Below are 42800 nucleotides of genomic sequence, written 5' to 3' on the forward strand. Positions count from 1 at the left end.
GGGGTGCAGCGCAGGGTCACCGACACCCCAGTGCGCGAGCCAGTCCTCGGTGGTCTCGGCGGGGTCGTGGGGGCGGAAGTGCGCGACGTCCACGCCGATGCCGCCGGCGCCGATCACCGCGACCCTCCGGCCGGCCTCGACACTGCCGTCCAGCAGCGCGGCGTACGAGACGACCTTGGGGTGGTCGATCCCCGGGATGTCCGGGACGCGCGGCACGACGCCGGTCGAGACCACCACCTCGTCGTACGCCGCGAGGTCGGCCGCCGTGGCCCTCGTGCCGAGCCGTACGTCGACGCCGAGCACCTCGAGGCGGCGACGGAAGTAGCGCAGCGCCTCGGCGAACTCCTCCTTGCCGGGGATCCGCATCGCCAGCCGGAACTGGCCACCGAGCTCCTCGCGCTGCTCGAACAGCGTGACCCGGTCGCCGCGCTCGGCGAACGACACCGCCGCGCTGAGGCCGGCCGGGCCGCCGCCGACGACCGCGACCTGCCGCGGCCGCACCACCGGGGTCAGCAGCAGCGTGGTCTCGCGACCGGCGCGCGGGTTCATCAGGCAGGAGGCCTTGCGGTTCTCGAAGGCGTGGTCGAGGCAGGCCTGGTTGCAGGCGATGCAGGTGTTGATGTCGGTGGCGCGATCCTCGCGCGCCTTGCGCACCCAGTCGGGGTCGGCGAGCAGCGGGCGCGCCATCGATACCAAGTCGGCGTCGCCATCGGCGAGGATGCGTTCGGCGACCTCCGGCATATTGATGCGGTTGGTGGTGACCAGCGGGATCTTCACTTCCGCCTTCATGCGCCGCGTGACCCACGCGAAGCCCGCGCGCGGCACGCTCGTCACGATCGTCGGCACGCGCGCCTCGTGCCAGCCGATGCCGGTGTTGATGAGCGTCGCGCCGGCCGCTTCGATCTTCTTCGCGAGCGCGACGATCTCGTCCCACGCCTGGCCGCGCTCGACCAGGTCGAGCATCGAGAGTCGGTAGATGATGATGAAGTCGTGGCCGACCGCGGCGCGCATGCGCCGGATGTTTTCGACCGGGAAGCGCTGCCGATTCTCGACGCTGCCGCCCCATTCGTCCTCGCGCCGGTTGGTGCGCTCGGTCAGGAACTGGTTGATGAGGTAGCCTTCCGAACCCATGACCTCGACGCCGTCGTAGCCGGCGTCGCGCGCCTTGCGCGCGCAGTCGACGAAATCCGCGATCGTGCGCTCGACGCCGCGCGCCGACAGCGCGCGCGGCGTGAACGGCGTGATCGGCGACTTCACCTTCGACGGCGCCACCGACAGGGGATGGTAGGCGTAGCGGCCCGCATGGAGGATCTGCAGGCAGATGCGACCGCCTTCGGCGTGGACCGCGCGCGTGATGCGCCGGTGCGGTGCGACCTGCCACGGCATCGACAGGCGGCTCGCGAACGGCGTGAGCCATCCGGCGATGCTCGGCGCGAAGCCGCCGGTGACCATGAGGCCGACGCCGCCGCGCGCGCGCTCGGCGAAATACGCGGCGAGCTTGTCGAAATCGCGTGCGCGATCCTCGAGTCCGGTATGCATCGAGCCCATGAGCACGCGGTTCGGCAGGGTCGTGAACCCGAGATCGAGCGGGGCGAACAGGGAGGGATAGCGCACGGGCGGCCTGGCGGATTCAAACGATCGTATGAAGATGCCCGGAATATGCGCCGCCGACAAGCGCCCGGCGCCTGTCGCCGCGGCGACCATCACTCAGTGCGCGATGCGCAGCACGACGAGTGTCTGGTCGTCGCTGCCGATGACGCCGCCCTGGTGGGCGACGAGTTTCCGGCGCAGAAATGCGAGCAGCTCATCCGGTGGTTCGGGCCCCGTGCGCACGAGTTCGGCGAGGCGCTCCTCGCCGAACGGCTCGCGGTTCGCGTCGCGTGCCTCGATCACGCCGTCGGTATAGAGCACGAGGATATCGCCGGATTCGACCTCGAAACTCTCGTTCTGCCAGGCATGTTCGCGCAGCACGCCGAGCGGGATCTGCGTACCCGCGCCGTGGCGCTGGATGCGGTTGCCGCGCCGCTGCAGCAGCGGCGGGTGGCCGGCGTCGACGAAGGTCGCGCGGCGCAGGTCCGGGCGAGAGAGCAGCGCGAACGCGGTGAGGAAATGGCCGCGGCTGCGCCGCGAAAAGAAATGGCGGTTGGCGTAGGTGAGGGCGCCGGCGGGGCCGGCGTCCTCGTCGCCGTCGTAGGTGCGCAGGATCGCATCGAACTGCACCGCTTCCATCGCGGCGGCCGCGCCGTGGCCGGATACGTCGGCGAGCATGAGCGCCCAGATGTCGGCGCCCGGGTCGACGAAATCCCGCGGCGCGTACTGGGTGAGCGGCATGAGGTCGTAGTAGTCGCCGGCGGCCGTCTCCGCCGGCTGCCAGTGCGCCGCGTATTCGAGGCCGCGGATGGCCGGGTCGTCCGGCAGCAGCAGGCGCTGCACGTCGGCGATGCCTTCGATGGCCTTGCGCTGGCGCACCGTCTCGTCGCGCAGCGCACGCGTCGCGAGCGGGCGCACGATGAGGTTCGCGGCGAGGTTCACGTCGGCGAGCGTCGCGGCGAGGTCCAATGCGTCGAAGCGACCGGCGGCGTGGCTGCCGAAGGCGAGCCAATGGCGCACGGCGCCGGCATTGGCGATGGGCACGCCGAGCACGGCCGCGGGTGCGCCGAGTGCCCGCGCGAGCGGCGTGCCGGCGAGCAAAGCGTCGACATGGACGACGCGCGGTTCACGCCGCGCGAGCAACGCCGCCGCGAGCGCATCGGCGAACGGAGGCGTGCGGTCCTGCTGGCCGAGCGGGTCGACATTGGCGACGCGTTCGACGCCGGTGTCGTCGACGAGCCCGGCGAGGCGGCATTGGCCTTCCGGGTAGCCTGCCACCTGAAACAGCGCGAGCGAACAGCCCGGCAGCGTCGCTGCGAAGTGTGCGTGCAGCGCATGCAGCGCGGCGGCGGAATCCCCGTCGAACGCGCCGAGCGCGAGCATCTGGTCGAGCGTGAGCGGCATCGCGCGATTGTCGGCGACGACGCGCCCGCGCGCGAGCCCGCGTCGCGTCACCAGCCGGAGAGCACGAGTTTCCCGATCGTCTGGCCCGATTCCAGGCGGCGGTGCGCCTCGCGCAGGTTCGCCGCGTCGATCGGCGAGAGCGTCTCGCCGAGCGTGCCGGCGAGTTCGCCGGCGTCGACGAGCGCGGCCACGCGTTCGAGGATGCGGCCCTGCTCGGCCATGTCCGCGGTGCGGAAGCGCGGCCGCGCGAACATCATTTCCCAGTGGATGCCGATGCACTTCGCCTTGTAGGGATCGCCGATCTTCAGCGCGCCCCTGGGTTCTACGATGAGGCCGACGTGTCCCTGCGGCGCGATGAGCGTGCCGAGTTCGTCCCAGTAGCGGTCGGTGTCGGCGAGGTTGATCGCGGCGTCGACCGCTTCGAAGCCGAGCGCGGCGAGCTGCGGCGCGAGCGGCCGGCGGTGGTCGATCACGTGGTGCGCGCCCAGTCGCCGGCACCACGCGATCGTCTCCGCGCGCGACGCGGTCGCGATGACGATGAAACCGGCGCGCCGCGCGAGCTGGATCGCGATCGACCCGACCCCGCCCGCGCCGCCGATTACCAGCAGCGACTTGCCGGCGCCGCCGTCGTCGACATCGAACGGCATGCGCTGGAACAGGAGCTCCCACGCCGTGATCGCGGTGAGCGGGAGCGCCGCGGCCGCGGCGAAGTCGAGCGTGGCGGGCTTGCGCGCGACGAGGCGCTCGTCGACGAGCTGGTACTGCGCATTGCTGCCCGCGCGCGTGACGTCTCCCGCGTAGTAGACCGCATCGCCGACGTGGATGTGCGTGACCGCGTCGCCGCTCGCCTCGACCACGCCGGCGGCGTCGTAGCCGAGCACCTTCGGTTGCGATTCGACGCCGGGCTTGGGCGCTCGCAGCTTGGTGTCGACCGGGTTGACCGATACCGCTTCGACGCGCACGAGGACGTCGCGGCCCTGCGGCTCGGGGCGCGGCAGCTCGACATCCACGAGCGACTGCGGATCGTCGATCGGCAGGTAGCGGGTGAGGGCGACGGCTTTCATGCGCTTTCTCCACGGCTTCGGGGTCTGTCCACGATAGGCGCGCGCGCCGCCGTGAAAAAGGCGGCACGCGCGGAATCATTCTCAAGGATCCGTGGAGAATGCGCGCCGCAGCATCGTGCGGCGCGCCAGCCACTCAGCGCGCGAGCCCTTCCGCGGCGAGCGCGGCCTTGACCATCGGTCGCGCCGCGACGCGCGCGCGGAACGCGAGCAGGTTCGGGAACGGCGTGAGGTCGAGGCCGACGAAACCGGACCAACCGGTCACGACGAACAGGTACGCGTCGGCGATCGTGAAACCGGCGCCGGTCAGGAATGGCGTCGCGGCGAGTGCCTGCTCCACGATCGCGAGGCGCCGGCCGAGCAGGGCGAGTGCCTGCGGCTTGTACTCCGCCGGCGGGTCCGGCTTGAACAGCGGCGAATAACCCTTGTGCAGCTCGCTCGTGACGAAGTTGAGCCACGCTTGCAGCCGGTAGCGCTCGAAACTGCCGTTCGCCGGTGCAAGCCCGCTCGAGAGTGCGCGGTCGGCGATGTACTGCAGGATCGCCGGCCCTTCGGTGAGCACGACGCCGGGTTCGATTTCGAGCACAGGCACGTAGCCGGCGGGGCTGATCGACTGGAAATCGCGATCGTCCTCGGTGCGCTTGGCCGCGAGATCGACCTTCACGAGATCGAACGCGAGACCGGCTTCGCGCAGCGCGATGTGCGAGGCCTGCGAGCACAGGCCGGGACCGTAGTAGAGACGCATGGAATGACTCCTCGTAGGACGTGGGTGGAAGGAAACGGCGGATCAGGTCGCCGCCGTCGCCGCGCCGCGCAAGGCGGCGAATGCGCCCGGGCCGAGCAGCGCCTGCGCGAACGAGACGAGCGCGATGAACAGCGGGTATTCCCAGCCGCCGCCCTCGTTGGCGAACTCCCAGCCGTTCGCCGCGTGCGGCAGGATCGCGCCGAGTGCGATGAGGCCGAGCACGACGGCGACAGGGCGCACGAACACGCCCGCGATCAGCGCGAGGCCGCCGAGCAATTCGGCCGCGAACACCGGGTAGACGAGCGGGCCGGGCAGGCCGTGCTGTTCGAACCAGGCCACGGTACCGGGCAGCGTGAACACGACGAGCTTGAGCAGGGCATGGGCCAGGAACAGCACGCCGAGAGCGAGGCGCAGCAGGGCGGCGCCGACAGCAGATGCTTGCATCGCAATCTCCAGTGGATGCCGGCACGGCCGGCGGTCCGCACACGCTATGGATTGCCGATCTGCACGTAAATCAGCAAACATCGCAATTCTCGTTTGCAATATCGCAACGCCCGATGCGATGCTTCCGGCGACGGCCGGGGAGCACGACGCCATGTTCGACTGGAACGACCTGCGCCACCTGCTCGCGATCGCGCGCGGCGGCAACCTCGCCGCGGCCGCGCGCAGCCTGTCGGTGAATCATTCGACGGTTTTCCGCCGCCTCGCGGCGTTCGAGGACGCGCTCGGCGTACGCCTGTTCGAGCGCCTGCCCGAGGGGTACGTGCTCACCGCGCAGGGGGAGACGATCCGTGCGCACGCCGAGCAGGTCGAGCAGTCGATCCATGCGCTCGAGCGCGCCGTCGCCGGCAGCGACTTCCGCCTGTCCGGCGACGTGCGCATCACGACCGCGCCGAATCTCGCGAGCCACTACATCGCGCGCTACCTGCCCGCGTTCCGTGCATTGCATCCGGATATCCGCGTCGAAATCGCCGCCGCCGACAGCGACTTCGATCTCGCGCGCCGCGAGGCCGACCTCGCGTTGCGCGCGACGACGGAGCCGCCCGACTACCTCGTCGGGCGCAAGGTCGTCGACCTGCCGTGGCTCGCCTGCGCGAGTCGTGACTACCTTTCCGGGCACGGGCGCCCGCGCACGACCGATGAACTCGCCGCGCACGCGCTGATCGGGGCCGATCGGCGCTTCGCACGCCTGCCGGTGTTCGCCTGGCTGCACGCGCGGCATCCGTACGAACGCTTCGTGGCGCGCGCGGGTGACCTCAACACGATGGCCGCGCTCGCTGCCGCGGGCCTCGGCATCGCGTTGCTGCCGGCCGACCAGGCCGATGCGTCGCTCGTGCAACTCTTCGCCGTCGAACCGCCGTTCTCGTCGCCGTTGTGGCTGCTCACGCATCCGGAACTGCGCCACGTCGCGCGCATCAAGGCACTCGCCGACTTCCTGTACGGGCACCTGCGCGATGATCCGCGCCTGCGCGCGCACGCGATCGTCACGGCGGCCAAGCCGCCGCCGCGGATGCGCCGCGCGCGTGGCGCGCGCTGAAGCGCCGCTCAGACCGGCGGCGGGTTGCGCTCGGCGAAACCGGCCTGGTGCCAGTACGGGTAATACGGATATGCGGTCGTCTTGCGGCTCGCTTCGTCGAGCCTGGCGATCTGTTCCGGCGTGAGGCTCCAGCCCACCGCGCCGAGGTTCTGCTTCAGTTGTCCTTCGTCGCGTGCGCCGATGATCACGCTCGACACCGTCGGCCGCTGCAGCAGCCAGTTGATCGCGATCTGCGGGATCGTCCTGCCGGTCTGCGCGGCGATGTCGTCGAGCGCATCAACGACGCGGTACAGCTGCTCGTCGTCGACCGGCGGCCCGAACTCGGCGCTGTCGTGCAGGCGGCTGTCCGCCGGCAGCGGTCGACCACGGCGGATCTTGCCGGTGAGGCGGCCCCAGCCGAGCGGGCTCCACACCATCGCGCCGACGCCCTGGTCGAGGCCGAGCGGCATGAGTTCCCACTCGTAGTCGCGACCGATCAGCGAGTAATAGGTCTGGTTGGCGACGTAGCGCGACCACCCATGGCGATCGGCGACCGCGAGCGACTTCATGAGGTGCCAGCCGGAAAAGTTCGACACGCCGAGATAGCGGATCTTGCCCGCGCGCACGAGGTCGTCGAGCGTGGAGACGGTTTCCTCGATCGGCGTCTTCGCATCGAAGCCGTGCAACTGGAACAGGTCGATGTAGTCGCTGCCGAGGCGCTGCAGGGCGGCGTCGATCGCGCGCAGGAGGTGGAAGCGCGAGGAGCCGACGTCGTTCGGACCGTCGCCGCTGCGGAATGTCGCCTTGGTCGAGATCAGGACCTTGTCGCGCCGGCCCTTGATCGCGGCGCCGAGGATCGATTCCGATGCGCCGCTCGAGTAGACGTCGGCGCTGTCGAACAGCGTGAGGCCGGCGTCGAGGCAGATGTCGACGAGGCGCTTCGCGCCGGCGACGTCGGTGTTGCCCCATGCGCCGAACAGCTTGCCTTCGCCGCCGAACGTGCCGGTGCCGAAACTGAGCACCGGGACCTTGAAGCCGGAGCGGCCGAGATGACGGTATTCCATTGCGAACCTCCGAGAGTGGATGCAGGGGTCAGTGTGCGCTGCACGGCGCCGTGCGGGTATGCGCCGCGGTGGAAGCGGTCGCGCGCCGTTCGCGCGCATGGGTGAAGGCGGCGACGCCGAGCCCCGCGAAGGTGACGAGCGCGGCGACTGGGCCGAGTGCCGCGAGACCGCCACCGTGGTCGATGACGACGCCGCCGAGCCAGGCGCCGAATGCGTTGCCGAAGTTGAACGCGCCGATGTTGAGGCTCGAGGCGAGCGATTCGCCGCCGCGCGCCGCATGCAGCACCGACGCCTGCAGCGGTGCAACGATCGCGAACGCGGCGGCGCCGAGCAGTCCGACGCCGATCGCAGCGGCGATTGGCGAATGGATCGCCAGGCCGAAGGCGAGTTCGACCAACGCGAGCACGGCGAGCGTGCCGATGAGCGCGCCGCGCAGCGAGCGGTCGGCGAGGCGTCCGCCGAGCAGGTTGCCGGCGATCATGCCGGCGCCGAACAAGAGCAGGATCGGCGATACGGACGCGGCGGAGAAGCCGGCGACGTCGATCAGCGCCGGTTGCACGTAGGTGTAGACGGTGAACACGCCGGCGAAACCGAGCATCGTGGTGAGCAGGGCGAGCAGCACCGGCGCGCTGCGCACGGCGGCGAACTCGCGGCGTACGTCGAGCGCCTGCCCCGACGCATCGTCCGGCACCAGGGCGAACACGATCGCGCTCGCGACGGCACCGATCGCGGTTACCGCCCAGAACGTCGCGCGCCAGCCGAGCTGCAGCCCGAGCCACGCGCCCGCGGGCACGCCGAGCAGGGTCGCGACGGTGAGCCCCATGAACATCACCGAGATCGCCGACGCGCGGCGCTCCGGCACGACGAGGCCGGCCGCGACGACCGCGCCGACGCCGAAGAACGTGCCGTGTGCGAGCGAGGTGACGACGCGTGCGGCCATCAGCAGCGCGTAGTTCGGCGCGAGTGCACAGGCGAGGTTGCCGACCGTGAACACGAGCATCAGCGCGAGCAGCACGTGCTTGCGCGGCATGCGCGCGGTCGCGACGGTGAGCAGCGGCGCGCCGAAGAACACGCCGAGCGCGTAGCCGGAGATCAGCAGGCCCGCGCTCGCGATCGTCACGTGCAGGTCGGCGGCGACCTGCTGCAGCAGGCCCATGATCACGAACTCGGTGGTGCCGATGCCGAACGCGCCCGCGGTGAGCGCGTAGAGCGCGAGCGGGAGGCGCGGGCGGGCGGAAGGCATGGCGGGCAGGGCGGACATCGGCGGCTCGGGTTCGAAGGCGGAATGGCAGCGTAGGCCCGGCCCGCTCGATGAAAAACCTTTGATATCGCCAAGCTCTTTCGCCAAAGTATTGAAAATGGATCGCCTCGACGACATCGCCCTGTTCCTGCGCGTGCTCGACCTCGGCTCGATCAGTGCGGCCGCGCGCAGCCTCGATCTGTCGGTCGCATTGGCGAGCCAGCGCCTCAAGCGTCTCGAGCAGCAACTCGGCGTGCGCCTGCTGCACCGGACCACGCGGCGTCTGCATCCGACCGCCGAAGGCACCGCGCTCGCCGAACGCGGGCGCGCGCTCGTCGACGATCTCGAAGCGCTCACCGGCGAACTGCGCCGCGGCGGCGGCGAGGCCTCGGGAACCCTGCGCGTGACGGCCTCGGCCTCGTTCGGCCGCCAGTACCTCTCGCCGTTGCTGCCGGCATTCCTTGCGCGCTATCCCAAAGTGCGCATCAACCTCGACCTCAGCGATCTCATGAAGGATCTGGTGAGCTCGGGCTATGACCTCGCCGTGCGCATCGGCGTACTCGAGGATTCCAATCTTGTCGCGCGCAAGATCGCGACGAACCGCCGCGTGCTGTGCGCCTCGCCCGATTATCTCGCCCGCCACGGCGTGCCGCGGGCGCCCGACGACCTCGAGCGGCATGAATGCCTCGTGCTCGTCGGCAGCCAGGGGCGCCAGGACGTCTGGCGCATGAGCGACCGCAACGGCCGTGAAGTCGCGGTGCGCGTCGGTGGACGCTTCGAGTGCAATTTCGGCGAGGCTCTGCGCGACGCCGCGGTCGGCGGCCTCGGCATCGCCCTGCATTCGACCTGGCACGTCTGCGAGGATCTGCGCAGTGGCCGCCTGCGCCAGGTGCTGCCGGCGTACACGCTCGCCGAATCGGGCATCCACGCGGTGATGCCGCAGCGCCGGCTCGTCCCGGTGCGCGTGCGCGCCTTCGTCGACTTCCTCTGCGAGCAGTTCGCCGAGCCGCCGTGGGAGCGCGATGTTTCGCCGCCGCGCGTGTCGCAGCCTCGTTCCTGACGAGGTTGGCAGAACGCATCGGCACTCGCGCAATGTGATCGGCCACGCGCCTGCGGTGGCGGCGCGCTGGCATAGTGCGGACATCCTCCGGTCGGCGGGTGCGCATGCGTATGATCTACGGACTCACGCTCCGCTGCGTGGCGCTGCTCGCGGCTGCACTCGTGCCATGCTGCGTAGTGCCGCTCGCGGCCGCTCAATGCGCACGCACGGGCGACACGGTGTTCGGCTCGGGGTTCGAGCGGCCACCGCTGCATGCCTACCATGTCTCCACCGCGGGCAGTGACGGTGCCGAAGGCAGCGCCGCGTCGCCATGGGCGACGATCCAGCATGCGGTCGACACGGTCGCCGCGGGCGATGCGATCTGCGTGCACGCGGGCGTCTACAACGAGCTCGTGACGATCGCGCGTTCGGGGTCCGAGGCGGCCGGGCCGATCGTGTTGCAGGCGGTACCCGGTGAAGCCCCGATCATCGAAGGTGCGGGCCTGCCGATTCCCGGAGGCCAATACGGCCTCGTCACGCTCGTCGACGCGAGCCATGTCGTCGTGGCCGGCCTCGAGCTGCGCAATTATGCGACCGCGTCGACCTCGAAGGTGCCGATCGGCTTGTACGTGACCGGCGCGGGCAGCGACGTCCGCGTGCTGGGCAACCACATTCACGACATCCGCACGACGGCGAACGGCTGCGCCGCGAATGCGTTCGGCCTCAAGGTGGACGGCACGCGCGCCCCCGCGTCGGTCAACCATCTCGTGATCGCCGGCAACGAGATCGACCATCTCGTGCTCGGTTGCAGCGAATCGTTCTCGCTCGACGGCAACGTCGAGCAATGGACGATCAGCGGCAACCACGTGCACCACACCAACAATATCGGCATCGGCGCGATCGGCTTCGAGGGCGTCGCGCCCGACCCCGCCTACGACCAGGCGCGCGACGGCACGATCGTCGGCAACGTGGTCCACGACATCAGCTCGTACGGCAACCCTGCCTACGGCAACGAGTACGCGGCCGACGGCATCTACGTCGACGGCGGCACGCGCATCACGATCGAACGCAACCTCGTGCACCACGTCGACCTCGGCATCGAGCTTGCGAGCGAGCACGCCGGACGAACGACCAGCCATGTCGTCGCCCGTTCGAACATCGTGCATTCGGGCAATTCGAGCGGCATCTCGCTCGGCGGCTACGAGGCCGGTGTCGGTGGCACCGAGCACTGCTCGGTGATCGGCAATACCCTGTTGCGCAACGACGTGCAGGGCACGGGCTCGGGTGAGCTGCAGGTCCAGTACCACGCGAGCGACAACCTTGTCGTCGACAACGTGTTGTACGCGGGGCCTGCCGGCGTGCTCGTCTACGCCTACACCAGCGACACCGCGGTGCCGGCGGTGTTCGACCACAATCTCTACTGGACCGACGCGGGTGCGGCGGGGGCGAGCTGGACCTGGCGTGGCACCGACTACGCCACTCTCGCGGCGTGGCGTGCGGGATCCGCGCAGGACGCGCATTCGCCGTTCGCCGATCCGATGTTCCTCGACCTCGCCGTGTTCGATCTGCGCGTCGCCACCGGCTCGCCGGTGATCGACGCGTGCAGCGCACCCGATGGTGGGCTCGCCGGCCTGCTCGACTACACGGGTCGTCCGCGCATCGCCGGCGCGGCGATGGATATCGGCGCCCACGAGCGTTGAAGCGGGAGCCTCGCGCCCGCATTTCCAAGGGCTGCCGCAGCCGTCGCGGACACGCGCCGCGCCGACCGCGCGCGCGCCGTCTGGCACAATAGGCGTTCCGGGAAGGCTGCGACGGACGCGGTCGCCGTCGTCGCATCCCGGTCGTGCCGCGCCGCGCGACGCCGGCGTGCCGTCCACCGCCTCCCGCCGACCGCCACCACGACATCGCCATGAACACCCGATTCCGCAAGCCGCTGCCGGGCACCTCGCTCGACTATTTCGATGCGCGCGCCGCCGTCGACGCGATCGAACCCGGCGCCTGGGCCACGCTGCCTTACACTGCGCGCGTGCATGCCGAAAACCTCGTGCGCCGCGCCGAACCGGACAAGCTCGACGCGTATCTCGGCCAGCTGGTCGGCCGCCGTCGCGATCTCGACTTCCCGTGGTTCCCCGCGCGCGTCGTCTGCCACGACATCCTCGGCCAGACCGCGCTCGTCGATCTCGCCGGCCTGCGCGATGCGATCGCGGAGCAGGGCGGCGATCCGGCCAAGGTGAACCCGGTCGTGCCGGTGCAGCTCATCGTCGACCATTCGCTCGCCGTCGAATGCGGCGGCTACGACCCGGGCGCATTCGCGAAGAACCGCGCGATCGAAGACCGCCGCAACGAGGACCGCTTTCACTTCATCGACTGGACGAAGAGGGCCTTCCGCAACGTCGACGTGATCCCGCCCGGCAACGGCATCATGCACCAGATCAACCTGGAGAAGATGTCGCCGGTGATCGGCGTCGAGGCGGGCGTCGCCTATCCCGACACCTGCGTCGGCACCGACAGCCATACGCCGCATGTCGATGCGCTCGGCGTGATCGCGGTCGGCGTCGGCGGCCTCGAGGCGGAGAACGTCATGCTGGGCCGCGCGTCGTGGATGCGCCTGCCGGACATCGTCGGCGTCGAACTCTCGGGCAAGCCGCAGCCGGGCATCACCGCGACCGACGTCGTGCTCGCGCTGACCGAATTCCTGCGCAAGGAAAAGGTCGTCGGTGCCTACCTCGAGTTCCGCGGCGAAGGCGCAGCGGCGCTCACCGTCGGCGATCGCGCGACGATCTCCAACATGGCGCCCGAGTATGGCGCGACCGCGGCGATGTTCTTCATCGACGAACAGACGCTCGATTACCTGCGCCTCACCGGTCGCAGCGACGAGCAGGTGCGCCTGGTCGAAACCTACGCGAAGGCCGCAGGCCTCTGGGTCGATGCGCTCGCGACCGCGCGCTACGAGCGCACGCTCCACTTCGACCTCTCCGGCGTCGCGCGCAACATGGCCGGCCCATCCAACCCGCACCGGCGACTGCCGACGTCGGCGCTCGCCGAGCGCGGCATCGCCGCGAACCTCGACGGTGCGCGCGCGCAGGAAGCGCAAGGCCTGCTGCCGGACGGGGCGGTCATCATCGCCGCGATCACGAGCTGCACGAACACGTCCAACCCCCGCAACGTGATCGCCGCGGCGCTGCTCGCGCGCAACGCGAACGCGAAGGGCCTCGTGCGCAAGCCGTGGGTGAAGACCTCGCTCGCGCCGGGTTCCAAGGCGGTGCAGCTCTACCTCGAGGAAGCCGGCCTCCTGCCCGAACTGGAGAAGCTCGGGTTCGGCATCGTCGCGTTCGCCTGCACGACCTGCAACGGCATGAGCGGTGCGCTCGATCCGAAGATCCAGCAGGAAATCGTCGAGCGCGACCTCTACGCGACCGCGGTGCTGTCGGGCAACCGCAATTTCGACGGCCGCATCCATCCGTACGCGAAGCAGGCGTTCCTCGCCTCGCCGCCGCTGGTGATCGCGTATGCGATCGCGGGCACGATCCGCCTCGACATCGAGAAGGACGTGCTCGGCCACGACGCCGGCGGCAAGCCCGTGCGCCTCGCCGACATCTGGCCGGACGACGCCGAGATCGATGCGATCGTGCGCGAGCACGTGAAGCCCGCGCAGTTCCGCCGCGTGTACGAGCCGATGTTCAGGATCGCGGTCGAACACGGTGACGCCGCGACACCGCTGTACGACTGGCGCCCGCAGAGTACCTACATCCGCCGTCCACCGTACTGGGAAGGCGCGCTCGCCGGCGAACGTACCCTGCGCGGGCTGCGTCCGCTTGCGCTGCTCGGCGACAACATCACGACCGACCACCTGTCGCCGTCGAATGCGATCCTGCCCGACAGTGCGGCGGGCGAGTACCTCGCCAAGATGGGTTTGCCGGAAGAGGACTTCAATTCGTACGCGACGCACCGCGGCGACCACCTCACCGCGCAGCGCGCGACGTTCGCCAACCCCAAACTCATCAACGAAATGGCGGTCGTCGACGGCGCGGTGCAGCAGGGTTCGCTCGCGCGCGTCGAACCCGACGGCAAGGTCATGCGCATGTGGGAAGCGATCGAGACCTACATGGAGCGAGGCCAGCCGCTGATCATCATCGCCGGTGCCGACTATGGCCAGGGCAGCTCGCGTGACTGGGCCGCCAAGGGCGTGCGCCTCGCCGGCGTCGAGGCGATCGTCGCCGAAGGCTTCGAGCGCATCCATCGCACCAACCTCATCGGCATGGGCGTGCTCCCTCTCGAATTCGAGACGGGCACGGATCGCAAGACGCTCGCGCTCGACGGCACCGAGACCTATGACGTCGTCGGTGCGCGCACGCCGCGCGCGACGTTGACACTGGTCGTGCACCGGCGCAGCGGCGAGCGCGTGGAGGTGCCGGTGACCTGTCGCCTCGACACCGCCGAAGAAGTCGCAATCTACGAAGCGGGCGGCGTGCTGCAGCGCTTCGCGCAGGACTTCCTCGAATCGACGCGCGCGGCCTGAGCCGCGCGTTTTCTCCTCCATGCCGGCGTCGCGCCGGCCAGCGACACGGGTCCACGATCGATGTCCACGCTAGCGCAGCTCCGCATTCCCGCCACCTACATGCGTGGCGGCACGTCGAAGGGCGTGTTCTTCCGCCTGCAGGACCTCCCCGCATTCGCACAGGTGCGCGGGCCGGCGCGCGATGCGCTGCTCGTGCGCGTGATCGGGTCGCCCGACCCCTACGGCAAGCACACCGACGGCATGGGCGGCGCGACGTCGAGCACGAGCAAGGTCGTGATCATCTCGAGAGCTTCCGTACCGGATCACGACGTCGACTACCTGTATGGCCAGGTGCCGATCGACGGCGACTTCATCGATTGGAGCGGCAACTGCGGCAACCTGTCCTCGGCGGTCGGGCCATTCGCGATCGCCAACGGCTTCGTCGACGCGTCGCGCGTGCCGCGCGACGGACTCTGCACGGTGCGCATCTGGCAGGCCAACATCGGCAAGACGATCATCGCGCACGTACCGATGCGCGACGGGGAGGTGCAGGAAACCGGCGACTTCGAGCTGGACGGCGTCGCGTTTCCCGCGGCCGAGATCCAGCTCGAGTTCCTCGACCCTGCCGACGAAGGCGACGACGGCGGTGCGATGTTCCCGACCGGCCGGGCCGTCGACCAGCTCGAGGTCGCGGGCGTCGGAACGTTCGAAGCGACCCTGATCAACGCCGGCGTGCCGATGGTGTTCGTCGAGGCCGCCGCGCTCGGCTGCGCCGGCACGGAGTTGCAGCCGGCGATCAACGAGAATCCTTCGCTCCTGGCCACGCTCGAGGCGATCCGTGCGGCCCGCGCCGTGCGCCTGGGTCTCATCGACGACGTCTCGAAGGCGGCCGCGCGCCCGCTCACGCCGAAGGTGGCATTCGTGGCCCCGCCGGCCGATTACGTCGCCTCGAGCGGCAAGCCGGTCCGCGCGGCCGACATCGACCTGCTCGCGCGTGCGATCTCGATGGGCAAGCTGCACCCCGCGATGATGGGTACGGCGGCGGTCGCGATCGCCACCGCCGCGGCGGTGCCCGGCACGCTCGTCAACCGGGTCGCGGGCGGCGGCAAGCGCGAGGCGGTGCGCTTCGGCCACCCGTCGGGCACCTTGCGCGTCGGTGCGCAGGCGCGCGAGGTCGGTGGCGCCTGGGTGGTCACCAAGGCGGTCATGAGCCGCAGCGCACGCGTCCTCATGGAGGGCGCCGTACGCGTTCCCGATGAAACCCACGCCGCTGCTGAGGCGTAGTCCCCGGAGCTGAACGCCGTGCCTCGCCGGGGCGACCGACGTTTGCATTTTGCGCCAACTGAGCGAAGCCTTAACGGCATCTTCACAATAGCGTTGGCGCAGCCCCTTGATATGGCTACACTGCCGCCGCAGCCCTGCGCCCATGCTAAAGTGTTAAGCGCTCGTTTCCCCGTCATGGATTTGGCGTAGACTAGGGAAAGGAGTGTGAGCGTCCTGCGGACATTGGGCGGGCACGCGTTGATACCAAAACGAGAGAGGAGTCCTCCAGAATGAAACGTAATGCCCTTAGTGCGCTCATCGCCCTGGCGCTCGTCGGCGGCAGCGCTGCCGTGCACGCGCAGGATTTCGGCAACTGGTACATCGCTCCGCGCATCGGCGCGAATTTCTCCGACAGCGACCGCATGACCGATACGTCCGTGTGGGGCGGCGTCGGCGTCGGCGTGTGGGTGAACCCGCACTTCGCAGTCGATTTCGAATACACCATGAACAATGCCGAGTTCGAGAACGACGCCTGGCGCGCCCACCACGAGTGGGAAAGCGTGGGCCTCGGCGTCAGCGGCCGCTGGTTCTTCGGTGACGAGGGCGCGCAGTGGCGTCCGTACGTGATGGCCGGCATCGGCGCGCTGCGTCATGCCGCCTATTCGGGCTACCTGCTCGATGGCCAGGGCTACGATCCGCACGGCTGGGATCCGATGGCCACCGTCGGCGGCGGCATCCAGTACAACCTGTCGGAGAACGTCGCGATCCGCGGTGAACTCGCGGCGCGTTGGGACCGCGACAACAACACGCGCGGCAACCTGTCCGACGCGCTCGGCTACAACGTCTCGCACAAGACCGGCTACGTCGACGGCATCGCCAGCGTCGGCCTCGTCTACAGCTTCGGCCACGCCGCTGCGGCTGCTCCGGCCGCTCCGGTCACGCCGCCCCCGGCGCCGGATTGCCACTCGCTCGACGACGACCATGACGGCGTCAACAACTGTGACGACCGTTGCGCGGATACGCCGTCGGGCACGATCGTCGGCCCGGATGGCTGCCCGCAGAAGGTCGTGATCGACCTGCGCGGCGTGAACTTCAAGTTCGACCGTCCGAAGAAGGGTGAGCACAACATCGATCCGACCCTCGCGGTCCCGACCTCCGATTCCATCGCGATCCTCGACCAGGCGGTCGACGCGCTGAACCGCTATCCGGAGATCAAGGTCGAACTCGACGGCCACACCGACTCCGTCGGCACCGACGCGTACAACCAGGGCCTGTCGGAGCGCCGCGCGCAGATCGTCGCGGACTACCTGACCTCGCATGGTATCGATGCCAGCCGCATCACGGCGGTCAAGGGCTTCGGCGAGACCCAGCCGATCGACACCAACTCGACGAAGGAAGGCCGTGCGCGCAACCGCCGTACCGAGCTGAAGGTCGAGAATCCGTAAGAAGGGTTCGCTTCACGCGACACGAAAAAGCCCGGCGCGAGCCGGGCTTTTTTTTTCGCGGTTTGTTTTGCGATCGTCCATGATCGCGGCACGATGGATTCCGCGCGCAGCACATGTGCTTCGCCGCATGAGAGTCCAGAAGCGGCCATCCCTGGCCGCACTTTCGAAGAACAGCACGCTCGAGTCGTGGCGTGGTACCGCGCGCGCTCATCCGGTCTGGAGCGCAACGTCGAGCCATCGAGGAAAAGCGCGGTTCCTTTCGTGTTCTTCGTGCTTCGGTCTTCTGCTTTGGCTGGGCATGCCGCATGCGCTTGGCTTGCGGTGTTCATGCGCAGGCCGGACGCGCGAATGCTAGGCCGGCACGTCCGATCGCGGTCGACCGGGTGTGCGCAGCGCGCTTTCAGCGCGCGAGCACCGGCGTCACTTCGGGCGCCATGGCCTTGACCATCGCGTTCGCGACGTGGACGTTGCCGGCGACGAGGTTGCCGGTTTCGGGGATGCCGTCACGGCCGGTGAAGTCGCAGTAGCGGCCGCCTGCCTCGCGCACGAGCAGGCAGCCGGCGGCCATGTCCCAGGGGTACAGGCCGATCTCGAAGTAGCCGTCGAGGCGGCCGGCGGCGACGTAGGCGAGGTCGAGCGCGGCCGAACCGGTGCGGCGGATGTCCTCTGCTTCGGCGAGCAGCGCGCGTGTCATGCCGAGCTGTGCATCGAGATGGCGTCGCTGGCGGTACGGGAAGCCGGTCACGAGCAATGCACCGCCGAGACCGTCGCGCTTGCCGACGCGGATGCGGCGGTCGTTGAGATAGGCACCGTCGCCCTTGCTCGCGGTGAACAACTCGTCGCGCAGCGGATCGTAGATGACGCCGACCACCGGCTCACCGGCTTCGAGCAGCGCGATCGACACGCAGAAATGCGGGATTCCGCGCAGGTAGTTGTGGGTGCCGTCGAGCGGGTCGATCGCCCAGACGTTGCGCGAGTTGCCGATCTGCCCCGACTCCTCGCCGAGGGTCGCGTCGCGCGGATAGGCGCGGCGCAGTTCGCGTATGATTTCCGCCTCGGCGAGCTTGTCGACCTCCGACACGTAGTCGTGGCGTTGCTTGGCGATCACCTCGAGGCTGTCCAGGCGGTTCATGTAGCGCAGGATGATCTGGCCGGCGGCGCGCGCGGCGCGCACCGCCACGTTGACGGCGGGTCTGGGCATGGCTGTTTCGCTGGACGGCGTGGGAAAGAACGGTCGCGGCGGCACCGCGCAAGCGGACTAGGGTAGCAGATCGGGCGCCTTTCATGCGATCGTTCGCGGTCGTGCCGGGCGGAACGCGATCGGCCCGACCGCATTTTTCGAACGACAACGCCGTGACATCGCCGCTCGACCTCGTCCGCTTCGTCCTCGTCCGCACCTCCCATCCGGGCAACATCGGCTCGGCCGCGCGCGCGATCCGCACGATGGGGTTGCACCGGTTCGCGCTGGTCGCACCCGAATCGTTCCCGCATCCGGAGGCGACCGCGCTCGCGGCGGGCGCGGGCGATGTCGTCGACGCGGCCGCGGTCCATGGGACGTTGCCCGAGGCGATCGCCGACTGCCGCCTCGTGCTCGGCGCGACCGCGCGCCGACGCGGCGTCGTGCTCGAGGAACTCGATCCGCGCGCGGCCGCGCAGCGCGTGCTCGCCGCGGCACTCGCGGGCCACCGGGTGGCCCTGCTGTTCGGCAACGAGCGTTCCGGCCTCGACAATGACGAGATCAAGCATTGCCATGCCGGAATCACGATTCCGGCCGATCCGACCTATTCCTCGCTGAACCTCGCCCAAGCCGTGCAGGTCGTCGCCTGGGAACTGCGCATGGCCTGGCTCGAGCGGCAGGCGGACGCGGCGCCCGTGCGCGGCGACGCGCGTGCGGACGCGGCCGAGATGGAGCAGTTCTTCGCGCACCTCGCGCGTACGCTCGACGCGATCGATTTCCACAAGGGGCGTTCGCCCGAGCGCATCCTGCAACGACTGCGCCGCATATTCCTGCGCGCGGCACCCGACGCGCGCGAGTTGCGCGTGCTGCACGGCATCCTCGCCGACGCGACGCGCATGGCCGGGAATGCGCGACGCGCGGGGCCGGGGTAAGCCCGCAGGGCGGGCCGAGCGCGCAGCGCGAGTCCCGCCGCTTCCCTCGCGAGATCGGAGAGGCGCCGCGGCACGCGCTCCGCGCGCACCGTCTTAGGCGCGTACGCCTTGTGATGGCGGTGCTTCCTCGACGCGCGAGATGAGCAGCTTGTCGATGCGCGCGCCGTCGAGGTCGACGACTTCGAAACGGAAGCCGCTCCAGCTGAAATGCTCGCCTGCCTGCGGTATGCGACCGAAGCGCGCCATGACCATGCCGGCGGCGGTGCGGTACTCGTGCTCTTCCTCGTCGGGCAACTCGGACAAGCCGAGCAACTCGCGCAGGTCGTCGATGGCGACGCTCCCGTCGACGAGCCAGCTGCCGTCCTCGCGCTGCACGATCGGGTACTCGGCAGGACCCGTCGACGGCGCGGCCGCCGCCTTGCCGAGCACGGCCGACAGCACGTCGTTGAGCGTGACGAGCCCGTCGATCTCGCCGTATTCGTCGACGACGAGCGCCATCGGCAGCTCCGCGTCGCGGAATTCCTCGAGCAGGTCGAGCGCGCGTGCGGTCGCGGGCACGTAAAGCGGTTCGCGCAATTGCTCGAACAGGTCGCCCGCGAGCGGGCGCGCGAGGCGGCCGATCACGCGCTTGGTCTCGAGCACGCCGAGTACCTCCTGCAGGCCGCCGCGGCAGACCGGATAGCGCGAATAGGGCGTTTCGCGCATCGTCGCGAGGTTTTCCTCGAGCGGCGCGTCGGCATCGAGCCAGGCGATGCGCGTGCGCGGCGTCATCACGCTGTCGGCGCTGCGGTCGCCCAGGCGCAGCACGCGATTGACCATGTTGCGCTCGTCGCTGTCGATCACCCCTTGGTCCGCGCCTTCGGCGACGAGCAGGCGGATCTCCTCTTCGCTGACGTTGCCGCGGCTGACGCGGTCCATGCGCAGCAGGCGCAGCAGCCAGCGCGTCAGTCCGATCAGCACGAAGGTGAACGGAGCGGCGAGCCATGCCATCGCGCGCATCGGCAGCGCGACCGCGATCGCGAACTTCTCCGGGTCGACGAGCGCGATGCGCTTGGGCGCGAGTTCGCCGAGCAGCATGTTGAGGAACGTGATGCCGGCGACACTGAGCGACACGCCGATCGCAAGGGCATAGGTATCGAGCAGGGGCAGGTCGAACGCGTCGAGGGCGAGGCCGATGCGATCGCCGATGCCGGCGCCGAGCGCGGCACCGGCGCTGATCTGCAGCAGGGTGATGAACACCTGCACGGTCGCGAGGAAGCCTTCCGGTTGCTGCACGAGGTCGAGCGCCGCCTGCGCGCGCCGGCTCTCGCGCGCGAGCTGCTTGAGGCGGCTCTGGCGCGCGGTCATGAGCGCCATTTCGCTGAGCGCGAAGAAGCCGTTGCAGAGCGCGAGCACGACGACGAGCAGGAATTCGATCAGCATCCGGGCCGGTTGTCCCCAGGGTGGCCGGGAGTCGTCGCCGACGCCCGGAACCGTAATGCGCGGCGCCCCGCGAGGCGCCGCCCGCGCCGGCGGGCACGGTCACGACCGAGTGTAGCAACGACGCGCCGGCGCGCGCTCGCGCGGCGCCCTGACACGATCCGGAAGCCGTGCGGTAACATACGCGCCGCTCGCGCGGTACCGGCGCGACGACCACAGGATACCCATCCCCCATGTTTTCGCTGCAGACGATTTTCGGCAAGGGCGACAAGTTCTACGGCCTGCTCGAGGCCAGCGCGGACGCGGCGCGTGATTCCGCCGCTGCGCTCGTCAAGATGCTCGCGACGCGCCAGCCGGCGATCTCGCTCGACGAGTTCACCCTCGCGCGCAAGCGCGAGAAGGACCTCACCGCGCAGATCAGCAGGGAACTCGTCAATACCTTCGTGACCGCGCTCGACCGCGAAGACATCGAGGCCTTGTCGGCGGCGCTCAACAAGATCACCAAGTCCATTTCCAAGTTCGCCGAGCGCTATTCGCTGGCCGCCGACCGCCTCGGCGACATCGACTTCGGTACGCGCGCCGCGCTGCTCGAGAAGGCCGCCGACGTCATCCGCCAGATGGTCGCGCAGTTGCGCAAGGGCATGAACCTCGAGGCGATGAGCGCGCTCAACGACCGCCTGCAGGCGATCGAGAACGAGGCCGACCGCCTGCTGCTCGAGCTGTACCGCGATCTCTACGGCGGCCGCCACGAGCCGATCCGCATCCTGCTGTTGAAGGACCTGTTCGAGTTGCTGGAGAAGGCGATCGACCGCTGCCGCGACGCCGGCAACGTCGTCTACCAGATCGTCCTCAAGAACTCCTGACCGTGCCGCAGGCGAGCAAGGATCGTCGTCGATGGAACTGACCCTCGTTCTGCTGGTCGTGCTCATCGCGCTGGCCTTCGAATACATCAACGGCTTCCACGACACCGCCAACTCGATCGCCACGGTGGTCGCGACCAAGGTCCTGAGCCCGGGCCAAGCCGTGCTGCTCGCCGCATCGACGAACCTCGTCGGCGCGCTCATCGGCACCGCGGTGGCGAAGACGATCGCGTCCGGGCTCATCGACACGAACCTCGTCGCGGTCACGCCGGTGGTACTGATCTGCGCGCTGCTCGGCGCGGTCATCTGGAATCTCATCACCTGGTGGTGGGGATTGCCGTCGAGTTCCTCGCACGCGCTCGTCGGTGGCCTCTGCGGCGCGGCGCTCGCCGCCGCGCACGACGACTGGAGCGCGATCCTGTGGGCGCAGGGCGGTACGCACTGGTGGGGCGAGAAGGGCGTGCTGCCGAAGGTGATCATGCCGATGGTGACGTCGCCCATCGCAGGCTTCGTGCTCGGCCTCCTGTTCATGGGCTTCCTGTTCTCCCTGATCGAGTATCTCGGTTCGCTCAAGGGGCCGTTGCAGCGGCTCGGCCGCACGCGTTTCGCCAACGCGTTCTTCGGCAAGGCGCAGCTCGTCTCGGCGAGCGCGATGGGCCTGTCACACGGCATGAACGACGCGCAGAAGACGATGGGCATCATCGCACTCGCGCTCGCGGCGGCAACCAGCGCCGGTACGCTCGACGGGGTGCCGTCATGGCTGCATTTCCTGCGCATCGAGCAGGACGCCACCAGGCAGTTCGAGATCGCACTGTGGATCAAGGTGCTGTGCGCGCTCGTGATGGCGGCCGGTACCGCCGTCGGCGGCTGGCGCATCATCAAGACGCTCGGCCACAAGATGGTCAAGCTGCATCCGATCAACGGCTTCGCGGCCGAAACCGCTTCGGCGAGCGTGATCCTCGCCGCATCGCACTTCGGTATCCCGGTATCGACGACGCACAACATCTCGGCGGCGATCCTCGGCGTGGGCGTCGCCAAGCGCGCCAATGCGATCCGCTGGACGATCGTCGAGCGCATGGTGTGGGCATGGATCCTCACCCTGCCCGTGACCGGTGGCATCGCCTGGCTGCTCGTGCGCGCCGCGCACGCCTTCGGCCTCGTCGGTTGAAGCGGGCATCGGTCGTCCCGATGCCTCAACCCGACCCCGCACCCCTCAGAACGTATCGCCCCCGTTCGAGATCGCCTGTTCCATGCGATCGCCCAGCGCGCCGAGTTCGGCGATCACGCGGTCGATCTCGGTCGGCGAGAGCAGCGTGTACGGGCGGTTCTCGCACAGCTGGAGGTAGGGCGAGCCTTCGAGGTCGCTCAAGGCGAGGTAACCGGTACGCTGCTCCCAGTTGAAGCGCAGGCAGCGCGTGCCGTCCATGCCGGCGTAGGGACCGATCGGCGTCGAGATGCGCAGGTACTTCGCGCCTTCCTCGTCTTCCATTTCCGCGAGGTAGACGCCCTGGTGGCGTCCGTCGGCGAGCGTCAGGTCGAAGCTGATGAGGTACGGATCGTTCGTGCGCAGCGCATGGCGGCTGCCGACATGGGAACGGATCTGTTCGAAACTCTGCACGAGGAAATCTCCGGCGGGTGCGACCTCTATGCTAGCGTGCGTGCGCCATGAAGTCAGTCCGGCCCGACACGCCACCCGCCCATCTCGCGATCCGCGCGATGATCGCCGCGATCCCGCCGGGGCGCGTCGCCAACTACGGTGAAATCGCCCGCCGCGCGGGGTTGCCGGGTCGTGCGCGACTGGTCGGTACGGTGCTGCGCGAGGCGCCGCCCACGCTCCACCTGCCCTGGTATCGCGTATTGCGTGCCGACGGACGCATCGCATTCCCGCCGGGCAGCCGGGCGTTCCGCGACCAGGTGCGCCGCCTGGCCGGTGAAGGCGTGCTCGTGCGCGGCGGTCGCGTCGATCTCGCCGTGCACGGTTGGGAACGCGACGTCGACCACCTGCTGTGGGGGCCGCCTGCAGCCGCGGCGAGGCGCGGATCGGCGCGCGCGAAAGCCTGAACTCATCGCGCAATTGCGGCGCCCGTCATGAACGCGGCCGCGCCGGAGGATTAGAGTCCCCCCATTCCGGGCTCGCCGGAAGGGGAGGTCGTGATGCGGTTCGCAAGATCCCTGCGGAATGTCCGGGGCGTCGCGCTCGCCTGCCTGTGCGCACTCGCTCCGCTCGGCGCCGGTGCGCAGAGCCATTGGCCCGACCAGTCCTTCCACGATGGCTTCGAAGGCGTGGCAGCCGGTCCCGCGTCGGACGCCGATGCTTCGCGCTTCCTCGCCCAGGCGACGTTCGGCGCCACCACCGAAGACATCGCGCACCTGCGCTCGGTCGGCTACGAAGCTTGGCTCACCGAGCAGTTCGCCAAACAGCCGTCCAGACAGGTTCCGTACCTGGACTGGGTGCAGGGCCTGTCGTGCCCGGCCGGCGACGACTACTGCAACGTGGTCGCCGAATGGGCGGGTACGCGCCTGCAGGCGTGGACGATCAATTCGGTCGGCACGCCCGACCCGAGCCGCGCGCAACAGGTGCCGACCGACCAGTTGCGCCAGCGCGTCGCGTTCGCGCTGAGCGAGATCTTCGTCGTCTCCAACAGCAACGGCACGCTCGCGCAGCAGCCGTGGGCGCTCGCGAGCTATTACGACATGCTCGCCGCCGATGCGTTCGGCAACTACCGCAATTTGCTCGAGGACGTGACCAAGCATCCCGCGATGGGCGTCTTCCTGAGTTCTATCCAGAACCAGAAGGCGAATCCGGAAGAGAACATCCACCCGGACGAGAACTACGCGCGCGAGATCAACCAGCTGTTCTCGGTCGGCCTCGTCCAGCTCAACCTCGATGGCACGCCCAGGCTCGTCGGCGGCCAGCCCGTGCCGACCTACGGCCAGGAAGCCGTGCGCGGTTTCGCCGCGGTGTTCACCGGCTGGGACTTCAACAGCATCGGCTGCAGCGTCGACTACCAGGACGGCGTGCCGCTGTGCTGCAACAACCCGGACAACCCGTGGCAGTATTTCTACTGCGGGCCGGCCAATCTCGACGATCTCGCCTGGCAGCGCCCGATGGAGCCGGTCGAGTACTGGCACGACGACACGAGCGACAAGCAACTGCTCGACTACCCGGGCGTCGCGCTCGCCGGCGGCGTGCTCATGCATGGCGGTACCGCCCAGGCCGAACTCACTGCCGCGCTCGACAACGTGTTCCACCATCCGAACGTCGGCCCGTTCATCGCGATCCGGCTGATCCAGCGGCTGGTCACGAGCAATCCGTCGCCGGCATACGTGCAACGCGTCGCGCAGGTCTTCAACGACGACGGCAGCGCGTCGCATGTGCGCGGCAATCTCAGGGCGGTCGTGCGGGCGATCCTGCTCGATCCCGAGGCGCGCTACGGCCAGTGGCAGCGTCCCGATACGTTCGGCAAGCTGCGCGAGCCGCTGCTCAGGATCTCGCAGATGTGGCGCGCGATGGGCGCGCGCACCCCGGCGGGGAACCCGGTCTACAGCGGCCGCTCCGGCAATCTCGACACCTGGCCGCCGATCATCGAGCAGATCGGCGAGGCCCCGCTGTACTCGCCGACCGTGTTCAATTTCTTCAAGCCGGATTTCGCCCAGCCGGGCGAGGTGCGCACGCGTGGCTTGGTCAGCCCCGAATTCCAGATCCTCGGCGACACGACCTCGACGGCGATGCCGAATTACCTGTTCCACCAGGTCTTCTGCAATTACACCGCGAGCGACGCCTGCTGGGGCGCCGACGACCCGCAGACGTTGCAGATGGACGAAGCGCGCGACGCGCCGCTCGCCGCGAGCGACCCGGCTGCGCTCGTCGATCGTTACGGCATGCTGATGATGGGCGGGCAGATGTCGCCGTTCATGCGCGGCGTGATCGTTTCGCGGCTCGCGGCGATGCATCCGTCCGACTATGACGACATCGGTCGCGCGCGCGTGCAGGAAGCGCTCTACCTCATTTTCAATTCACCCGAATACTCGATCCAGAAATGAGCCGCGCCGCGCCCGGCCAGACCGCGTACGCCGAGAGGATCCATCCATGCACGTGAATCGACGTGAATTCCTGCGCCGGAGCATCTGCGCCGCACTCGGCGGCGCCAGCCTGCACGGCGCGCTCGGCAACCTGCGCCTGATTTCCGCAGCCGCGGCGGCGCGTCGCTATGCATTCCCCGACTACAAGGCGCTCGTCTGCGTCTACCTGTACGGCGGCAACGACAGCTTCAACACGATCGTGCCGTGCGACGCGACGCACTACGGGATCTACCAAGGTACGCGCCAGGCCCTCGCGATCGCCCAAGGCGACCTGCAACAGAACGTGCTCAATGCGCTTCCGGCGCAGGGCGGCCTGCCGGGCGGCCTGCCCAGCGATGGCGCCACCTACGGCATGCACCCGTCTATGGGTCAGGTCGCTGGCGGCAACGCGGGCCTGCGCGGCCTGTTCAACAGTGGCAAGGCCGCGATCGTCGCCAACGTCGGCTCGCTGCTGTACCCGATCAGCCAGCAGCAGTACCAGAACGGCACGGTGCCGACACCGGCGCAGCTCTACTCGCACGACGACCAGACCAACCAGTGGCAGACCTCGCGTCCCGACGACGCGAATGCGAACGGCTGGGGCGGACGCATCGCCGACATGCTGTACAGCTCCAATGCGGGCGAGTTGCCGATGAGCATCACGCTGTCGGGCGAGAACCGCTTCCAGCGCGCGGCCAGCGTCAACCAGTTCGCGGTCGATTCGTACGGTGCGGCGTTCGCGGCGGCCGGCGAGGACGAGGACGGCGATCCGGTCGACTTCTTCCAGGTGCAGGGCATGAGCTTCCGTGGCGACGGCCCCGAATCGTGGGTCGTCGGCAATGATCCCGGACGCGCCGCCGCCTACGACGCGCTGCGTGCGAGCGGCACGCAGGCGCACGTGCTCGAACGCGCGTTCGCCGACACCGCCAACCGCGCGATCGCCAATGCGGCATTGCTCAATGCAGCGATGACCGGAACGCGCCTGGTGACGCGCTTCCCCGACACCGATCTCGGCAACCAGCTCGCCGCGGTCGCACTCATGATCAAGGTGCGGGCGGCGCTCGGCATGAGCCGCCAGGTGTTCTTCGTCTCGGTCGGCAACTACGACACGCACGGCACGCAGCTGGCCGACCAGGCCGGCAACCTCGAGCAGCTGTCGCAGGCGCTCGCGGCGTTCCACGCGGCGACCGTCGAGATGGGCGTCGCCGACGGCGTCACCGCGTTCACCGCGTCCGACTTCGGCCGCTCGCTCGCGGTCAATAGCGATGGCACGGACCATGGCTGGGGCGGCCATCACTTCGTCGTCGGCGGAGCCGTGCGTGGCCAGCGCTTCTACGGCACCATGCCTTCGCTGGCGCAATACCAGGACGACCAGCCGAGCAGCAATCCCGACGACACCGGCTATGGGCAGATCATTCCCACACTCGCGGTCGACCAGTATTCGGCGACCCTCGCGCGCTGGTTCGGCGTCGACGCCGGCGGCATCGCGGACCTGTTCCCGAACCTTGGCCGTTTCGGCGTCGCGGACCTCGGCTTCATGGCCTGACCGCGCGATGCGCGCGGTGCTCCTCGCCTGTGCGGCGTTGGCGACGCACGCACAGGCGCGCTCGTTCACCGTCACGGCGAACGACGACATGACGTTCACGCCTGCGCAGATCGAGATCCATCAGGGCGACACGATCCGCTTCGTCAACGGCGGCGGCCTGCACAACGTGCGCGCCGATGACGGCAGTTTCACCTGCGCGCTCGATTGCAACCTGCACAACGCACCGAGCAGCCAGCCGTGGCAGGTCTCGATCCGCTTCAATCGCCTCGGCACGATCGGCTACTACTGCGAACAGCACGGCGACCTGACCAGCGGCATGCGCGGCGCGATCGTCGTAATCGACCGCATCCTCGTCGACGGCTTCGACGGGCCGGAACAGTGACGTAATCCACATTGTCGGGCCCGTTGTTGCGTTGCCGCGTTACGTGGCGGCGTGCCGGCCCATACCCTCGGCGCGCGGCTTTTGGGGGCCGCGCGGGCATCGACGATGTCCGCTCCTGACCACATGAGGGAGAGCCATGATGGGCAAGGTCTTGTTGGGATCCTTGTTGCTCGCCTGCGCGTTCGCGGGCACCGCCGCCGCGGCACCGGGCGGAATTTCCGTGCATCTGGATGCATCGGCCACGGCGGCCGACATCGGCAGCGGCAAGCTCGTGTTCACGATGTCGAACGACGGCGCTGCCGCGTTGCACGTGCTGCGTTGGCAGACGCCGTTCGACGGCGTCACCTCCGACCTGTTCAGCGTCGAGCGCGATGGCGTCGCGGTCGCCTATGTCGGCCCGATGTACAAGCGGGCGGCGCCGGGTGCGAGCGACTTCATCGAACTCGCGCCGGGAGAATCACGATCGGTCGAGGTCGACCTCAGCGCGTACTACGCGATGAAGGCCGGCGGCCAGTACGCGGTCCGCTACGCGCGCGATGCGCAGAGCGCGCTGCTCGAGGCGCAGCAGGCGTCGAAGGCCGGGGTCGCCGCCACCGCGGCGATCGACAGCGAGGCTTTGACGCTGTGGGTCGACGGTGCACCCGATGCGCTCGACGAGGACATTTCGATGCAGGGCGCGCCGGGCGTGCTCGCGGCGAGCAACAGCTTCGTCAGCTGCAGCAACACGCGCCAGTCGCAGCTCGCCACCGCGCGCAATTCCGCGGTCACGTATTCGACCAATGCGAAGAGCTACCTCGATGCGGGCACGCAGGGCTCGCGCTACACCTGGTGGTTCGGCACGTACACGAGCAGCCGCTATTCGACCGTGCGCTCGCACTTCACCAACATCAAGAGCGCGCTGTCGTCGCAGGCCTACACGTTCGACTGCAGCTGTACCGACCGCAACACCTACGCCTACGTCTACCCGACGCAGCCGTATCGCGTGTACCTGTGCGGCGCGTTCTGGTCCGCACCGAACACCGGCACCGATTCGCGTGCCGGTACGCTCGTGCACGAGACGAGCCACTTCAACGTCGTCGCCGGCACCGACGACTGGGCGTACGGCCAGAGCGCCGCGCACAACCTCGCGCTCAGCAACCCGAGCCGCGCCGTCGACAACGCGGACAGCCACGAGTACTTCGCCGAGAACAACCCGGCGCGCAACTGATGGATGCGCGGAGGGGTCGCCGGCGCGGCCCCTCCGTTGCACTCGCGCGACGCGGCACGAACGGTCACAATGCCGCGTCGCCCCGATCGTCCCGCGCATGCCCGTCGATACGCCCCCGATCACCCGCGTACTGCTGATCGCGAACATCCTCGCCTACCTGCTGCAACAGGTGATCGGCGATGCGCTGCTGGTCCATTTCGCGCTGTGGCCGCTCGGTCCGTCGCCCTATGGCGACGTGCCCGGCTTCGAGCCCTGGCAGGTCGTCAGCTATGCGTTCCTGCACGGCGGATTCGCGCACCTGGCGTTCAACATGATCGCGCTGTGGATGTTCGGCGGGCCGATCGAGCAGTTGTTCGGATCGCGGCCTTTCGCGCTGTACTACTTCGTCTGCGTCGTCGGCGCCGCGCTGACCCAGCTCGCGGTGCTGCATTTCTTCGGCGACGACTACCAGCCGACGCTCGGCGCGTCCGGCGGCGTGTTCGGGCTGCTGCTCGCCTACGGCATGATGTTCCCGCACGCGCGCATCCTCGTCTATTTCGCGATACCGATGCCCGCCTGGTTGTTCGTCACGTTGTACGGTGGCCTCGAGTTCTACCTCGGCATCACAGGCTCGCAGGTGGGCGTCGCGCACTTCGCGCACCTGGGCGGGCTCGCCTTCGGTTTCGTGCTGATCCAGTACTGGCGCGGACGCCTGCCGTGGAAGCCGCGCCGCATCTTGCGTCGTTGAGCCGTCGATGACCTTTCGATCGACGAGCCTGTCCGACTGGCTCGACCACCAGCAGCGCGTGCACCCGCGCGCGATCGAACTCGGCCTCGAGCGCGTGCGCGCCGTGTGGCGCCGGCTCGGTGCGCCCGTCCCCGCGCCGGTCGTCGTGACCATCGGAGGCACCTATGGCAAGGGTTCGACCGTCGCCTTCCTCGAAGCGATGCTCGCGGCGGACGGTCGGCGTGTCGGCGCGTACACCTCGCCGCACCTCCTGCGTTACAACGAGCGCGTGCGCGTCGGTGGCGCCGAGGTGTCCGACGACCTGCTCGTCGACGCCTTCGCGCGCATCGAAGCCGCGCGGGTCGGCGATACCGGCGACGCCGAAGGACTCGCGCTGACCTACTTCGAGTACGGGACACTCGCGGCGCTGTGGGTGTTCGCGCATGCGGGCCTCGACGTGGCGCTGCTCGAAGTCGGCCTCGGCGGCCGGCTCGACGCGGTCAACATCATCGACGCCGACGCCTCGATCGTCACCACGGTCGACCTCGACCATCAGGAATGGCTCGGCGACGATCGCGACAGCATCGGCCGCGAGAAGGCCGGCATCTTCCGCGCCGGGATGCCCGCGATCGTCGCGGAATCGGACCCACCCGCGGCGTTGCTCGACGCGGCGCACCGGCTCGGCACGGATCTGCGCCGGGCCGGACACCAATACGGCTACGACATCCACGCGGATGGGACCTGGCGCTGGCACGGCGGCGGTGCGACGCTGGCGCTGCCACGGCCCGGTCTCGCGGCACCCTGCCAGCACGCCAATGCCGCCGGCGCGATCGCGGTCGTGCATGCGCTGCGCGCGCGGCTCGGCTGGAACCCCGCCGCGATCGCGCGCGGTGTCGCCGACGCGCGCGTCGGTGCGCGCCTGCAGCGGTTCGACGGTGAACCCGCCCTCGTCGTCGACGTCGCGCACAACCCCCAGGCAGCCGGCGTGCTCGCCGAGTGGTTGCGGCGCGAGCCTTCGCGCGGGCGGACGCTCGCGGTATTCGGCGCGCTCGCCGACAAGGACGTGAGCGCGATCGTCGCGGTGCTCGCGCCGCACGTCGATCGCTGGTATCCGGCCGGCCTCGAGCGCGATTCGCCACGCGGCCTCGACGCCGCCTCACTCGTCGCCCTGTTCGGCGCGTCGGTCGACACCGCACGCATCGCGCCGCCGGGCGCCGGTGTCGGCGACGCGCTCGCGGCGGCGTGCCGTGCGGCCCAGCCGAGAGATCGCGTGATCGCGTTCGGCTCGTTCTTCGTCGCCGCCGCGGCGCTCGAGTTCGCCGCTCGACGCTGAACGCGCGCGCAATCGCGTGGCAGGATCGGCGAGCCGGGCAGGTATAATCCGCGCCGTCGCCCGAAGCGGATCGGTCATGGATCTGTCGTTGAAACAGCGCCTGCTCGGCGCCGCGGTGCTGATCGCGTTGGCCGTGATCTTCGTACCGATGCTCATCTCCGGCTCCGCGCCGCGGAAGTCGGCTGAAACCGAGACGTCGACCCTCGCTATACCGCCGCAGCCCGACCGCGAATTCCAGACGCGCGTCCTGCCGGTCGACCCGGCTGCGACCAATCCGACCGCTCCGGCCGCCGCGCCGCCGTCCGCGACCGCGCCCGACACGATCGCGACCGTCGACACGGCCACGGCGCCGAAGCCGGAGCCGCCGGTGGCATCGGCGCCGGAGCAGGTCGCGACCGCAACGCCGCCCACGCCGGCGGCGGCGAAGCCGGAGCCGCCCAAGCCCGCGCCTGCGGAAGTCGCCAAGCCGATGCCCGGCCAAGCGGCGAACGGGCGCTACTACGTGAATCTCGGCGTGTACGCGAGCAGCAAGAACGCGCAGGATCTCGTCGCGAATCTCAAGAAGGGCGGTTTTCCCGCCTCCAGCGAAGCGAGCGAATACCAGGGCAAGCCGGCCGAGCGCGTACGCGTCGGTCCCTTCGCCGACCGCGCCGCCGCGGAGGCGGCGCGCCTGCGCATCAAGCAGGCGCAGCCGAGCGTGCCCGGCAGCGTCGTCGCGACCGCCGAGGACGCCAAGGCCGATGCGCCCGCGACCGCACTGCCGGCCGGGCGAGCCGGTGGCTGGGCGGTGCAGCTCGGCGCGCTGAAGACCGCCGAGGACGCCAACAAGCTGCGCGATCGCGTCAAGAACGCCGGTTACGTCGCGTTCGTCGACAAGGTCGACGCGAACGGCACGACGCTGTGGCGCGTGCGCGCAGGCCCCGAGGTCGATCGCGGTGCCGCGGAAAAGCTGCGCGCAGGCATCAAGGACAAGCTCAAGCTCGACGGCATCGTCGTGACGCAGTGATGGAGCGGGGAGTCCGGAAGCAGGAATCGGCCATGCTCGAAGCGGATATGTACGGCTTCCAGCCCGTGCCCGTTCCCGGTTTGCGCTCGCCGGCCGCGGCATGAACTGGGTCGACTACACGATCATCGCGGTACTCGGCCTGTCGGTGCTGATGGGGCTGTGGCGCGGTTTCGTCGGCGAAGTGCTCGCGCTCGCGATCTGGGTGTGCGCGTTCTGGGTCGCCTGGATGCTCGGTCCAGCCCTTGCGGAACGCTTTTCCGCCAGCATATCGACGCCGTCGGTGCGGGTGATCCTCGCCTATGCGCTGTGTTTCGTGGCCGTGCTGATCGCCGGTGCGATCGTCACGTTCCTCATGCGCAAGCTCGTCGAAGGCAGTGGCCTGTCGGGCAGCGATCGCCTGCTCGGCATGGTGTTCGGGCTCGCGCGCGGGCTCGCACTGGTGGTGCTGGTCGTGCTGCTGCTCGGGTTCACGCCTTTCACGCGTGATCCGTGGTGGCACCAGTCCCAATTGCTGCCCGGTTTCGAGCACGGCGCGCAGTGGCTCGCCGCGCGCCTGCCGCAGGAGGTCTCGCGCCACCTCGAGCCGGTGCAGGGCCTGCTCGGGCCGCTCGCGCAGCCGGCGACTCCGGCGGCGGCGCCGGCCAAACCCGCCGCGGCACCGCGCGGCAAACCGGTCGACGGCGGCGAGGCCGCCGGCGTCCAGCCCTCATCTTCCTTGAAGTAGCCAACCATCATGTGCGGAATCATCGGCATCGTCGGCAAGTCGGAAGTCGCTTCGGCGCTCTACGATGCGCTCACCGTCCTGCAGCATCGCGGCCAGGACGCGGCGGGCATCGCGACCCTCGACGGCAACCGCCTGCGCCTGCACAAGGGCCAGGGCCTCGTGCGCGACGTGTTCGACCAGACGAGCATGCTCGCCCTGCGCGGCAGCGTCGGCATCGGCCATTGCCGTTATCCGACCGCGGGCTCGGAAGGCTCGGCCGAGGCGCAGCCGCTGTACGTGAACTCGCCGTACGGCATCGCCCTCGCTCACAACGGCAACCTCATCAACACGGCGGCGCTGCGGCGCGAGGTGTTCGAGGACGATCGCCGCCACATCAATACCGATTCGGACTCCGAAGTGCTGCTCAACGTGCTCGCGCACGAGCTGCAGATCCAGGACCGGCGCCAACTCACGCCCGATCACATCTTCAAGGCCGTCGCCGGCACGCACGCGCGCTGCGTCGGCGGCTACGCGATCGTCGCGATGCTGCTCGACTACGGCGTGCTCGCGTTCCGCGATCCGCACGGCATCCGTCCGCTCGTGCTCGGCGAACGCGACACCGCGACCGGCAAGGAATACGCGGTCGCGTCCGAATCGGTCGCGCTGGACATCCTCGGCTTCCGCCTGCTGCGCGACGTCGCGCCGGGCGAGGCCGTGCTGATGACGCTCGACGGGGAGCTGCATACGCGCCAGTGCGCGGAGCCGGCGAAGCACGCGCCGTGCATCTTCGAATACGTCTATCTCGCGCGCCCCGATTCGATGATCGAGGACGTATCGGTCTACAAGGCCCGACTGCGCATGGGCGAGAAGCTCGGCGAGAAGATCCTGCGCGAAATGCCCGACCACGACATCGATTCGGTGATCCCGATCCCGGATACCTCGCGTACGGTCGCCGGTCCGCTCGCGCAGATCCTCGGCGTGCCGGTGCGCGAAGGCTTCGTGAAGAACCGCTACATCGGCCGCACGTTCATCATGCCGGGGCAGAGCGAGCGCGTGAAATCGGTGCGCCGCAAGCTCAATCCGGTCGGCCTCGAGTTCCGCAACAAGAACGTGCTGCTCGTCGACGACTCGATCGTGCGCGGCACGACTTCCAGGCAGATCATCCAGATGGCGCGCGAAGCGGGCGCGAAGAAGGTCTATCTCGCGTCTGCGGCGCCGCCGGTGCGCTATCCGAACATCTACGGCATCGACATGCCGGTCACCGCCGAACTCGTCGCGCACGGGCGCTCGGTGGAGGAGATCGAGCGCATGCTCGGCGCGGACCGGCTCATCTACCAGGACCTCGACGACCTCGTCTGGGCCGTGCGCGACGGCAACGAGAAGCTCGTCGACTTCGACACGTCGTGTTTTTCCGGCGAATACGTCACCGGCGTGGAGCCGACATACCTGCGCGATCTCGAGTTCGCGCGTTCCGACGACGCGAAATCGCAGCGGCGCCAGGCCGGCTGAACGGAGCGAAGCGCGGAACTGCGTGTCCGGTCCGCGTGCCGGACGAGGTTGGTCGTGTATAATGAGGGGCGGCGCGCCGATGCGCCGCGCGCCGCGGAGGAGCCGCGGCACCACGACGGAGTCGCAACATGGGCGGCAGCGCGAAGGAAAACCTGTTTGACGCCGCGCTGCGCTGCCTCGCCTGCGCGGACGTCGCGCAAAAGCTCGCGCTCACGCATGCCACCGCTCGGGCGATCCTCGCCGGTGAACTGCGCGCCGACGCGGTCGCGCCGCCGCCTAGCCCGATCGGCGATCCCGGCCGGCCGCAACGCCCGCGGCTCGTTTCGCCGCGTGACCTAGCGCAGCGCGGCCTCGGCTCGGCGAGCGGACGCGCGGCCCTCGTGCACGCGGTCGCGCACATCGAGTTCAACGCGATCAACCTCGCGTGGGACGCGGTCTACCGCTTCCGCGGCATGCCGGACGACTACTACCGCGACTGGGCGCGCGTCGCCGACGACGAGGCGCGCCACCATGCGCTGCTCGCGGCGCGCCTGGCCGAGCTCGGCCACCGCTACGGCGATTTCGATGCGCACGACGGACTGTGGGACATGGCCGTGCGCACCGCCGACTCGCGTGTCGCGCGCATGGCGCTCGTGCCGCGCGTGCTCGAGGCCCGCGGGCTCGACGTGACGCCGGGCATGATCGCGCGCCTGCGCTCGGTCGGCGACGATGCGACCGCCGCGATCCTTGAGACGATCCTGCGCGAAGAGGTCGCGCACGTCGCCGCCGGGTCGCGCTGGTACGCGTGGTGCTGCGCGCGCGAAGGGCTCGATGCACCGGCGACGTTCCGCGCGCTGCTCGGCGAGTACATGCGCGGCAGCCTGCGCGGCCCGTTCAATGTCGATGCGCGCCTGCGCGCCGGCTTCACGCCGGCCGAGCTCGCCGGACTCGACGAACTCGCCGCATGACGGCGCGCTGGCGGTACGCAGCATTCGGTGTCGCGCTCGGCGCGGTCTGGCTGGTATTGCTGCTGTGGGCCGCGGGCATCGACCCGCGCGAGCCGCTCGTTCCCGCGCGCACGCATTCGCTGCCGGGCAGCCGCTACCATGCGGTATTCGGCAAGGCGACGCCCGACGGGCAGCGACTCCGGGTGTCCAGTGCCGCCGAGGACTACTCGGCCTTGCAGGCGACCGCGCTGGCCGACCTCGCGGCAGCGGACTTTCCGATCCTGCGGTATTCGTTCGATGGATTCCCGCACACGCTCGAACTTTCTCTCGTGTTCCGCACGAGCGATGCGCCCGACGACGTGCAGGCGATTTCGTTGCCTGCGCCGACGAACGGGAGCGCGACGTTCGACCTTTCGCGCACGCCAGCGTGGCGCGGAACGATCGTCGAAGCCGGTTTCTCGCAATTTCCGGTCGCCCAGCTGGTGCCCCCTGCCGAAGGCTTCCGGCCGTTCGAGCTCGTGGGCGCGCGGCTCGAGTCGCAGTCATGGCGTGGTCGCCTCGCCGCGACCTGGTCGTCTTGGTTCGCGCATTCGCCATGGCAGCTCATCTCGGTCAGCGCGATCGGCCCGAGCGAGACGGGGGACGGCGCCCCGCATGCGCCGCGCCTGCCACTCGTGCTCGCGCTCGCGCTGGCCGGCTTCGCGGGCGTAGCGCGGCTCGTGCTGCATTGGCGCGGCGGCCGCCTCGCGCGCGCCGTGTTCACCGCCGCCGTGCTCGCATGGCTCGGACTGGATGTGGCGTGGTTGCGCGAGGTCGGCTACCGCCGCGGCGTCGACAAGGAAATCTGGGGAGCGATCCCGTTCGCGCAGCGGCAGGACTACATCGCCGACGACCACACGCTCGCCGCGGCCACGCGCCTGAAGATCCTGCTGGGGAACGAACCGCCGACCACGCGCATCCTCGTCAATGCGCAGACGCCGCACGAGGTGCTGCGCCTCGTCTACCTGCTCTCGCCGTTGAATGCGAGCGGTGTCGGCGGCCTGGTGAACGCGCCGCCGTCGGCGGTGCAGGTGGGCACGATCCTCGTCAACTACAACATCGACAGGCCTCGACCGTTGATCGACGTGATGCGGATCGGGCGTACGCGCGCGCGCGTCAAGGTCATCGACCGCAACCAGGACCTGGTCGTGTACCGGGTGCAGGCGACGATCCCATGACGACGGCGTCCGCGATCGTCGTGTGGCTGGCGCCGCTCGTGCTCGGTAGCGGGCTCTGGATCGCGCTGGCCGGCTGGCCGAGGCGCGCAGGCGGTTTCGCGACCGCCATCGGCGCCGGATGGATCATCGGCGTGCTCCTGTGTGGCCTGCTCATGCGTGGGCTTGCAGCGACGGCGCTGTCCGCGGGCTTCGTTCGTGTCGGCGCGTGCGCCGCGATGGCGGGCGTCGCCGGCTGGGTCGGCGCATGGATGCTGCGCTCGCGCGGGTTCGCGCCCACGGCGACGGCTCGGATCGCGATGGCGCGGCCGGCAGCGGTGCCGATGTCGAACGGCGGGCGCTTGCTCGCGGCTCTGCTGCTCGCGATGCTCGCCTGGCGCGCATGGCTGCTCGTCACGGACGTCGTCCTGCATCCGGTCCTGCCTTGGGACGCCTGGGCGGTATGGGCCGCGAAGGCGAAGGCCTGGGTGCTCGCCGGACACGCCGTACCTTACGTGTCGTTCGAGAGCTGGTTGCCGCAGATGGCCGCCGATACGCGCACGGGTGCCGCGTGGAACTATCCGGAACTGCTGCCATGGACGTTGACCTGGTTCGCCGCGGACGCGGGCTGGGTCGAGCCGTGGATCAACACGGCTTGGCTCGGTCTGTGGGCCGGGCTGTTGCTCGCTCACTACGGACAGTGGCGTGGGTTCGGTCTCTCGCGCATGCATGCAATCGCCGGCGTCTACCTGCTCGGTTCGTTGCCATTGCTCGACGCGCACGTCGCGCTCGGCGGATACGCGGACCTGTGGGTGGCCGCGGTCATGTCGCTCGCGGGCCATGCGTGGCTGCGCTGGCGCACGACGCGCGATCACGGGCAGCTCGCGATCGTCGTGGGCGCCGCCATGCTGCTGCCGATGCTCAAGCTCGAGGGCGCGATCTGGAGCATCGTGCTCGGCGCCGCGGTGGTGTTCGGCCTGTTGCCGGGGCGCATGCACGGCAAGCGCTTCCTCGTCGGCGCGGTCGTGGCGGCGCTTGCGCTCGCCTCGTGCATCACGTTGAGCGTGGCGTGGGTCGCGGTCGCACGGCGTTACGTGCAGGACAGCATCGTCATCGATGCGGCGCAGATCGGCCAGTCGCTGGATGCGATCGCCAATGCGCTGTGGGGGCAGGGCAACTGGAACCTGCTCTGGTTCGCGTTGCCGGCGGCGCTGGCGTGGACGTACCGCCGCTGGTCGCGCTCGGCGACGACACGGCGCCTGCTCGTGCTCGTGGTGGTGCCGGTGCTGTCGATCGTCGGTCTGTTCGCGCTCACCAGCGCGGCACGCTATGCGCAGAGCTACTCGGCGGTGAATCGCCTGCTGCTGCAGCTGACCCCGCTGCTCGTCAGTCTGCTTGCGCTCGTGCTGTGGCTGCCGGCCGAGGATCAGCCGGCCGACGGTGTCTCTCCGCCCGACGCCGCGGCTGCATAGAGCGCGCGCATCGAGCGCACGCAGCGCTCCAGCGTGAATCGTTCGCTCCAGCGCACGCGACCCGAATTGCCCAGGCGCGCGCGCAGCGACGGATCCTGCAGGCGCGCGAGCGCGGCCGCGAGCGCGTCCGCGTCGCCGGGCTGGACCAGCAACCCCGACTCGCCGTCGACGACGACGAAGCCGACACCGGAGCCCGCGATCGCGCTGGCGACGACCGGCAGGCCCGCGCGCATCGCTTCGAGCAGCACGAGGCCGAATGCTTCGCCGCGATCCAGCGACGGCAGTACGAACGCATCCGCGGCCGCGTACGCGCCTTCGAGCGTCGCGTCGTCGACGTCGCCGGCGAACGCGACGCGCGCCTCCACTCCGCATCGGCGTGCGAGATCGCGCAGTTCCTGCGCGCACTCGCCGTCGCCGACGAGGAGCAGGCGGGCATCGGCGGTCGTGGCGAGGGCCCGGATCAGCACGTCGAAGCCCTTGTAGCGACCGAGCCGGCCGACCGCGAGCAGACGCATCCCCGCGGTGGCAGGCCACCGTTGCGTTTGCGGTGCGGCGACGGGAGCCGCCTCGATGCCGAGAGGAACCACGCGCACCTTGCTGTGCCACCGGACGAGCGCCGGGCTCGCATCGACGTACGGCTGCGAGGTCGCGACCACGATCGCCGCGCGCGCGAGTAGGGCCTGCTCGAACGGCCGGTAGAAGCGGTAGCCGAGGCGCAGGCGCCAGTCCGGTGCATCGGGCGGCACGTCCGCGTGCCAGTGCACGATCCAGGGCAGGCGCCGTGCCGCAGGCATCGCGAGCGCCGCGAAGCAGGATGGATTGGGCAGGTGCAGGTGCAGCAGGTCCGGTTTGAACTGGCGCAGCGCGCGCGCGAGTTCGAACGGAAACGCGGGGCTCACGGGTGTATAGACCGGTGCGGCGATGCAGCCGGCGCGCCGCACCTCGACGCCGCCGATCGTCTCGCGGCTCGTGCGCCAGCGGCCGGGCGGCTGGTGGACCAGCGCGGCGACCCTGTCGCCCGCTTGCACACATGCCTCGGCGAGTGCCTGGGTGTGGCGTTCTATGCCGCCGCGTTGCGGCGCGTAATACTTGCCCAGATGCAGGATGCGCATGCGGGCGGTCGCTCAGGCGTCTTCGTCGTCGCCCGGCGTGTCCGCGGATGGACGGCCGCCGAGCCGCGCGAGCTCCTGTTCGAGGATCGCGAGCTTCTGGGTCAGGCGGCGGATGCGGCGCTCCTGCTTGGACCGGTCGACGTCGAGCTTGAGCAGGCGGATCAGCACGAGTGAAAGCCCGATGATGATCGGCAGCACCGGTGGATAGAAGATGCCGGTCTGGTGGCCGAGCCAGACGACGATGCCCGGGAACACGCCGAGCAGGAACGTCGCGGCGGCGATCACGAACCACCAGACCGCGTACGGGCCATGGAGATGGTCGCGCCGCACGAGGAACAGGATCGCGCCGGCGAGCGCGACGCCGAGGATCGCCGAGGTGATCTGCCCGGTCAGCATCAGCAGCGGCCTTCCTGCACGATCTTCTCCTTCCGCCGGCCCGCGTCGATCTGGGCGAGGCACAGCACGGTCGTGTGCAGCATGTAGCGCGCGACCACCGGCCACGAGGCGAACACGCGCGAATGGCCTTCGCGCCGCGGCAGCATCGGCACCGGTGTTTCCTCGATGCGCAAGCCGTTCTTCGCCAGCAGCATGAGCACGCCGACGTCCTGGTAGTCGAGCAGGCTCGCTTCCGGGCCGGCCAGGATCGCCGTCGCGCGCGCATCATACAGGCGCAGGCCCGAGGTGAAATCGGTGAGGCGCAGGCCGGTGAGCGTGCGCAGGTACAACCAGGCCACCTGCTTGGCACGGCTCAGCCGCTCGATGCAGGTCCCGATCACGACGTTCGCGCCCGATTGGCGCTGCGCTTCGAACAGGGCCGGCAGTGAAGCGGGCTCGTGCTGGCCGTCGGCGTCCAGCGTCACCACGCCCGCGTAGCCGTTGCGCCGAGCGTAGCGGATGCCGGCCTGGGTGGCGCCCCACGCGCCGAGACCGAACGGCAGCCGCAGCGACTCGGCGCCGGCGGCGCGCGCCACCTCGGCGGTCGCGTCGCGGCTGGCGTCGTCGACGACGAGGACTGCGCAGCCGAGCGCCTCGCGCACGCCGGCGACGACCGCACCGACGGTGGCGGCCTCGTCGCGTGCGGGGATCACCGCCAGGCAGTCGGCGGAGCGGAGGGCGGGCGAGCGAGCGGTCACGGGGCAGGGGGCGCTGGAGGGACGGCGATTCTGCGCATCGTGCCCGGCGAGGTCAACGCGGCGGGGCCTGCCGGCGGGGCGGCCGTGATCTCTTTGCAGGGCCTGTTGCGTATATATGTCCGGCAGGCAATTGCAGCGTGTCCGGTTTCCCTCCGCTCGTGCGTCAATGAGCTGCGTGGGCTGGAGGCGATGCGCCGCTGGCCGGGTCCGGACCCCCGAATGGGGCGTCCGTCTCGAAACTGGATGGTCGGCCAGGCCCACGCTCGGTTCGTGTTGACATGGTGTTAAGACTTCACTCTCGTCCGCGCGGATCGGGCTTGGTTGACCACTAAACCAATGGGGACGGGAGTAATCCACTCCGCCCGAGACACTCTGGGAGATTTCTCATGAATACCAAGATGAAGGTTCTGTCGCTCGCCCTGGTTGGCCTCTGCGGTTTCGCGGGTAGCGCCATCGCCGCCTGCCCGGCCGGTCCGACCACGGCGGAAGGCGGTGCCTGGAATGCCTCGTCGCACCTCAACGGCACGCTGGCGATTTCGACGCCGGGTCTCGACGGCACCGAGTGCAAGCTCGATGCGCAGCTGACTGTCAACGGCCCGGGTGGTAGCGCGTTCGTGCGCGACAACTCGCCGGCCACCGAGCCGCGCTACCGCGCGCAGTTCGTCATCAACACCGACTCGATCACCGCTCTGAACTCGATCCAGAGCTCGCAGGTGTTCTCGGCGACGACCGACACGGCGGTCAGCGGCGTGAGCCAGCTGGTTCGCCTGAATATCTTCGGCAACCTCGCCGGTTCGCAGAAGCTGCTCGGCATCGTGACCGCGTGCACGGGCCAGCCGTCCAACATCTGCAGCGATACCGTTCCGCTCGCCGCCGGCAACAACACGGTCGAGATCGACTGGGACAAGGCTGCGGGTAGCCTCAAGGTGTGGGTCAACAACAACGTCGAAGCGACGCCGAGCAAGACCATCACCGCGAACAATGCGGCGTGGTCGGGTGTCGACTTCGCGACGCTCGGCCTGAGCTCGGCGAGCGCGGGCTTCCGCGGCGTTGCGCTGAACAAGATCGTCAGCTTCGACCGTTTCGATTCGCGCCGTCAGACGTTCATTGGTTTCTAATAGATCGCTACAGCGTTTCCTGAGGAGTGACTTATATGAAGAATGCTCTGCTTTCGCTCGCCGGCGCCTGCGCGCTCGCGGTTTCGTTCCAGGTCGCGGCGCAGGATTGCGCTGCGCCGCTCCAGATCACCAGTGAGGGTGGTCCGGCCGACGTCGTCAACGGCGACCTCTGCACGGCCACCAATTCGCTGCCGACCTACGGTGGCACGGCCAGCCCGCAGAACGAGATCGTCTATTCGTTCACGGCTCAGGGCGCCAACGCGACGATCACCCTGGCTCAGGGTGCGGAAGGCACGTGGAGCGGCCAGTCGGCCGGTATCTTCCTGATGCCGTCGCCGTGCTCGTCGAGCACCGATCCGATTCAGCTCGGCTTCCCGGGCTCGCCGATGCCGGTCAGTGGCCTGACCGACGGTCAGCAGTACTTCGTGATCGTGACGGCCGATCCGGGTGCGCCCGCGGCGACCTGCGGCACGTTCACCGCGACGGTCACCGGCACGCTGCCGGTCACCCTGCAGAGCTTCACGGTCGGCTGATAGCCGAACGTCTTCTTGCTTAGAAGTATCGAGAACCCACCTGGCAACAGGTGGGTTTTTTTTTGAATGATCCCAATCCTGCTTTCCCTGACCGCGGCCTCGATGGCCGCTACCCAACCCACTGCACCGAAGCTGCGGGCGGAGCATTGCCAGTTCGGCGACCGCTACCAGTTCGAGTCGGCTTCGTGCCAGTTCCGGCTGCACAATGAGGGCGCCGAGCCCGTCGTCGTGAGCCACATCAAGCCCCTGACGCCCGGTGACAGCGTCTCCGCCGAGCGCCTCGAGATCGCCCCCCATTCGACCGCCACCATCGATTTCACTACCCAAGTCGGCGATCGACTGGGCAACCTCATCCGGTTCGTCGCATTCGACGTCGGCAAGGAGCCGCGCAAGCTGATTGCACGTGGCTTCGTCGTCTCCGATCTGGATGACGCGGGCCAGGCGTTCGAGTTCGGTACGTTCGACGCCGCCAAGGGCTCCGCGCCCAAGACGATCACGTTGTCGAGCCACGCGGTGGCGGACTTTCGCATCACGCGCCTGATCGAAGCGCCGTCCTGGGCGAACGTGCAAATCGGCCCCGACGGCCGCTCGGTCACCGCGCAGGTGAAGCCGGACGCGGCATGGTCGCCCCTGGAGGGGCGCATCAAGCTCGCGGTGAATACACCGCACCAGAACCAGGCGTGGCTCGGCATCAGTGCGAACCCGCAGGGCCTGGTCATTGCATCGAGCAACCCGTACGAGATCGGCGCCGTGCATGCGGGCAATCCGATCGAGTTCATCGTGCGCGTGACCGGCCGTGACCACAAGCCCGTCGAACTCGGCGAGTCCACGATTCGCGGCGTTCCCGGCAAGGTCAAGCAGACGGCCTGCGCGCCCAAGGCCGCCGATTGCGCGCAACTCGTCGTGACGTTGCCGAAGGATCTGCCATTGGGCATTTTCCGCGGCGAACTCTCGGTCGAACTGCCCGCGTACGCGCGGACGCTGCCCGTGGCCTTCGGTGGCTTCGTCGTCGCCAAGACGACGATCATCAAGAACGAGGCTCCGCCTTCGGCCCAGGCGGCTGGCGCTACGGCGCCATCCTCCGCGGGCGAGGATGCAGCGCCGAGCATCAATCTCTCGCGCGCGCTCAGCAACTCGGTCGAGCAGGCCAAGGCGGTAGCCGAGCCGCCGCCAGGCAGCGGGCCGCTGCTGAAGTGGCAGGTCGCGAACGAGGAGCAGGTCCACGGCTATCTCGTCTATCGGGCCGACCAGGAAGGGGGTCCGTTCGTGCGCGTCAACGAGCAGGTGATCGGCGTCGCTTCGAACGGCGTCGGTTGGACCTACCAGTGGCGCGACGATTCCGCGCGCTCGGGGGCTGCGTATTGGTACTACGTCGCAGTGCTCGGCGCGGACGGTCGCATCAAGCCGCTGTCCTCGCCGCAAAAGGTCGTTGCGAAATGACACCCACGATACTTCGCAGTGCACCCGATCGGAAACCAGAGACATGGAACCGCTTTCTGGCGACACTGATATTCCTCGGTGCTTGATCGGCGCCGCACGCGCAGGATTGCGCGGCCCCGCTGCGGATCAGCACCGAGGGAGGCCCATATAACAATGTCACGGGCGA

38 protein-coding genes are annotated in these 42800 nt (G+C 69.2%); 25 read left to right on the forward strand and 13 right to left on the reverse strand.

Translation table 11 applies throughout. The features are described 5' to 3' along the window. The 5 genes from ACTHK2_RS03555 to ACTHK2_RS03575 form a co-directional block, all read right to left on the reverse strand. Nucleotides 1–1614 (reverse strand): FAD-dependent oxidoreductase (locus tag ACTHK2_RS03555; protein ID WP_440244318.1); only part of this gene is annotated, 1614 nt, incomplete at its 3' end. Between the two features lie 93 nt (nucleotides 1615–1707). Beyond that, nucleotides 1708–3045: a PP2C family protein-serine/threonine phosphatase gene (locus ACTHK2_RS03560; protein ID WP_440244319.1), complete on the reverse strand. Its 1338-nt coding sequence runs from the start codon at nucleotides 3043–3045 to the stop codon at nucleotides 1708–1710. Beyond that, nucleotides 3042–4058 (reverse strand): zinc-binding alcohol dehydrogenase family protein, encoded by a 1017-nt coding sequence (locus tag ACTHK2_RS03565; protein WP_440244320.1) that lies wholly within the window; start codon nucleotides 4056–4058, stop codon nucleotides 3042–3044. Before ACTHK2_RS03565 ends, ACTHK2_RS03560 begins: the two co-directional genes overlap by 4 nt. 133 nt (nucleotides 4059–4191) lie before the next feature. Next, entirely contained in the window at nucleotides 4192–4800 is a 609-nt protein-coding gene (gene gstA, locus ACTHK2_RS03570) for a glutathione transferase GstA (RefSeq protein ID WP_440244321.1), read from the reverse strand. A 42-nt stretch (nucleotides 4801–4842) separates the two neighbouring features. Continuing rightward, complete coding sequence (locus ACTHK2_RS03575) at nucleotides 4843–5244, reverse strand: DoxX family protein (protein WP_440244322.1); 402 nt, start codon at nucleotides 5242–5244, stop codon at nucleotides 4843–4845. A 151-nt stretch (nucleotides 5245–5395) separates the two neighbouring features. On the opposite strand from ACTHK2_RS03575, the gene ACTHK2_RS03580 reads away from it, so the two are divergent. Then, nucleotides 5396–6337: a LysR family transcriptional regulator gene (locus ACTHK2_RS03580; RefSeq protein WP_440244323.1), complete on the forward strand. Its 942-nt coding sequence runs from the start codon at nucleotides 5396–5398 to the stop codon at nucleotides 6335–6337. An 8-nt stretch (nucleotides 6338–6345) separates the two neighbouring features. Here the strand turns inward: ACTHK2_RS03580 and ACTHK2_RS03585 are convergent, their stop codons facing one another. Together ACTHK2_RS03585 and ACTHK2_RS03590 are read right to left on the reverse strand one after the other, a co-directional pair. Further along, nucleotides 6346–7380, reverse strand: a complete 1035-nt coding sequence (locus tag ACTHK2_RS03585) for an aldo/keto reductase (RefSeq protein WP_440244324.1) — start codon at nucleotides 7378–7380, stop codon at nucleotides 6346–6348. A gap of 28 nt (nucleotides 7381–7408) precedes the next feature. Then, nucleotides 7409–8641 carry an MFS transporter gene (locus tag ACTHK2_RS03590; protein ID WP_440244325.1) on the reverse strand — a complete coding sequence of 411 codons (1233 nt, stop codon included), beginning with the start codon at nucleotides 8639–8641 and terminating at the stop codon, nucleotides 7409–7411. A 97-nt stretch (nucleotides 8642–8738) separates the two neighbouring features. Here ACTHK2_RS03590 and ACTHK2_RS03595 point away from each other — a divergent pair, with 97 nt between their 5' ends. The 5 genes from ACTHK2_RS03595 to ACTHK2_RS03615 all read left to right on the forward strand — a co-directional run bounded on the left by ACTHK2_RS03595 (nucleotide 8739) and on the right by ACTHK2_RS03615 (nucleotide 16865). Beyond that, nucleotides 8739–9680: a LysR family transcriptional regulator gene (locus tag ACTHK2_RS03595; protein WP_440244326.1), complete on the forward strand. Its 942-nt coding sequence runs from the start codon at nucleotides 8739–8741 to the stop codon at nucleotides 9678–9680. A gap of 104 nt (nucleotides 9681–9784) precedes the next feature. Beyond that, nucleotides 9785–11359: a choice-of-anchor Q domain-containing protein gene (locus ACTHK2_RS03600; RefSeq protein ID WP_440244327.1), complete on the forward strand. Its 1575-nt coding sequence runs from the start codon at nucleotides 9785–9787 to the stop codon at nucleotides 11357–11359. Nucleotides 11360–11568: 209 nt separating this feature from the next. Then, on the forward strand, nucleotides 11569–14178 hold the full coding sequence (gene acnD, locus ACTHK2_RS03605; RefSeq protein WP_440244328.1) for a Fe/S-dependent 2-methylisocitrate dehydratase AcnD: 2610 nt from the start codon (nucleotides 11569–11571) through the stop codon (nucleotides 14176–14178). 60 nt (nucleotides 14179–14238) lie between these two features. Continuing rightward, nucleotides 14239–15441, forward strand: coding sequence for a 2-methylaconitate cis-trans isomerase PrpF (prpF, locus tag ACTHK2_RS03610; RefSeq protein ID WP_440244329.1), 1203 nt, complete (start codon nucleotides 14239–14241; stop codon nucleotides 15439–15441). A 269-nt stretch (nucleotides 15442–15710) separates the two neighbouring features. After that, a complete protein-coding gene (locus ACTHK2_RS03615) occupies nucleotides 15711–16865 on the forward strand; it encodes an OmpA family protein (protein ID WP_440244330.1) in 1155 nt (384 codons plus the stop codon). 400 nt (nucleotides 16866–17265) lie between these two features. Here ACTHK2_RS03615 and ACTHK2_RS03620 read toward each other — a convergent pair whose 3' ends face one another. Further along, nucleotides 17266–18066 (reverse strand): inositol monophosphatase family protein, encoded by an 801-nt coding sequence (locus ACTHK2_RS03620; RefSeq protein WP_440244331.1) that lies wholly within the window; start codon nucleotides 18064–18066, stop codon nucleotides 17266–17268. A gap of 152 nt (nucleotides 18067–18218) precedes the next feature. On the opposite strand from ACTHK2_RS03620, the gene ACTHK2_RS03625 reads away from it, so the two are divergent. Then, complete coding sequence (locus ACTHK2_RS03625) at nucleotides 18219–18974, forward strand: RNA methyltransferase (protein WP_440244332.1); 756 nt, start codon at nucleotides 18219–18221, stop codon at nucleotides 18972–18974. A gap of 93 nt (nucleotides 18975–19067) precedes the next feature. On the opposite strand, the gene ACTHK2_RS03630 is transcribed toward ACTHK2_RS03625, so the two are convergent. Then, on the reverse strand, nucleotides 19068–20396 hold the full coding sequence (locus ACTHK2_RS03630) for a hemolysin family protein (RefSeq protein ID WP_440244333.1): 1329 nt from the start codon (nucleotides 20394–20396) through the stop codon (nucleotides 19068–19070). Nucleotides 20397–20626: 230 nt separating this feature from the next. On the opposite strand from ACTHK2_RS03630, the gene ACTHK2_RS03635 reads away from it, so the two are divergent. Continuing rightward, nucleotides 20627–21256, forward strand: a complete 630-nt coding sequence (locus ACTHK2_RS03635) for a DUF47 domain-containing protein (protein ID WP_440244334.1) — start codon at nucleotides 20627–20629, stop codon at nucleotides 21254–21256. Nucleotides 21257–21287: 31 nt separating this feature from the next. Continuing rightward, the gene (locus ACTHK2_RS03640; protein ID WP_440244335.1) at nucleotides 21288–22421 is read left to right on the forward strand and encodes an anion permease; all 1134 of its coding nucleotides are present in this window, start codon (nucleotides 21288–21290) and stop codon (nucleotides 22419–22421) included. 45 nt (nucleotides 22422–22466) lie between these two features. On the opposite strand, the gene ACTHK2_RS03645 is transcribed toward ACTHK2_RS03640, so the two are convergent. Then, nucleotides 22467–22871 carry a hypothetical protein gene (locus ACTHK2_RS03645; RefSeq protein ID WP_440244336.1) on the reverse strand — a complete coding sequence of 135 codons (405 nt, stop codon included), beginning with the start codon at nucleotides 22869–22871 and terminating at the stop codon, nucleotides 22467–22469. 47 nt (nucleotides 22872–22918) lie between these two features. On the opposite strand from ACTHK2_RS03645, the gene ACTHK2_RS03650 reads away from it, so the two are divergent. The 13 genes from ACTHK2_RS03650 to ACTHK2_RS03710 all read left to right on the forward strand — a co-directional run bounded on the left by ACTHK2_RS03650 (nucleotide 22919) and on the right by ACTHK2_RS03710 (nucleotide 37298). After that, nucleotides 22919–23314 (forward strand): MGMT family protein, encoded by a 396-nt coding sequence (locus tag ACTHK2_RS03650; RefSeq protein WP_440244337.1) that lies wholly within the window; start codon nucleotides 22919–22921, stop codon nucleotides 23312–23314. 93 nt (nucleotides 23315–23407) lie between these two features. Next, entirely contained in the window at nucleotides 23408–25297 is a 1890-nt protein-coding gene (locus ACTHK2_RS03655; protein ID WP_440244338.1) for a DUF1800 domain-containing protein, read from the forward strand. A gap of 46 nt (nucleotides 25298–25343) precedes the next feature. After that, nucleotides 25344–26861, forward strand: coding sequence for a DUF1501 domain-containing protein (locus ACTHK2_RS03660; protein ID WP_440244339.1), 1518 nt, complete (start codon nucleotides 25344–25346; stop codon nucleotides 26859–26861). A 7-nt stretch (nucleotides 26862–26868) separates the two neighbouring features. Further along, entirely contained in the window at nucleotides 26869–27243 is a 375-nt protein-coding gene (locus tag ACTHK2_RS03665; RefSeq protein ID WP_440244340.1) for a cupredoxin domain-containing protein, read from the forward strand. Nucleotides 27244–27379: 136 nt separating this feature from the next. Then, a complete protein-coding gene (locus tag ACTHK2_RS03670; protein WP_440244341.1) occupies nucleotides 27380–28450 on the forward strand; it encodes a M35 family metallo-endopeptidase in 1071 nt (356 codons plus the stop codon). Between the two features lie 97 nt (nucleotides 28451–28547). After that, on the forward strand, nucleotides 28548–29177 hold the full coding sequence (locus ACTHK2_RS03675) for a rhomboid family intramembrane serine protease (protein ID WP_440244342.1): 630 nt from the start codon (nucleotides 28548–28550) through the stop codon (nucleotides 29175–29177). Between the two features lie 7 nt (nucleotides 29178–29184). Further along, the gene (gene folC, locus ACTHK2_RS03680; RefSeq protein WP_440244343.1) at nucleotides 29185–30489 is read left to right on the forward strand and encodes a bifunctional tetrahydrofolate synthase/dihydrofolate synthase; all 1305 of its coding nucleotides are present in this window, start codon (nucleotides 29185–29187) and stop codon (nucleotides 30487–30489) included. A 76-nt stretch (nucleotides 30490–30565) separates the two neighbouring features. After that, entirely contained in the window at nucleotides 30566–31495 is a 930-nt protein-coding gene (locus ACTHK2_RS03685; protein ID WP_440244344.1) for an SPOR domain-containing protein, read from the forward strand. A 100-nt stretch (nucleotides 31496–31595) separates the two neighbouring features. Next, entirely contained in the window at nucleotides 31596–32219 is a 624-nt protein-coding gene (locus tag ACTHK2_RS03690) for a CvpA family protein (protein ID WP_440244345.1), read from the forward strand. A gap of 9 nt (nucleotides 32220–32228) precedes the next feature. Further along, a complete protein-coding gene (gene purF / locus ACTHK2_RS03695; RefSeq protein WP_440244346.1) occupies nucleotides 32229–33707 on the forward strand; it encodes an amidophosphoribosyltransferase in 1479 nt (492 codons plus the stop codon). 128 nt (nucleotides 33708–33835) lie between these two features. Then, nucleotides 33836–34654 carry a ferritin-like domain-containing protein gene (locus ACTHK2_RS03700; protein ID WP_440244347.1) on the forward strand — a complete coding sequence of 273 codons (819 nt, stop codon included), beginning with the start codon at nucleotides 33836–33838 and terminating at the stop codon, nucleotides 34652–34654. Continuing rightward, entirely contained in the window at nucleotides 34651–35850 is a 1200-nt protein-coding gene (locus tag ACTHK2_RS03705; RefSeq protein WP_440244348.1) for a hypothetical protein, read from the forward strand. The genes ACTHK2_RS03700 and ACTHK2_RS03705 overlap by 4 nt, the downstream gene beginning before the upstream one ends. Next, entirely contained in the window at nucleotides 35847–37298 is a 1452-nt protein-coding gene (locus tag ACTHK2_RS03710; RefSeq protein WP_440244349.1) for a hypothetical protein, read from the forward strand. The genes ACTHK2_RS03705 and ACTHK2_RS03710 overlap by 4 nt, the downstream gene beginning before the upstream one ends. On the opposite strand, the gene ACTHK2_RS03715 is transcribed toward ACTHK2_RS03710, so the two are convergent. Genes ACTHK2_RS03715 through ACTHK2_RS03725 form a run of 3 tightly spaced genes read right to left on the reverse strand, consistent with a single transcriptional unit; the run spans nucleotide 37253 to nucleotide 39498 of the window. Next, nucleotides 37253–38410, reverse strand: a complete 1158-nt coding sequence (locus tag ACTHK2_RS03715) for a glycosyltransferase (protein ID WP_440244350.1) — start codon at nucleotides 38408–38410, stop codon at nucleotides 37253–37255. The two genes, ACTHK2_RS03710 and ACTHK2_RS03715, sit on opposite strands and share 46 nt — an antisense overlap. Before the next feature lie 12 nt (nucleotides 38411–38422). After that, on the reverse strand, nucleotides 38423–38806 hold the full coding sequence (locus ACTHK2_RS03720; protein ID WP_440244351.1) for a DUF2304 domain-containing protein: 384 nt from the start codon (nucleotides 38804–38806) through the stop codon (nucleotides 38423–38425). Next, nucleotides 38806–39498: a glycosyltransferase family 2 protein gene (locus ACTHK2_RS03725; protein ID WP_440244352.1), complete on the reverse strand. Its 693-nt coding sequence runs from the start codon at nucleotides 39496–39498 to the stop codon at nucleotides 38806–38808. Before ACTHK2_RS03725 ends, ACTHK2_RS03720 begins: the two co-directional genes overlap by 1 nt. Nucleotides 39499–39929: 431 nt before the next feature. Between ACTHK2_RS03725 and ACTHK2_RS03730 the strand changes: the two genes are divergently transcribed. The 3 genes from ACTHK2_RS03730 to ACTHK2_RS03740 all read left to right on the forward strand — a co-directional run bounded on the left by ACTHK2_RS03730 (nucleotide 39930) and on the right by ACTHK2_RS03740 (nucleotide 42634). Then, the gene (locus tag ACTHK2_RS03730) at nucleotides 39930–40661 is read left to right on the forward strand and encodes a hypothetical protein (protein WP_440244353.1); all 732 of its coding nucleotides are present in this window, start codon (nucleotides 39930–39932) and stop codon (nucleotides 40659–40661) included. A gap of 35 nt (nucleotides 40662–40696) precedes the next feature. Next, nucleotides 40697–41194: a hypothetical protein gene (locus tag ACTHK2_RS03735; protein WP_440244354.1), complete on the forward strand. Its 498-nt coding sequence runs from the start codon at nucleotides 40697–40699 to the stop codon at nucleotides 41192–41194. A gap of 102 nt (nucleotides 41195–41296) precedes the next feature. Then, nucleotides 41297–42634, forward strand: a complete 1338-nt coding sequence (locus ACTHK2_RS03740; protein ID WP_440244355.1) for a hypothetical protein — start codon at nucleotides 41297–41299, stop codon at nucleotides 42632–42634. The last annotated feature ends 166 nt before the right edge of the window (nucleotides 42635–42800 follow it).

This window comes from Dokdonella sp. (genome assembly GCF_051958935.1).
GTDB lineage: Bacteria > Pseudomonadota > Gammaproteobacteria > Xanthomonadales > Rhodanobacteraceae > Dokdonella_A.

Coding starts and splice junctions, on each gene's coding strand:
- ACTHK2_RS03565 (WP_440244320.1), bottom strand. CDS start 4,058: ATGAAAGCCGTCGCCCTCACCCGCTACCTGCCGATCGACGATCCGCAG.
- gstA (WP_440244321.1), bottom strand. CDS start 4,800: ATGCGTCTCTACTACGGTCCCGGCCTGTGCTCGCAGGCCTCGCACATC.
- ACTHK2_RS03575 (WP_440244322.1), bottom strand. CDS start 5,244: ATGCAAGCATCTGCTGTCGGCGCCGCCCTGCTGCGCCTCGCTCTCGGC.
- ACTHK2_RS03580 (WP_440244323.1), top strand. CDS start 5,396: ATGTTCGACTGGAACGACCTGCGCCACCTGCTCGCGATCGCGCGCGGC.
- ACTHK2_RS03585 (WP_440244324.1), bottom strand. CDS start 7,380: ATGGAATACCGTCATCTCGGCCGCTCCGGCTTCAAGGTCCCGGTGCTC.
- ACTHK2_RS03590 (WP_440244325.1), bottom strand. CDS start 8,641: ATGTCCGCCCTGCCCGCCATGCCTTCCGCCCGCCCGCGCCTCCCGCTC.
- ACTHK2_RS03595 (WP_440244326.1), top strand. CDS start 8,739: ATGGATCGCCTCGACGACATCGCCCTGTTCCTGCGCGTGCTCGACCTC.
- ACTHK2_RS03600 (WP_440244327.1), top strand. CDS start 9,785: ATGCGTATGATCTACGGACTCACGCTCCGCTGCGTGGCGCTGCTCGCG.
- acnD (WP_440244328.1), top strand. CDS start 11,569: ATGAACACCCGATTCCGCAAGCCGCTGCCGGGCACCTCGCTCGACTAT.
- prpF (WP_440244329.1), top strand. CDS start 14,239: ATGTCCACGCTAGCGCAGCTCCGCATTCCCGCCACCTACATGCGTGGC.
- ACTHK2_RS03615 (WP_440244330.1), top strand. CDS start 15,711: ATGAAACGTAATGCCCTTAGTGCGCTCATCGCCCTGGCGCTCGTCGGC.
- ACTHK2_RS03620 (WP_440244331.1), bottom strand. CDS start 18,066: ATGCCCAGACCCGCCGTCAACGTGGCGGTGCGCGCCGCGCGCGCCGCC.
- ACTHK2_RS03630 (WP_440244333.1), bottom strand. CDS start 20,396: ATGCTGATCGAATTCCTGCTCGTCGTCGTGCTCGCGCTCTGCAACGGC.
- ACTHK2_RS03635 (WP_440244334.1), top strand. CDS start 20,627: ATGTTTTCGCTGCAGACGATTTTCGGCAAGGGCGACAAGTTCTACGGC.
- ACTHK2_RS03640 (WP_440244335.1), top strand. CDS start 21,288: ATGGAACTGACCCTCGTTCTGCTGGTCGTGCTCATCGCGCTGGCCTTC.
- ACTHK2_RS03650 (WP_440244337.1), top strand. CDS start 22,919: ATGAAGTCAGTCCGGCCCGACACGCCACCCGCCCATCTCGCGATCCGC.
- ACTHK2_RS03655 (WP_440244338.1), top strand. CDS start 23,408: ATGCGGTTCGCAAGATCCCTGCGGAATGTCCGGGGCGTCGCGCTCGCC.
- ACTHK2_RS03660 (WP_440244339.1), top strand. CDS start 25,344: ATGCACGTGAATCGACGTGAATTCCTGCGCCGGAGCATCTGCGCCGCA.
- ACTHK2_RS03665 (WP_440244340.1), top strand. CDS start 26,869: ATGCGCGCGGTGCTCCTCGCCTGTGCGGCGTTGGCGACGCACGCACAG.
- ACTHK2_RS03670 (WP_440244341.1), top strand. CDS start 27,380: ATGATGGGCAAGGTCTTGTTGGGATCCTTGTTGCTCGCCTGCGCGTTC.
- ACTHK2_RS03675 (WP_440244342.1), top strand. CDS start 28,548: ATGCCCGTCGATACGCCCCCGATCACCCGCGTACTGCTGATCGCGAAC.
- folC (WP_440244343.1), top strand. CDS start 29,185: ATGACCTTTCGATCGACGAGCCTGTCCGACTGGCTCGACCACCAGCAG.
- ACTHK2_RS03685 (WP_440244344.1), top strand. CDS start 30,566: ATGGATCTGTCGTTGAAACAGCGCCTGCTCGGCGCCGCGGTGCTGATC.
- ACTHK2_RS03690 (WP_440244345.1), top strand. CDS start 31,596: ATGAACTGGGTCGACTACACGATCATCGCGGTACTCGGCCTGTCGGTG.
- purF (WP_440244346.1), top strand. CDS start 32,229: ATGTGCGGAATCATCGGCATCGTCGGCAAGTCGGAAGTCGCTTCGGCG.
- ACTHK2_RS03700 (WP_440244347.1), top strand. CDS start 33,836: ATGGGCGGCAGCGCGAAGGAAAACCTGTTTGACGCCGCGCTGCGCTGC.
- ACTHK2_RS03705 (WP_440244348.1), top strand. CDS start 34,651: ATGACGGCGCGCTGGCGGTACGCAGCATTCGGTGTCGCGCTCGGCGCG.
- ACTHK2_RS03710 (WP_440244349.1), top strand. CDS start 35,847: ATGACGACGGCGTCCGCGATCGTCGTGTGGCTGGCGCCGCTCGTGCTC.
- ACTHK2_RS03715 (WP_440244350.1), bottom strand. CDS start 38,410: ATGCGCATCCTGCATCTGGGCAAGTATTACGCGCCGCAACGCGGCGGC.
- ACTHK2_RS03720 (WP_440244351.1), bottom strand. CDS start 38,806: ATGCTGACCGGGCAGATCACCTCGGCGATCCTCGGCGTCGCGCTCGCC.
- ACTHK2_RS03730 (WP_440244353.1), top strand. CDS start 39,930: ATGAATACCAAGATGAAGGTTCTGTCGCTCGCCCTGGTTGGCCTCTGC.
- ACTHK2_RS03735 (WP_440244354.1), top strand. CDS start 40,697: ATGAAGAATGCTCTGCTTTCGCTCGCCGGCGCCTGCGCGCTCGCGGTT.
- ACTHK2_RS03740 (WP_440244355.1), top strand. CDS start 41,297: ATGGCCGCTACCCAACCCACTGCACCGAAGCTGCGGGCGGAGCATTGC.